51 protein-coding genes and 2 pseudogenes (1 of these 53 running past the window's edge) are annotated in these 57,671 nt (G+C 35.8%); 15 read left to right on the top strand and 38 right to left on the bottom strand.

Going from position 1 to position 57,671, the window contains the following annotated elements:
• Positions 1-1,503: the 3' portion of a photosystem I core protein PsaB gene (gene psaB, locus H6G44_RS07590; RefSeq protein WP_190385892.1), read on the top strand. Its footprint begins 729 nt before the window's first position; only the last 1,503 of its 2,232 coding nucleotides appear in the window; its start codon lies off the left edge, out of view; the stop codon is at positions 1,501-1,503.
• A gap of 452 nt (positions 1,504-1,955) precedes the next feature.
• Here psaB and H6G44_RS07585 read toward each other — a convergent pair whose 3' ends face one another.
• The gene (locus H6G44_RS07585; RefSeq protein ID WP_242031680.1) at positions 1,956-3,701 is read right to left on the bottom strand and encodes a WG repeat-containing protein; all 1,746 of its coding nucleotides are present in this window, start codon (positions 3,699-3,701) and stop codon (positions 1,956-1,958) included.
• Between the two features lie 246 nt (positions 3,702-3,947).
• On the opposite strand from H6G44_RS07585, the gene fabG reads away from it, so the two are divergent.
• On the top strand, positions 3,948-4,688 hold the full coding sequence (gene fabG, locus H6G44_RS07580) for a 3-oxoacyl-[acyl-carrier-protein] reductase (protein ID WP_190385891.1): 741 nt from the start codon (positions 3,948-3,950) through the stop codon (positions 4,686-4,688).
• A gap of 51 nt (positions 4,689-4,739) precedes the next feature.
• Here fabG and H6G44_RS07575 read toward each other — a convergent pair whose 3' ends face one another.
• Entirely contained in the window at positions 4,740-5,825 is a 1,086-nt protein-coding gene (locus H6G44_RS07575; protein WP_190385890.1) for an MraY family glycosyltransferase, read from the bottom strand.
• A 163-nt stretch (positions 5,826-5,988) separates the two neighbouring features.
• Between H6G44_RS07575 and groL the strand changes: the two genes are divergently transcribed.
• The gene (gene groL / locus H6G44_RS07570) at positions 5,989-7,698 is read left to right on the top strand and encodes a chaperonin GroEL (RefSeq protein ID WP_190484286.1); all 1,710 of its coding nucleotides are present in this window, start codon (positions 5,989-5,991) and stop codon (positions 7,696-7,698) included.
• Positions 7,699-7,879: 181 nt separating this feature from the next.
• Here the strand turns inward: groL and H6G44_RS07565 are convergent, their stop codons facing one another.
• From H6G44_RS07565 to H6G44_RS07560, 3 genes and pseudogenes are all read right to left on the bottom strand, one after another.
• Positions 7,880-8,290: a transposase gene (locus tag H6G44_RS07565; RefSeq protein WP_375379330.1), complete on the bottom strand. Its 411-nt coding sequence runs from the start codon at positions 8,288-8,290 to the stop codon at positions 7,880-7,882.
• Positions 8,271-8,410: pseudogene (locus H6G44_RS20240) on the bottom strand (IS701 family transposase); the annotation flags it as partial. The pseudogene H6G44_RS20240 and the gene H6G44_RS07565, both read right to left, overlap by 20 nt.
• Positions 8,411-8,487: 77 nt before the next feature.
• Positions 8,488-9,450, bottom strand: a complete 963-nt coding sequence (locus H6G44_RS07560; RefSeq protein ID WP_190385933.1) for an SDR family NAD(P)-dependent oxidoreductase — start codon at positions 9,448-9,450, stop codon at positions 8,488-8,490.
• Positions 9,451-10,149: 699 nt separating this feature from the next.
• On the opposite strand from H6G44_RS07560, the gene H6G44_RS07555 reads away from it, so the two are divergent.
• Positions 10,150-12,138, top strand: a complete 1,989-nt coding sequence (locus H6G44_RS07555) for an ABC1 kinase family protein (RefSeq protein WP_190385887.1) — start codon at positions 10,150-10,152, stop codon at positions 12,136-12,138.
• A gap of 105 nt (positions 12,139-12,243) precedes the next feature.
• Here the strand turns inward: H6G44_RS07555 and H6G44_RS07550 are convergent, their stop codons facing one another.
• The 22 genes from H6G44_RS07550 to H6G44_RS07445 form a co-directional block, all read right to left on the bottom strand.
• Positions 12,244-13,677 (bottom strand): O-antigen ligase family protein, encoded by a 1,434-nt coding sequence (locus H6G44_RS07550; RefSeq protein WP_190385886.1) that lies wholly within the window; start codon positions 13,675-13,677, stop codon positions 12,244-12,246.
• Between the two features lie 91 nt (positions 13,678-13,768).
• Positions 13,769-14,731, bottom strand: a complete 963-nt coding sequence (locus tag H6G44_RS07545; RefSeq protein ID WP_190385885.1) for a glycosyltransferase family 2 protein — start codon at positions 14,729-14,731, stop codon at positions 13,769-13,771.
• A complete protein-coding gene (locus H6G44_RS07540) occupies positions 14,649-15,851 on the bottom strand; it encodes a glycosyltransferase family 4 protein (RefSeq protein ID WP_190385884.1) in 1,203 nt (400 codons plus the stop codon). Before H6G44_RS07540 ends, H6G44_RS07545 begins: the two co-directional genes overlap by 83 nt.
• Before the next feature lie 25 nt (positions 15,852-15,876).
• Positions 15,877-16,863 (bottom strand): glycosyltransferase family 2 protein, encoded by a 987-nt coding sequence (locus H6G44_RS07535; protein ID WP_190385883.1) that lies wholly within the window; start codon positions 16,861-16,863, stop codon positions 15,877-15,879.
• 50 nt (positions 16,864-16,913) lie between these two features.
• Positions 16,914-18,038: a glycosyltransferase family 1 protein gene (locus H6G44_RS07530; protein WP_190385882.1), complete on the bottom strand. Its 1,125-nt coding sequence runs from the start codon at positions 18,036-18,038 to the stop codon at positions 16,914-16,916.
• A 14-nt stretch (positions 18,039-18,052) separates the two neighbouring features.
• Positions 18,053-19,882, bottom strand: coding sequence for a heterocyst formation ABC transporter subunit HepA (gene hepA / locus H6G44_RS07525; RefSeq protein WP_190385881.1), 1,830 nt, complete (start codon positions 19,880-19,882; stop codon positions 18,053-18,055).
• A gap of 60 nt (positions 19,883-19,942) precedes the next feature.
• Positions 19,943-20,887: a hypothetical protein gene (locus H6G44_RS07520; RefSeq protein WP_190385880.1), complete on the bottom strand. Its 945-nt coding sequence runs from the start codon at positions 20,885-20,887 to the stop codon at positions 19,943-19,945.
• A gap of 116 nt (positions 20,888-21,003) precedes the next feature.
• Positions 21,004-21,720, bottom strand: coding sequence for a heterocyst development glycosyltransferase HepC (gene hepC, locus H6G44_RS07515; RefSeq protein ID WP_190385879.1), 717 nt, complete (start codon positions 21,718-21,720; stop codon positions 21,004-21,006).
• A 527-nt stretch (positions 21,721-22,247) separates the two neighbouring features.
• Positions 22,248-24,476, bottom strand: coding sequence for a GumC family protein (locus tag H6G44_RS07510; RefSeq protein WP_190385878.1), 2,229 nt, complete (start codon positions 24,474-24,476; stop codon positions 22,248-22,250).
• Positions 24,477-24,616: 140 nt separating this feature from the next.
• Complete coding sequence (locus H6G44_RS07505; RefSeq protein WP_190385877.1) at positions 24,617-25,711, bottom strand: glycosyltransferase; 1,095 nt, start codon at positions 25,709-25,711, stop codon at positions 24,617-24,619.
• A gap of 514 nt (positions 25,712-26,225) precedes the next feature.
• Positions 26,226-27,539 (bottom strand): NAD(P)H-dependent oxidoreductase, encoded by a 1,314-nt coding sequence (locus tag H6G44_RS07500; RefSeq protein ID WP_190385876.1) that lies wholly within the window; start codon positions 27,537-27,539, stop codon positions 26,226-26,228.
• A gap of 2 nt (positions 27,540-27,541) precedes the next feature.
• Entirely contained in the window at positions 27,542-28,087 is a 546-nt protein-coding gene (rfbC, locus tag H6G44_RS07495; protein ID WP_190385875.1) for a dTDP-4-dehydrorhamnose 3,5-epimerase, read from the bottom strand.
• A gap of 139 nt (positions 28,088-28,226) precedes the next feature.
• Positions 28,227-29,183 (bottom strand): glycosyltransferase family 2 protein, encoded by a 957-nt coding sequence (locus tag H6G44_RS07490; RefSeq protein ID WP_190385874.1) that lies wholly within the window; start codon positions 29,181-29,183, stop codon positions 28,227-28,229.
• Positions 29,184-29,237: 54 nt separating this feature from the next.
• Entirely contained in the window at positions 29,238-30,080 is an 843-nt protein-coding gene (locus H6G44_RS07485; protein ID WP_190385873.1) for a phytanoyl-CoA dioxygenase, read from the bottom strand.
• A 27-nt stretch (positions 30,081-30,107) separates the two neighbouring features.
• Positions 30,108-31,121 carry a glycosyltransferase family 2 protein gene (locus H6G44_RS07480; protein ID WP_190385872.1) on the bottom strand — a complete coding sequence of 338 codons (1,014 nt, stop codon included), beginning with the start codon at positions 31,119-31,121 and terminating at the stop codon, positions 30,108-30,110.
• 57 nt (positions 31,122-31,178) lie between these two features.
• Positions 31,179-32,147, bottom strand: a complete 969-nt coding sequence (locus H6G44_RS07475; protein WP_190385871.1) for a glycosyltransferase family 2 protein — start codon at positions 32,145-32,147, stop codon at positions 31,179-31,181.
• 138 nt (positions 32,148-32,285) lie between these two features.
• Positions 32,286-33,323 carry an NAD-dependent epimerase/dehydratase family protein gene (locus tag H6G44_RS07470; RefSeq protein WP_190385870.1) on the bottom strand — a complete coding sequence of 346 codons (1,038 nt, stop codon included), beginning with the start codon at positions 33,321-33,323 and terminating at the stop codon, positions 32,286-32,288.
• A gap of 120 nt (positions 33,324-33,443) precedes the next feature.
• Complete coding sequence (lhgO, locus tag H6G44_RS07465) at positions 33,444-34,655, bottom strand: L-2-hydroxyglutarate oxidase (protein WP_190385869.1); 1,212 nt, start codon at positions 34,653-34,655, stop codon at positions 33,444-33,446.
• A gap of 52 nt (positions 34,656-34,707) precedes the next feature.
• Positions 34,708-35,481, bottom strand: a complete 774-nt coding sequence (rfbF, locus tag H6G44_RS07460) for a glucose-1-phosphate cytidylyltransferase (RefSeq protein ID WP_190385868.1) — start codon at positions 35,479-35,481, stop codon at positions 34,708-34,710.
• 497 nt (positions 35,482-35,978) lie between these two features.
• Positions 35,979-38,174, bottom strand: coding sequence for a tetratricopeptide repeat protein (locus H6G44_RS07455; RefSeq protein ID WP_190385867.1), 2,196 nt, complete (start codon positions 38,172-38,174; stop codon positions 35,979-35,981).
• A 102-nt stretch (positions 38,175-38,276) separates the two neighbouring features.
• A complete protein-coding gene (locus H6G44_RS07450; RefSeq protein ID WP_190385866.1) occupies positions 38,277-39,059 on the bottom strand; it encodes a PP2C family serine/threonine-protein phosphatase in 783 nt (260 codons plus the stop codon).
• 52 nt (positions 39,060-39,111) lie between these two features.
• Positions 39,112-39,792, bottom strand: coding sequence for a vWA domain-containing protein (locus H6G44_RS07445; protein ID WP_190385865.1), 681 nt, complete (start codon positions 39,790-39,792; stop codon positions 39,112-39,114).
• Between the two features lie 771 nt (positions 39,793-40,563).
• Between H6G44_RS07445 and H6G44_RS07440 the strand changes: the two genes are divergently transcribed.
• Positions 40,564-41,904 carry a response regulator gene (locus tag H6G44_RS07440; RefSeq protein ID WP_190385864.1) on the top strand — a complete coding sequence of 447 codons (1,341 nt, stop codon included), beginning with the start codon at positions 40,564-40,566 and terminating at the stop codon, positions 41,902-41,904.
• 304 nt (positions 41,905-42,208) lie between these two features.
• Here H6G44_RS07440 and H6G44_RS07435 read toward each other — a convergent pair whose 3' ends face one another.
• Both H6G44_RS07435 and H6G44_RS07430 read right to left on the bottom strand, forming a co-directional pair.
• The gene (locus H6G44_RS07435) at positions 42,209-42,472 is read right to left on the bottom strand and encodes a hypothetical protein (protein WP_190385863.1); all 264 of its coding nucleotides are present in this window, start codon (positions 42,470-42,472) and stop codon (positions 42,209-42,211) included.
• 225 nt (positions 42,473-42,697) lie between these two features.
• On the bottom strand, positions 42,698-44,257 hold the full coding sequence (locus tag H6G44_RS07430; RefSeq protein ID WP_199291748.1) for a mechanosensitive ion channel domain-containing protein: 1,560 nt from the start codon (positions 44,255-44,257) through the stop codon (positions 42,698-42,700).
• Between the two features lie 388 nt (positions 44,258-44,645).
• On the opposite strand from H6G44_RS07430, the gene ahcY reads away from it, so the two are divergent.
• From ahcY to H6G44_RS07415, 3 genes are all read left to right on the top strand, one after another.
• Positions 44,646-45,923, top strand: coding sequence for an adenosylhomocysteinase (gene ahcY / locus H6G44_RS07425; RefSeq protein WP_190385861.1), 1,278 nt, complete (start codon positions 44,646-44,648; stop codon positions 45,921-45,923).
• A 118-nt stretch (positions 45,924-46,041) separates the two neighbouring features.
• Positions 46,042-46,458, top strand: a complete 417-nt coding sequence (locus H6G44_RS07420; protein WP_190385860.1) for a XisH family protein — start codon at positions 46,042-46,044, stop codon at positions 46,456-46,458.
• On the top strand, positions 46,446-46,775 hold the full coding sequence (locus tag H6G44_RS07415) for a XisI protein (RefSeq protein ID WP_017804276.1): 330 nt from the start codon (positions 46,446-46,448) through the stop codon (positions 46,773-46,775). Before H6G44_RS07420 ends, H6G44_RS07415 begins: the two co-directional genes overlap by 13 nt.
• Before the next feature lie 242 nt (positions 46,776-47,017).
• Here H6G44_RS07415 and H6G44_RS07410 read toward each other — a convergent pair whose 3' ends face one another.
• Complete coding sequence (locus tag H6G44_RS07410) at positions 47,018-48,598, bottom strand: phospholipase D-like domain-containing protein (protein WP_190385859.1); 1,581 nt, start codon at positions 48,596-48,598, stop codon at positions 47,018-47,020.
• Positions 48,599-48,976: 378 nt separating this feature from the next.
• On the opposite strand from H6G44_RS07410, the gene H6G44_RS20235 reads away from it, so the two are divergent.
• From H6G44_RS20235 to H6G44_RS07395, 3 genes are all read left to right on the top strand, one after another.
• Positions 48,977-49,141, top strand: coding sequence for a type II toxin-antitoxin system HicA family toxin (locus H6G44_RS20235; protein WP_233466940.1), 165 nt, complete (start codon positions 48,977-48,979; stop codon positions 49,139-49,141).
• Positions 49,142-49,230: 89 nt separating this feature from the next.
• Positions 49,231-49,452 (top strand): type II toxin-antitoxin system HicB family antitoxin, encoded by a 222-nt coding sequence (locus H6G44_RS07400; protein ID WP_190385858.1) that lies wholly within the window; start codon positions 49,231-49,233, stop codon positions 49,450-49,452.
• 12 nt (positions 49,453-49,464) lie between these two features.
• Entirely contained in the window at positions 49,465-49,797 is a 333-nt protein-coding gene (locus tag H6G44_RS07395; protein ID WP_190385857.1) for a XisI protein, read from the top strand.
• Between the two features lie 43 nt (positions 49,798-49,840).
• Here the strand turns inward: H6G44_RS07395 and H6G44_RS07390 are convergent, their stop codons facing one another.
• From H6G44_RS07390 to H6G44_RS07380, 3 genes are all read right to left on the bottom strand, one after another.
• Positions 49,841-50,203, bottom strand: a complete 363-nt coding sequence (locus tag H6G44_RS07390) for an aspartyl protease (RefSeq protein ID WP_190385856.1) — start codon at positions 50,201-50,203, stop codon at positions 49,841-49,843.
• Positions 50,200-50,517, bottom strand: coding sequence for a hypothetical protein (locus tag H6G44_RS07385; protein WP_190385855.1), 318 nt, complete (start codon positions 50,515-50,517; stop codon positions 50,200-50,202). The genes H6G44_RS07390 and H6G44_RS07385 overlap by 4 nt, the downstream gene beginning before the upstream one ends.
• Before the next feature lie 74 nt (positions 50,518-50,591).
• Positions 50,592-51,062 carry a hypothetical protein gene (locus tag H6G44_RS07380; RefSeq protein WP_190385854.1) on the bottom strand — a complete coding sequence of 157 codons (471 nt, stop codon included), beginning with the start codon at positions 51,060-51,062 and terminating at the stop codon, positions 50,592-50,594.
• Between the two features lie 237 nt (positions 51,063-51,299).
• Here H6G44_RS07380 and H6G44_RS07375 point away from each other — a divergent pair, with 237 nt between their 5' ends.
• Positions 51,300-51,635, top strand: coding sequence for a XisI protein (locus H6G44_RS07375; RefSeq protein WP_190385853.1), 336 nt, complete (start codon positions 51,300-51,302; stop codon positions 51,633-51,635).
• A gap of 382 nt (positions 51,636-52,017) precedes the next feature.
• Positions 52,018-52,194, top strand: a pseudogene (locus H6G44_RS20620) (element excision factor XisI family protein); the annotation flags it as partial.
• Positions 52,195-52,236: 42 nt separating this feature from the next.
• On the opposite strand, the gene H6G44_RS07365 reads toward H6G44_RS20620, so the two are convergent.
• The 4 genes from H6G44_RS07365 to H6G44_RS07350 all read right to left on the bottom strand — a co-directional run bounded on the left by H6G44_RS07365 (position 52,237) and on the right by H6G44_RS07350 (position 56,227).
• Complete coding sequence (locus H6G44_RS07365) at positions 52,237-52,992, bottom strand: sterol desaturase family protein (protein WP_190385852.1); 756 nt, start codon at positions 52,990-52,992, stop codon at positions 52,237-52,239.
• A gap of 139 nt (positions 52,993-53,131) precedes the next feature.
• Complete coding sequence (locus H6G44_RS07360) at positions 53,132-54,679, bottom strand: mercuric reductase (RefSeq protein WP_190385851.1); 1,548 nt, start codon at positions 54,677-54,679, stop codon at positions 53,132-53,134.
• Positions 54,680-54,823: 144 nt separating this feature from the next.
• Positions 54,824-55,504, bottom strand: coding sequence for a TVP38/TMEM64 family protein (locus H6G44_RS07355; protein ID WP_190385850.1), 681 nt, complete (start codon positions 55,502-55,504; stop codon positions 54,824-54,826).
• A gap of 9 nt (positions 55,505-55,513) precedes the next feature.
• Complete coding sequence (locus tag H6G44_RS07350) at positions 55,514-56,227, bottom strand: TIGR04283 family arsenosugar biosynthesis glycosyltransferase (protein WP_190385849.1); 714 nt, start codon at positions 56,225-56,227, stop codon at positions 55,514-55,516.
• A 73-nt stretch (positions 56,228-56,300) separates the two neighbouring features.
• Between H6G44_RS07350 and H6G44_RS20230 the strand changes: the two genes are divergently transcribed.
• Positions 56,301-56,909 carry a hypothetical protein gene (locus tag H6G44_RS20230; RefSeq protein ID WP_242031679.1) on the top strand — a complete coding sequence of 203 codons (609 nt, stop codon included), beginning with the start codon at positions 56,301-56,303 and terminating at the stop codon, positions 56,907-56,909.
• Entirely contained in the window at positions 56,894-57,307 is a 414-nt protein-coding gene (locus H6G44_RS20225; RefSeq protein WP_242031678.1) for a hypothetical protein, read from the top strand. The genes H6G44_RS20230 and H6G44_RS20225 overlap by 16 nt, the downstream gene beginning before the upstream one ends.
• 6 nt (positions 57,308-57,313) lie before the next feature.
• On the opposite strand, the gene H6G44_RS07340 is transcribed toward H6G44_RS20225, so the two are convergent.
• Positions 57,314-57,550: a DUF6737 family protein gene (locus H6G44_RS07340; RefSeq protein ID WP_190385848.1), complete on the bottom strand. Its 237-nt coding sequence runs from the start codon at positions 57,548-57,550 to the stop codon at positions 57,314-57,316.
• Positions 57,551-57,671 lie beyond the last annotated feature (121 nt).

The raw sequence follows: 57,671 nt of genomic DNA, 5'->3' as shown, positions 1-57,671 counted from the left end.
TTTGGTACTTCCACCGGTGCTGGGACTGCGATTCTGACCTTCTTGGGCGGTTTCCACCCCCAAACAGAATCCTTGTGGTTGACTGACATGGCTCACCACCACTTGGCGATCGCAGTTTTGTTCATCATCGCTGGTCATATGTACCGGACTAACTTCGGAATTGGTCACAGCATCAAAGAAATGCTGAACTCCAAATCCGGTTTAATTCCCGGTAGCAAGAGCGAAGGTCAGTTCAACCTGCCCCACCAAGGTCTTTACGACACCATCAACAACTCCCTGCACTTCCAGTTGTCATTAGCTTTGGCATCTTTGGGAACTATTTGTTCCTTGGTAGCGCAGCATATGTACGCTCTGCCTCCTTATGCTTTCATCGCTAAGGATTACACCACACAGGCAGCATTGTATACCCACCACCAGTACATCGCTGGTTTCTTGATGGTTGGTGCTTTTGCTCACGCGGCAATCTTCTGGGTTCGTGACTACGACCCCGAACAAAACAAAGGTAACGTTCTTGACCGGATGTTACAGCACAAAGAAGCGATCATTTCCCACCTTAGCTGGGTATCTCTCTTCTTAGGCTTCCACACCTTGGGCTTGTACGTTCACAACGACGTAGTTGTGGCCTTCGGTACTCCTGAAAAACAAATCTTGATTGAGCCAGTATTTGCTCAATTCATCCAAGCTGCCCAAGGTAAAGCTTTGTATGGCTTGAATGTACTGTTGTCTAACCCCGACAGTATTGCTTACACCGCTTACCCCAATGCTGGTAACGTTTGGTTGTCTGGCTGGTTAGATGCCATCAACTCAGGCACAAATTCCTTGTTCCTGACCATTGGACCTGGCGACTTCTTGGTTCACCACGCTTTCGCTTTGGCTATCCACACCACCACCTTGGTACTCGTTAAGGGTGCTTTGGATGCTCGTGGTTCTAAACTGATGCCCGATAAAAAGGACTTCGGTTATGCGTTCCCCTGCGACGGTCCAGGCCGTGGCGGTACTTGCGATATCTCCGCATGGGACTCTTTCTACCTGTCTATGTTCTGGATGTTGAATACCATTGGTTGGGTAACCTTCTACTGGCACTGGAAACATTTAGGTATTTGGCAAGGTAACGTTGCTCAGTTCAACGAAAACTCTACCTACCTCATGGGCTGGTTCCGTGATTACCTCTGGGCTAACTCTGCTCAGTTGATTAACGGTTACAACCCCTACGGCATGAATAACTTGTCTGTTTGGGCTTGGATGTTCCTCTTCGGACACCTAGTCTGGGCTACTGGTTTCATGTTCCTCATCTCTTGGAGAGGTTACTGGCAAGAGTTAATCGAAACCTTGGTTTGGGCGCACGAACGTACTCCTTTAGCTAACTTGGTTCGCTGGAAGGATAAGCCCGTTGCTCTCTCGATTGTTCAAGCTCGTGTGGTTGGTTTAGCTCACTTCACTATTGGCTACATCGTTACCTATGCAGCGTTCCTCATTGCTTCTACTGCTGGTAAGTTCGGTTGATCTTAACTACTGGTTGTAGATAATTAAAAATCCCCTGTCATGAGGTGGGGGATTTTTTTTAATGGGCAGGCAAGATGCCCACCCCACAACAAGATGCCATTAGTTATGCTGTTTAAATTTTGACTGGATTAATTGCCAAAAACCTTCTGAATTGGTACGAAATTATTCAGAAAATCATTCAATCCTCAAAAATCTGAATTTCTTGAGGGGATTACAAGAATGGTCTCATCAAATTAACACTATCAACCAATCCTATCCAAGTACCTCAGCAGTACACAATTAATTACCCTAAAAATGCTGGTGTGGTGTCTTCCTAAAAAAGATGGGTATAGTAACCTGCAAGAACAACAAAAGTTACTACGCCCGATCATCCGGCTATTGAAACATTATCAATTAAGGGCTTGAGGAATATTTTGCGTAAGTCCTATTCACAAAAACTTTTAATTTATCAACTAATAAATAAACCTTCCTTTCTTATCTATATAACGTTCTTGTTCGCCAATTTTTACCATTGCGATACCTTCAAAAAAGTACCCAGCAATATCAAATTGAGGTGGAATCATAAACTGTCCACTTTTGTCAATATAGCCATATTTATTGTCTATCTCAACAGATGCTAAACCCTCGGAAAAGTTCCAAGCAAAATCGAATTGAGGTGGAATCATAAACTGTCCACTTTTGCCAATATAGCCCCATTTTTCATTGATCATAACTATTGCTAGACCTTCAGAAAAATTCTCAGCAAAATCAAATTGAGGTGGGATCATAAACTGTCCAGTTTTGTTAATATAGCCATATTTATTATCTATCTTCACCATGGCTAAACCTTCTAAAAAACTCAAAGCATCATCAAATTGAGGAGGGATGACAAACTGTCCACTTTTGCCAATATAACCATATTTTTCATCCAGATTTACCATTGCTAAACCTTCGGAAAAGTTCAAAGCAATATCAAATTGAGGAGGGATCACAAACTGTCCACTTTTGCCAATATAGCCATGTTTATTATCTATTTTCACCATAGCTAAACCTTCGGAAAAGTTCTCAGCAAAATCAAATTGATGTGGTATAAATAACTGCCCACTTTTGTTAATATAGCCATATTCATTGTCTATCTTTACCATGGCTAAACCTTCAGAAAAATTCCAAGCAATATCAAATTGATGTGGTATGACTAGATACCCTTTTTTATCAATAAAACCATACTTTTTACCCATTTGGATAACTGCCATACCTCCAGAAAAATTCCTAGCACTATCAAATTGGGGTTGAATAACTACCCTTCCTGTCTGGTCTATATAGCCATACTTGTCATCAATCTTAATTGGGTGTAGTGAGGTGGCAGAAAATTCTGAAAATAACCCAGCTTGTTTTAAAGTTTGTAAAGTTTCATGAGCATCTGTATATCTATCTTTGTAATGATATCTAACCATCTTGGTGAGGATATCTGCCAATGCTTCACTTATTTGAGCTTCTTCTCTCCAAATAACCTCTAATGTGTTGGTATCTCTTCCTAATTCCTGAGGTGATAATCCAGTTATTGCTTGAATTGCTGTCATCCCCAGAGCATAAATATCACTGCATAATTGAGGATATCCATTAAACTGTTCATTTGGCATATAACCGGGAGTACCAATAGGAATAGCACTAGTTATTTTTCCTTGAGCATTCACTTCCAAAGTGCTGATTTCTTTAAATACTGCAAAGTCAATCAAAACCAGTTTATTATCAGAATAACGGCGTATTAAATTTAATGGTTGAATATCTCGGTGAATAACATTTTGTTCATGGAGAAAAGTTAGCACTTCTAAAATTTCTTCCAAAAATTTAATTACCTCAACCTCACTCCATTTTTGACCCGAACTTATTTCATAACTCAAATCTTGTCCATGAATGTACTCTTGAACAAGATAAAATTTTTTATTTTCCTCAAAAAAATCATACAGTTCAGGAATTTGGGCATGGTTTTTTCCCAAAGTAAATAAAACTGCCGCTTCCTTTTTAAACCTTTCTTCTGTATCTAATGGATCTAAATCTGGTTTCCAGGGTTTGATAAGTTCTTTAATAACACAGTGATACTGAGGAGTAACAGGCAAATCAACCGGGTACTCAGCTAAATAGGTTTTGCCAATCCCCTCTTTTCCTAACTCCTTGGTAATTTTATAACGCTGTCGTAATGTTTGCCCAATCATGATCATACAGAAGGATTTCTGTATATTTTGGCATAATTTTCCCATAAAAAACAATTATCGCTAAAATTTTAGAACTACTATGCTCTGTACCTCAGCAGAAATAACAGCAAGTCAGGGTTTTCGACTTTATACATCAGCAGCAATTTCGATATATTCTTAACTAACTAGCTTTATTAATGAATTTTTCACTTCCGTATAACTTAAGATTATAAGATAATTAGCGCGGTATCTCCAAAAATTGAGGAAAAATAGATGAATTTATTAAAAAATCAGGTTGCAATTGTCACAGGTGCATCACGAGGCATTGGTAAAGCGATTGCTCTCCAATTGGCCGCTCAAGGTGCAAAATTGGTTATTAACTATGCTAGTTCCAGTACCGCAGCGGATCAAGTAGTAGCAGAAATTACAGCATCAGGAGGCGAAGCTTTCGCCCTCAAAGCAGATGTTTCTCAAGAAAATCAAGTAGACACACTCATTAAAACCACCTTGGAAAAATTGCAGCGCGTAGATATACTAGTTAATAATGCAGGTATTACTCGTGATACCCTGCTATTAAGAATGAAATTAGAAGAATGGCAAGCAGTTATAGACCTTAACTTAACTGGCGTATTTTTATGCACCAAAGCAGTAAGTAAAATTATGCTGAAACAACGTTCTGGGCGGATTATTAACATCGCTTCCGTCGCTGGACAAATGGGTAATCCCGGACAAGCCAACTACAGTGCCGCCAAAGCCGGGGTAATTGGTTTTACCAAAACCGTAGCTAAAGAACTTTCCTCCCGTGGGATTACGGTAAATGCCGTTGCTCCCGGTTTTATTACCACTGACATGACCAGTGATATTAACGCTGAAGGCATCCTACAATATATCCCCCTGGGGCGTTTTGGTAAACCAGAAGAAATTGCCGGTATGGTGCGCTTTTTAGCATCAGATCCAGCAGCAGCTTATATCACAGGACAAGTATTTAACGTTGATGGTGGTATGGTCATGTAATTTGTCAGTGGTCAATTGTTCGTTTTCAGTCGTAAAATTTCTGTTTCCTATTCAGCGATTATTCAATATTCTTTGCCAAAGCGTTAGTCCTAACAGCAAGATAATACCGACCGCAGTAGCCAGAATTACGAAAAAACTCATCCCCTGGATCTTCATAGCCAGCAAATTACAACCTAAAGTAATTGACCAAAGGATAAAAGCTGCATTTCTTTGAGATAGTCCCCAGGCTAACAAGCGGTGATGTAAGTGGTCTTTACCTGGTGTACTCAGAGGGTTTTTACCTGCCATGAGCCGACGTACAAAAACTTGAGTAGTGTCAAGAACTGGCAACAACAGGAATAAAACTGTCGGGATTAGGGCATAGATTGTATTTAATTGGAGTTTACCTAAGATGCTGGTTGCTGCTAACACATAGCCAAAAAAGTACGCTCCAGCATCACCCATAATTATGTGTGAGGGGTGAAAATTATGGCGTAAAAAGCCCAGCGCAGCCCCTCCCAAAGCTGCTAAAACTAAAGTCGCTGCCGCCCGATTATCAAACTGGGCAGAAACTCCTAATAAACTGATGGCAGTAATAAAGCTAATGCCACCAGCTAAACCATCCATACCATCCATCAGGTTAATAGCATTAGTAATCCCCACCACCCACAACACCGTTAAGGCCATAGACAGGAGAGAATCAATGGGTGTACCAAAAACCACTTTAATGCTAATACCATTACCAACTAGCAATAGTGCTGTCGTTACCTGCGCCCAAAGTCGCACAGATGGAGGTAAGCTAAACTGATCATCAATAAAACCCACTAATACTAAAATTGAACCACCCAGAAGAATTGTTAAGACCTGAGCCAAAACCCCTTGGAGTTCAATTGGCCGCAAGAGACTAGCCAAGACCAAAGCCGCAATCACCCCGGCATAGATTGCCAAACCGCCCGCATTAGGTAAGGGTTCTTGATTCAAGCGTCGAGCATTGGGTTGATCTGCCCAACCTACCTCTAAGGCAAATTTACGAATTGTGGGAATTAAACGCCAAGTAACAACTAAAGCTAATAGAAATGTAAAGACTACAGCTAACCAGCCGGAACCGCTAGGGTCAGCAATGCCAAGGGATTTAAGGGAGTTGACTAGTAGGTTCATTTGCTCCCAATATAATCATCAGTTTTATGGTCAAACATAAGTATCAACTGTTAATATTAGTCAATTTTGGGATTGTGGTTCATAATCTAAATTGTGGCAAGAGATTAGCACTCTTGGTCAGTGAGTGCTAAATTGTCTAATGGAAGCAATGGAAAAATAAAACATGACTAAAATTATTGCATTTAATGAAGAATCACGGCGGGCTTTAGAAAGAGGCATCAACGCATTAGCGGATGCCGTGAAAATCACCTTAGGTCCAAGAGGTCGTAACGTCCTATTAGAGAAAAAATTCGGTATCCCCCAAATTGTCAACGACGGTATCACTGTTGCCAAAGAGATTGAGTTAGAAGACCCTTTAGAAAATACTGGTGCTAAGTTGATTCAAGAAGTAGCATCAAAAACTAAAGATGTAGCTGGCGATGGAACCACCACTGCCACAGTTCTAGCACAAGCCTTGATTAAGGAAGGTTTAAAGAATGTAGCTGCAGGGACAAATCCCATCAGCTTAAAACGGGGTATTGATAAAACCGTTGAGGCTCTGGTAAAGGAAATTGCTAAGATCGCTAAACCTGTAGAAGGCAGTGCGATCGCTCAAGTTGCCACAGTCTCCGCTGGCAATGACGCTGAAGTTGGCAATATGCTGGCATTGGCCATGGAAAAAGTGAGTAAAGATGGTGTTATCACCGTTGAAGAATCCAAATCTCTAATCACTGAACTAGAAGTAGTTGAAGGGATGCAGGTTGACAGAGGTTATATTTCTCCCTACTTCATCACCAACAATGAACGAATGACAGTAGAGTTTGAAAACGCCCGCATCCTGATTGTCGATAAAAAAATCAGCAGCATTCAAGATCTAGTCCCCATTCTCGAAAAAGTTGCTCGTTTAGGTCAGCCTTTATTGATTATTGCAGAAGATGTAGATGGTGATGCCTTAGCAACTCTGGTTGTCAATAAAGCGCGTGGTGTCTTGGCTGTAGCTGCTATTAAAGCTCCCGGTTTTGGCGAACGCCGCAAAGCTATGTTAGAAGATATTGCCATTCTCACCAATGGACAAATGATTTCTGAAGAAATTGGCTTGAGCTTAGATACTGCCACTTTGGAAATGTTGGGAACTGCAGAGAAAATCCACATTGACAAGGAAAATACCACTATTGTGGCTGGTAATGTTGCTAAACCAGAAATCCAAATACGGATTGAGCAAATTCGCAAACAATTGGCGGCAACAGATTCCGATTATGATACTGAAAAACTGCAAGAACGCATTGCTAAGTTAGCTGGTGGTATTGCCGTGATTAAAGTCGGTGCAGCTACAGAAACCGAACTCAAGGACAGAACATTGCGGATTGAAGATGCACTCAATGCCACCAAAGCAGCAGTAGAAGAAGGTATTGTTCCCGGTGGTGGTGCAACTTTAATTTATCTATCTAGCAAGGTAGAAGCAATTAAAAACAGCCTCACTCCTGAAGAAAGAATTGGCGCTGATATTGTCCAAAAGGCTTTAGAAGCACCCCTCCGGCAAATCGCAGACAACGCTGGGGCAGAAGGTTCTGTCATTGTGGCCAGAGTCAGAGAAACTGGTTTAAATATCGGCTACAACGCAGCTACAGGCGAGTTTGAAGACTTAATTGCTGCTGGTATTATTGATCCTGCAAAAGTGGTTCGTTCTGCTTTACAAAATGCCGCTTCTATTGCTGGTATGGTACTAACCACTGAAGCCATTATTGCTCAAAAGCCTGAGAAACAAGCCGCTGGATCACCTGATGGTGGTATGGGCGGTATGGGCGGTATGGGCGGTATGGGCGGTATGGGCGGTATGGGCGGTATGGGCGGTATGGGCGGTATGGGCGGTATGGGCGGTATGGGTATGTTCTAATTTGCCACTCTCCCTAATCCATAATTTATGTAATTTATGAATTACCCACCCCTAACGCATTGAGGGGTGGGTTTTTATCAGGTAAATGTTAGTTGAATATTTGTGCATAACAGGGGGAATTAAAGCTAGTTTTAGGATAAATCCTGCATTAATATTTTATATATAGCAATAGACAGGGAGATTAGGACGCTGTACGAAACGCATCTTCCATAGCATCCCGGAAAGAGTCAAATTGAATTAGTTGTTTGCGAATTCGGCTTTTTAACCATGACCAACATCGCTCAATTTTATTAAGGTCAGGCGAATAGGGCGGCAAGTATTTTAACTGACATCCTGCGGCTTCAATTAATTCTTTAATTAGTCCACCTTTATGAAATATAGCATTGTTTGCAATGACTATTTGTCCAGGTTTTAGTGATGGGAGCAAACAAGTTTCTAGCCAAGTTTCAAAGACGCTTCGGTTACAAGCACCCTCAACAGTAAACGGAGCGAATAACTTACCATTAGAATAGGCAGCAATGATATTAACTCGCCCTTGTTTCTTACTACTTTTGAGTGGTTTCTGATTTTTAATTGCTAAATGTTCTTTCAAATTTACACCCTTATTCGCCCTAATTCTTTGATTACATGGCATCCAGACTCCATAATTACTTCTAATTGCTACAACATAAGCTAAGTTGTATTCATTTAATTTCCTAATAAATTCACTACTTGAGGAATTTTTATTCATTGTATACTATTTCTCTAGAAATTAAGATTTTAATAGGCTTTTGTAAAAAATCCCAATTCCTAAAATCTACTGCTAATCATCAAGAAGAAAATCACTAACCAAGGTATTGTTAAATCAGGAATTAACCAAGCATAATTTCTTAAAAAAGGTATAGCCATTGCTAAAATAAACCGCAAAGAACGTAAAGATACAGGACGATTACCATTTTGATCTACAATTCCATATTTCTTGGCAACTTCAGCGACAATTTGAATTTTACCTGTATATTTGATAATATTAGCATCAGTTGCTAAACTAGCGATCGCTCTACCAGTAAATAATGGTGTTTCCCAATTATAACCATCAGCAAATAATGAAGAATTACCATTTTCTGAACTCTGTTCTTTGGCAAAATTTGTAATCTGTTCTGTACCCACAATACCGGGATAAATAGCTAGAGAAGTTACATTATATTGTTTTAATTCCTTAGCCATATCCGCAGCTAATCTATCACAAGCACTTTTTCCCACACCATAAGGAACATTAAAAATATAAGACATTCCTCCCCAAGAAGAAATAGTAAAAATAATTCCCTGTTTTCTTTTTGTCATCATTCTTGCAGCATAAATACTAGCTACATAATGACTTCGTAAACCTACATTATTTGCAGCATCCCAAAAACTCGGTTCTAATTCCCAAAATGTTTTACCATAGGCTTCTCTTATGGATTGCACTCCTGCATAAACATTATTAACTAAAATATCTAATTGACCATTTTGTTCTCTCTCAATCCGTTCAAAAAGTCGGCAAATTTGCTGATCATCACTATGATTAACTTGAATAGGAATACAAACTCCACCAGCTTCTATGACTGCGGTTTGAGTTTCTTGTAAACTACCACCAAGACTATCATTAGTAGGTTCAAGAGTTCGCCCTGTAATATACACTGTAGCGCCAGATTCACCTAATCCAATTGCAATTCCTTTACCAATACCTCTGGTAGCACCTGTGACTAATGCTATTTTTCCTTGAAGATGTTTAATCATTTCTTGATGATAAAATTTGTATTTTCAGGATATAATCATATTAATATCCATATCTTAAAATTTGTCAATTGTTGTAAATTCTCCAATCAAAAAAATCCTGAAAAGTACAATTCTCCCAGAAATACAAGTCATTAAAAGCAAAATATCAAAAATTGAAAAAAATAGCTTTACCAATGCAGATAAATATTGATAAGCTAAAATGCACATAGTTTATACATTAGGGCGGGCAGGGATGCTTACCCCACAAGAATTAGATTGATTTTAGATTATACTATTTAAATGCAGGAAAGCTTAATAAAACTAAAATGTAATAATTTAAGTTTAAATAGGATTGTTCGCACTTATTTATAATTTAAAGCAAAATATCAAAAATTGAAAAAAATAGCTTTACCAATGCAGATGAATATTGATAAGCTAAAATGCACATAGTTTATACATTAGGGCGGGCAGGGATGCTCACCCCACAAGAATTAGATTGATTTTAGATTATAAATTTAAATGCAGGAAAGCTTAATAATACTGAAAAGTAATCAAGTTAAGCTTAAACAAGATTGCTCAAAGCTAAGTATATTTTAATGCGTTAACAGAAAATAAAAAAGAAAGTAGAAACAATAATTTCTAACTGTTGAAAATATCCCGAAAAGACAAGATATTGTTACAATATTTAACAACGTTGATTTAACTGGTGGCTTCTTCATGATGGTTAAGACACTTCCCCCTAGTTCTCGAACAAGTCAGGAGGACAGTCGCGGAGGCGAATTGTCCGTGATTGAGGTAATAGCAGAACAAAGTACACAGAAAGTCATCAAATCGGCTGAAGCTTCTCGACAGCCAAGACACAAAGCCCGGGTAATGGCGGGATTAGAACCGGAGACGGTGCTTTATGATCCCGTAGAAATAGAAACACAGTATAATGGTCGATTCCTGCAAGTTATCCGGCGAATTTTCACAGTTCTCAAGCCAATTCTGGCCTTTATATTAGGATTATGGTCGGATAAACGATGGGGAACTTTGGTCAAAAATGAACGCCGTCGCGCTGTTCAACTCAGAGATCTATTAACAAAATTGGGTCCAGCTTACATTAAAATCGGTCAAGCTTTATCTACCAGACCAGATTTAGTACCACCAATTTACTTAGAAGAACTAACTAGACTCCAAGATCAATTACCAGCTTTTCCTAATGAAATAGCTTACCAATTTATTGAGGAAGAATTGGGAGCGCCACCCTCAGAAATTTATGCAGAATTATCGTCACAACCGATTGCGGCGGCTTCCTTGGGACAGGTATATCAGGGAAGATTGAAAACTGGGGAAGAAGTAGCGATTAAAGTACAACGTCCAGATTTGCGGGAACGAATTACTATAGATTTGTATATTTTGCGAAAACTGGCTGCTTGGGTACAGCGAAATATCAAACGGGTACGTAGTGATTTAGTCGGGATTTTGGATGAGTTAGGCGATCGCATTTTTGAAGAAATGGACTATATTCATGAAGGCGAAAATGCAGAACGTTTTTTTGAATTATATGGTAACATGAAGGATATTTATGTACCAAAAATTTACTGGGAATACACAAACCGTCGCGTTTTAACGATGGAATGGATTAACGGTATCAAATTAACTCAACCGGAAAAAATAGCCGCTTTAGGAGTCAATGCACGGTATTTAATTGAAGTTGGTGTTCAATGTTCTTTACGTCAATTATTAGAACATGGATTTTTCCACGCTGACCCCCATCCAGGCAACTTATTAGCTACAATGGATGGTAAATTAGCCTATCTTGATTTTGGCATGATGAGCGAAGTTAAACCAGCCCAACGCTATGGTTTAATTGAGGCAATTGTTCATGTTGTTAACCGAGAATTTGATAGTTTAGCAAAAGACTATGTAAAGTTAGAATTTCTCACTCCAGAAACAGACCTTACCCCCATTATTCCTGCATTTGCTAAGGTATTTGCTAACGCGGAAGGTGCAAGTGTGGCGGATTTGAATATTAAAAGCATCACCGATGATTTATCGGCTTTAATGTATGAATATCCTTTCCGTGTCCCACCCTATTACGCCTTAATTATTCGTTCTCTTGTTACTTTAGAAGGAATTGCAATTTATATAGATCCAAATTTCAAAGTTCTCAGTGAAGCCTATCCTTATGTTGCTAAAAGACTATTAACAGATCCCGCAGATGAATTAAGAACATCATTACAGGAGTTACTTTTTAAAGATGGTAAATTCCGGTGGAATCGTTTAGAAAATTTGTTAAAAAATGCCCGCAGTAACCAAGAATATGATCTTAACTTAGTTGTTAATCAAGGAGTAGAATTTTTATCTTCTAAACGAGGTTCATTTATTCGTGATAGATTAATTGATGAATTTTTTAACAGTGTAGATGCTGTTAGTAAAAATGCCTTGCATAACTTTACTTATGTACTGCGAGAAAGGGTAGGAATCACCGCAATTAATCAAATTCCCTCAGCCTCAGTTGAACAACAACAAACCTTAGAATATATTAAACGTATTGCTGGTATTTTGCGAGAAACTAAAGGCTTTGATGCCACAAAATTTGCTCCTCAATTAGCCCAAATCATTGTTAATCCAGGAGTTCAACTTTTAGGTCAACAAATTGCTACTCGTGTTACCCAGAAAGCTGTAACTCGAATTATTCGAGAATTATTAGCATCTGAATAATTTTTGAACTGTGATTTTTCTGATGTTTCTAGTTTAGATATAGCAATTCCCAACCTCAAGAAATACACCCTCCCCGTCCGAATAAAAGGCTTGGGGAGGAGTAAATCAAAGTCCTAATTTCTGACTTCTGCTATAGTATTTATGTCCTGCCATAGCCATTGCTAAAAATCCCCACATAATCATCCCTGAAATACTCAACATTCCGCTATAGATAATTAACTGGGCGCAAGAACTGATACCAATAGCACGGGCAGCGCTGAGAAAACTATCAAAACGACCTTCCGTATAATTGCCAACAGTAATTAGCATCAATACTAACCCACTAATATAAGGTATAGCACCAATCCAACCCAAAGTAAAAAACATATCTAAAATGCCGCTATCAATAACAACTACCTCTATTTGTCCAGTTTTTTCATTAACTTTCCAGGTATTTCCAAAGCCATTACCGATAACATTAGAAAGAGCTAAATTCAGACTTCTGTCATAGGTAGCTGATCTATCTCTAAAGCTACCATCTTTTTCTAAATTGGAAAAACTTTCCATTCGAGTAGTAATGACTTTAGAAAGAGGTTCAATAGTTACCAAGGGGATAACACAAATTGTCATCACTAAAATTATGGTCATTAATCGCATTTGAATCTGGGGTTTTACCGAACCAAAAATCATAATTATTCCTAGCAACCAGCCGCCCCAACTGGTACGAACTTGGGAAAGTAAAAACGATAAATAACCCACAGCAGAAGCAGGAAAAATTAACGGACCGGTGGTGGTAAATAATAATAGTAATCCAGTCTGCATTACAGTCCCAAATGGTCCTGATGAGTGGAGTGTGCTCCAGATACGCATTCCAAAGGGGATAGGATCTCCAGCACTGGTAAACATTTTCGATTGGATTAGCCAATATCGATCCCATTCAGGAGCGACAACAAATTGATAAACACCGTAAGATCCCAAGATGATTACACACCAAATAAAAGTTCTTTGGAGATGCTGACGATAAGTGGGATAATCTCGCCAATTAGAAAATAGGTGAAAAGCAAAAATTATCGGACTTAACCAATCTAAAAAACTCCGAACTACAGGGAGTGGTTGATTGTAAATTAAACCTATTAAACATCCATAAGAAACTCCTATGACTGCTAAAAGAAAAGGCAGTCCCCCTTGACGAAGACTGCTAGGTAGATGTTTTAAAAAGGTGAATATGGTCAGGAATACGACTAAATAAGGTGCAATTAACATTTGTCGGGTAGGATCCCAGCCAACTCGATAGTCAACTAAACGAGTGATTAAGGGCGTGAGAAACCATATCCACCATGTGAAGCCAATATAGTGAATGGGATGCCGTAAGTATAAAAACAAGCCGACTAGAAAAGATGTAGCGGGAAAAACGAGGTGTAAACTAGCTGTACTTGTAAAGTAGCAAGCTGTTATTAGAAAGACAAAACCAAGGATGATGATCCAACTTTGGGCAGATCGATCTTGGGGAGAAAATTGTTCTTTTAAAACAGTATTAAAAAGTATTTGTTTAGAAATCATTTTTATCTGAATATTCTATATTCTATAAAAAGTTGAGTTAGGAAAAAGATCCTCAAATTCTTTAAGAAATTGAGGATATGAGTTAGGGTATTTAATAGCCAAAATGTTGTTTTTCAAGGGCAAATTTTTGAGATTCCATTTTATATTTTTGATATCCTAACCATCTTCCCTGTAAAGAGGCAAGGAATTTTTTACTAGCAATTTCTCCTTGTTGGGGAAATAATCTTAACCATTGAAATATTCCTAAACTTTCCCTTGTCCCAACTAAAATTGACCAGGATAAAAATACAATTTGACGCAGAGGAGAAAAATGTTCTAATAAAATTAAGGTTTCGTTATGAACTAAGTTAATTAAGGCAGTGTTGTTAAAATTGTGGCGTTGATCTTCATCAAATCGTTGGGCTGGATAGTGATCTACTGCAATGCTAGGATCGTAAATCATTTTCCATCCAGCACGTTTCAGTGTGAGAACAAAGGACATTTCAAAATGAACTTGTGCACCTGTTCCTTGCATTCTGTCATCAAAACACAATTTGCCGATGGCTTGAGTGCGAAAGCTCATATTTACACCTTTGAGGACATCTACCTCACGGGGTGAGCCAATTCCTAAGTGATGGTTGCCAATAACGCGCCCAAACCATTGCAATTTACCAACTATGGGACGAGAACCATTTTCTAATTTGTTTCCTTGATACACCCAATCACGGCCACCAACGCCACCAATGGCATGATTAACGCTGAATTGAGTATTAATTTTAGCTAACCAATCAGGATGGGGCGCAGCGTCGTCATCAGTTATGGAAACAATGTCTCCCTGTACTTGTGCGAGTCCGGCATTGAGGGCGGCGACGACTCCCGGCTGGGTGACGGTGACAATTTGTACTGGGAGGATGTGGGCTGGAAATTGTTCGAGGAATTGCTGGGTTTCTGTGTCTGTATCTCTGACAACAATGATCGCCTGATCAACGGATTTAGTTTGCTGTTGGAGTGCTTTCAGACAGCGGCCAAGGTCTTGAGGACGGCGATAGGTGGGGATGAGAACTGTGTTTCTCATGGGTGATTAACTCCTCAAATATATTTAAATAAGTTTGTGCCATTTTTGACCAACTATGTTGTTCAGCAATAGTCCGGGCGACTTTACCCATTTTTTGACGCAGTGGGCGATCGCTGGTTAAAATAGATAAACTTGTGGCTAAACTATCAATGTCATCCGTTTCTGGCAAGACAATTCCTGCTTCTGCTGTGACTAATTCTGCGCCTCCTGTAGCGGTGGCTGTAATAGTTGGAAGTCCAGAAGCTAATGCTTCTAACAGTACGAGAGTGCAAGCTTCGTAACGGGAAGGAAACACAAATAAATCTGCTGCTTGCATAATTTTAGCAATATCTCGACGATATCCCAAAAAATGTACTCGTTCACGTATACCTAAATTATTTGCTAATTCTAAAAATGGACTTCCTTTGGTGTCTCCTACTACGGCTAAATGTAAATTAGGAACTTTTTTTAGAGCTTGTAATATCGTATCTAAATTTTTTCTGGGTGTGCGAATATCACCGACAAACAAAGCCAAATTGACGTTTTCAGGTAATCCTAATGTAGTCCGAGAACTGACACCAGGCGCAAATTCTTGTAAGTCCACGCCATTGACAATTACGCGAATTTTTTGTCGAGAAACACCAATATTTACTAATTCTTGTGCCACTTTTTCTGAGACGGAAATGATAATTTTAGATTGCTGAAAAGCTTGTTTTTCCCAATAGGCATTAGCCGCAGTAAATAACCATTGATATAAACCATACAAATCTTTACGGGTGCGAGAAATATGAACAGAAGAATTCAACCATGAACCATGCACAAAATGCACGGCATTCACATCACTTGCCCCCATAGTAATCGCACCATTGACTTTAATTAAATCCAAATTAGCTCGATTTTTACGCAACCAATCGGCACTTTTTTTAGCAAAGATGAAATTGCGAATAAATTCCGTAGGATACCTTTCTACTGGAATATAAATACAATTAACAGCATTATTTTCAGATAATTCTGGGGCAATTTCACTAGCTAATAATGTCAGATCATGACCACGACGAATGGCTTCTTGAACCACTTCATAATTAACTCTGCCTTGACCATCGCCTTTTCTGATTTTGTGGGTAACAATACAAATTTTCACTCATAACCTCTTGTAATTTACTAAATTAGGAAATATTCCAGATTTTATTAGTTAAATTGGTAGGAATAAAACTGATAATTAAAGCTACTAAAGTGCGTAAATTAAATTTTTGTTCACTTAAAGTTTGCCAGAAATAACGACGAGCATCTGTATTTTTTTGATCTCGTAATAAGCCGATTCCTAAAGTTGTATTAGCTTCTAGCCATTTGTTTCTAAAGTAAGAATTAAATTCTTGTAAACGTTGATCTTCCATAAAAGTTTGATAACAGAATATCTCACTTTTACCTTTACGGATTTTTGCTTGAACATTGCGACTACCACTGAGCATAGTATCAGTTTGTTCATGCTCTCGATATTTGGTTAATTTTTCGGGAACATAATAAACTCCATAACCAGAAATACAACAAAGGTAAGTTAAATATAAATCCCACATTCCATCAACTTCTACCGGAATATTATCCCAATTCAGGAGACCATTTCTAATTACACAAGCAGCCGCAGTGGGGATACTTTTATCAATTAGGCCAATTTGATGAAAATTTTTATGAACTCCCGGAGTGATTTGATCTCGCTTATAACTGCGGGTATTGTTTTCAGTCGCAGCTACATTAATTTTACTATCACTATCTATAATATATTGGTCACAAAATGCCAGAATTAGATGAGGATTTGCTTCTAAATTGGGAACAAGTTTAGATAAAAAATCCTCATTCCATATATCATCGTCATGGAGACTAGCTACATATTTACCTTGTGCAATTTTAAAACCATGAAACTGGTTAGCTAACATCCCAATATTTTCTTTATGTCGCCAAAATTTAATTCGTGAATCTTGAAATGATTCAACTAGTGCTTGAGGATTTTCAAAACTGCAATTATCAGAGACGATAATTTCTAGATTTTGATAAGTTTGTTGAACGGCACTAGAAATAGCTTGTTTTAGGTATTCTAGGCGATTATAGGTGGGGATAATCACGCTTACCAAAGGTTCGGAGGAGTTAATATTTAACATTGACTGTAGTTGACTGTAGGATGAGAAAATAAACTACTTTTAGTTGTTGTTTATTTTTGGAAAACTATCTCTAAAAAACGCAAAGCTGTAGGGACAGGACTATAATTTTTAATTGCCCAACGTCTTCCTTCTTGAGAAATATATTCGAGAATTTCGGGATTTTCTGTAATTCTATCTATTGTGGCTTGAACATTATCTAAATCTACACCAATATAATGTCGCCAATTTTCAGGCATTACAGGTAAAGTAATCCCATATTTTTCAAAATCAACATGAAATGTCACACATCCTGCGGCTAAAGATTCCCAAAATCGCCAACTATCCCATTGTAGAATTGTATTTGATTTTAACCGCAATTTTTTGATTACCCGCTGAATATTCCGATTAATTAAACCACCTGAATTTTTAGGCCAAGCAGGGACAAAAAAACTACCAAAACAAGCACAAGCGGTTGAATATTTGAGGCGGTTATAGTAATTTGGATAATGACGTTTACCAGTTTGTAACCAATGGAGATGATGATAGGGTTCAGTTGGATATTCAGCTTGGTTATCAACAGTATTATTGATTTGGAAAATATCACTAATTTTTAGGATTAAGAGGCTAGAACTAATATTTCTGACGGGATGACCAGTTTGCCAATGTCGGAAATTAATAAGTATTTGTCTTTTTTTGTCCTGGAAATTTGGAACTTCTTTCAATTCCTGTAATATCCGGTTACTCAATCCAAAAGACCAGGGATAAAAATTATCTAGATAATTTAGATGGTGATTAGAATGGGTCTTGAGAATGAAATCAAATTCTTTATATTCTGGTAATTTATGATAATCTTTATCGTTATCATTACCATCTAAATAAACGGTTAAATATTTTCGTTCTGCATGAAATAAATTATCTGGCAGAGGATGATTAATATTGAACCAATTATTACTAAATACGACAATAGAACAGTCATCGGTTGTGATAGCTGGATCATGACGAAAGAGATATTCTTCTTTTTCCGTTGACTCTTGCCAGTAATTGATATTAGAAACAAAGGATATTCCTAATTCTCGCAAGCCTTCTCCTAAACAAATCAGCAAATGCTGAAATTGATCTTCCTTTTCACCTTCTCCTCTAGGTAAACAGAAAAAATATATTTTGCCATTAAAGTTAGTTAACTGTTCATGTCTCATGTTTTTGCACTTATTTATCTCACTTCATTTTGAATTTGATAGTATTGCCAAAACTTACCACGTTGTTGAAGTAACTCTTGATATGGTCCCTGTTCTACGATTTTTCCTTGTTCTAAAACCACAACTTTATCTGCTTTTGCAATAGTAGAAAGACGGTGAGCGATCGCAATTACTGTACGACCAACAGATAGCTTTTCTAGTGATTCTTGAATTAACCGCTCAGAGAGAGAATCTAAAGCACTTGTAGCCTCATCTAAAATCAGAATCTCTGGATTTTTTAACAATGCACGAGCGATCGCAATTCTTTGTTTTTGTCCTCCTGATAATCGTACACCTCTATCTCCTAATTGTGTATTAAAACCTTCAGGCATTTCGAGAATAAATTCTAGAGCATTTGCCAATTGTGCAGCTTCTTGAATTTCTGCTTTTGTAGCGGTTGGTGTTCCATAAGCAATATTATTCCAAACAGAAGTATTGAAAATAAATGTGTTCTGACTAACAACTGCAATTTTAGAACGAAGAGAATTTATTTCAAATTTGCGAATATCAACTTCATCTATATAAATATAGCCATCAGTAGCATCATGAAAACGCGGAATTAAATCCGCAAGTGTAGTTTTTCCAGCCCCAGATGAACCAATTAAAGCCGTCATTTCACCTTGTTTAATTGAGAGAGTAATATTATGTAAAACTCGTTGATTGAGACTATAATCAAAATCTACCGACACTAAATCAATTGATCGTTTAAAACCAGGAAATCTGAGTGAGCCATTTTGAAAATAGATTTTATCATCAGTTTTTAACAAATCCTTGATATTTTCTACTGCTCCCGCTTGGGTACTTAAAAAAGCTACAACTCCATTCAAATCTTGAGTCATAGGGATAATGCGAAACAGTACAAAAAAGAAAGTTAATAAAGCCGAAACTTTCATTAAACCTGTTGCTAGAGCTACAATAATCATACTAATCAGAATTAGTGTAGATATACTCTCAGCCAAAGGTTTAACTATCAAAGAAATCCAATAAACACTTTTCCAAGTATTAACAATTTTCTCACTGGCTTGATAATACCGTTTTCGCTCAAATTCTTGAGTAGAAAAAGCATGAATTGTGCGAATACCTTCGATAAATTCTAACACTCTAGCAGTAAAATTATCATTAGCCGACGTAATAGCAAAACTACGTTCTCTAATTTGTTTATTGAGTGTAGATAATGCTACCGCTAAAAGACTAAATAGCAAAATAGAAACTATAGTAAGTTTCCACGAAAGAAGAAATAAGGAAATAGAATAAATAATCAGTGTAAAACTTCTAGTTATTAAAAAAGCTAGTCCACCAAAAATTTGTCTAATTCTCTCCATTTCGCTGGTAAGAATATTAACTAATTCTCCAGAATTTTTATGACTGAAGTAATTGAGAGTTTGAGCCGCTAACTGTTGAAAAATTCGTTTACGGAGATTATCTACTAAACTTATTTCACTAAACTGGATGCAAATCTGTCCTATATAATTGAAGGATGCTCGCATACAGGTTGTAACAACAATTAAAGCTGATATTCGATATAATCGCTCTGTTGTGGAAGCATTAATTCCTAAGATGAAAATATCAAACCACTCAACTCCTGTTTTCACAGGTTCAGCCCCAGGAGTAGTTAAACTTTGCAGGAAAACTAGTAAGAATCCTAAACCAAATCCTTCAAAACTTGCAGCTAAAGCCGAAAACACTACAGCTAAAATTGCCACAACTCGAAAGTGTTTAAATTCTCGTAATATTAACCGATTATTTTGCCATAAATTTGTAGCTTGTAATATTTTTACGGTTGAAGGTAGCAGTGTAAAATCCATAGAAATTTTGGCCGATAATTTTGATAATCAAGTATAGAAGCACCAATCTAAAAAATATGCTTACATAGGAGCGCGACGAATAAAACGACCAAGGGCAGAACCACAAAGAATTTCAAATTTTTGCCATAATATTTTTGCCATTGAATACAGTTGAATAGGTGTTTGGGTATGTCGCCAATATAATTTATCAGTTATGGTAGGAGAATTACCATTTAAAGCACTGAAAAGCAATTTTTTGCGCCAAGGTTTAATATGTGGGACTGTAGCATGAGACATGATAGTACCACCGGGAACAAAGTCCATACCGTCTGGTCCAACGGTACTTAAAGGATAATTAGTTAGCATTAATGCTAAGTTTAAATAAGTCTGATCTCCATAAAGATATGGATAACGATTAAAGGTATTATCGTTATAAAGATCCTGTAAATTGGCATATCCTGCTATCTCACCTAATTCTTCTAATTTCTGCCAAATTTCCAAGATAGATTTGTAGTTTTTATGAACTCCAATGAAGCCACTATTGTAGTGATAATCTAACTCACTTTCACAAACAAAACCATTATTTTCAGCAAATTCTTTCCATGCTAACCGTCGAGGATGATTTGCCGGCACAAGATACCAAGAATCACCGCAAAGAGCAATTCCTCGACTTACCCAATTTTCATAAAAATCCCACTCACATTTATTGACAATATCAGGATCAAAGTAAAATAAAGCATCAATATCTGGGCAATAATTCTCCCATAATTGGCACATAAAATCAGGTTTATAAAAACCTAGATGTTTTGGAGTTGTTAGCTTGACAAATCGGATTACACAACCTTCACCTAAAGAAAACTCCTGATAACCATTTTCTGTTTTTAGAAACTTAGCCCAATGCGGTGTATTTCCACGATAACCAGCCCAAAATATGCCTCGAAATCCGTGATGATATAAGGAATTTGCTAAAGCTCCCACACCATAATGATAGTCTTTTTCAAATACTGTACAAATAGCTGTCTGCATGGTGTTTATTATTTTTTATTAGGTACATAATTCATGATAACTACAATGAAAACAGGAAATAATTATTAATTGGATAAAAATGCCTAAGGACACATAGTCAATATATTTATTTTATCCTAATCTTTGCTACATTTGTGTTGTTTGTTTAATTTGTTATTCTGTGGCTCTAGACTTAATTTAACTGCATTTTCTAAAGATAAGCAGCGATTATTGATTAGGCAAAATTTTCCTTGGAATAGATTCAAGGCATTAGATAGATTATTCAAAAAGAATGTCCCTACAATAATATTAAAATTTGTCATTTCTTGTTTAGCCATTGAGCTAAATTTAATAACTTTAAAAAGTTGTTTATTTTCTCCCACATACCACTCATAATCAAACAGCAATTTTGGGGAATATATTTGCATAGTTATCAGTCCTCCTAGAATGGCTGGACTCATCAATATTAGTAGAAATACAGCCCAAGTCCAATCAATTATTATTTGTAAATTTTTGAAAATTTGATTACCCTGTTTCGATAATTTTTGATGCCCATAAATATTAATAAATATGGGTTTATTAGCTTTTTGACAAGCATTTGCCCAAACTTTTAATAAAGAATCACCGATTTTTGGATCTATGCTGACTAAACTCACTGGAGAATGTTTTAAACAATCTATTAATGATTCTTCATTTTCTAATGCGGCTAAATGTGGCTGTGGTAACTGCCTCTTTCCTTTCACCAATAACTTTCCCCTACGCCATTTTAAGGTACATGACAGGAAGTTAATATTTTTAGATTGCTGGGGGATAATATAGTTATTATTTAGGTTAGAAATGATTGAGATTGGCATATATTGAAAGTGATAAATTAGTGAAAAATTGACTTGATTTATAGCAGTTCCCATACTCGTAAAGTACAAAGTTTTTTAGTTTTAGAAAACAGGGAACAAAGAATAAATTGGTGTGTACTTCATTACAGGAGAAAAGGATATATACAATGAGAAAATTAAGATCTTCTCAATTATAAAAAATACAGGCGTTTATTTATGTCAAACTAAATACAAATGCTTAATTACAACAACCATTGGTATTTATTGTAAGGAGTATTAATCAAAGATAAGATACTGAATTTTCACAAATCTGATAAAACTGCATCACTATTATTTTTGAGAGTTTGTTGTTTCAATTTCTAGAATATAAGACTCTTGATTAATAAATCATTAATAAACAACTTCTTTATTTACTCTTTAAATAAAAATTACTTTTCTGCCCATAATATTAAGATATGGTGAAATGAATATTAGTTAATACAAAAACCCCTGTATTCGACAGGGGTTAATCTGTTGTATCTAGTTAAATAGCAAGCAAATATTTTGGTTTATTCGTCTATTGCTGGTTGCAAAACGAATTGTTTTGGCTTAACATAAGGGACATAGGTACTATCAGATGCAGATACACCATTAGCTACAACTCCAATTAAATTTAACTTACTTAACATCGCTGTAGCTTGATTAAGTTGGGTGCGTGTCACTTTACCAATACTTGCCATCATAATCACACTGCGACAAGATGATGCTGTGAGCATAGCATCCACTAAACCAAGAACAGAGGGAGCATCTATGAGTACCAAATCATAATTTTCTTCAAATGCAGCTATCAATTGCACCATGCGGGGAGAGCTCAAAAGATGGGCAGGATCAGTCGGTATTGGTCCAGCGGTTAAAATGTCAATGTAAGATGATCCAGAGTAAGAAACACTGATATGATTAGGTAGATTAGCTTCACTTTCTAATAAAGTTGAAAGTCCCTGTTCATTGGGGAGATTTAGTTGTTTGTGCAGATTAGGATCGCGGAGGTTAGCATCAATTAGTAAAACCTTTTTATGTAAGCGAGTCGCACTCATAGCTAGACCTAATGCTAAGGCTGACTTACCATCATCTGGTAATGCTGATGTTACCATTAATGATCTTAAATCAGCGACATTATTGAGTAGTTCAATATTTTTATAAATCAGATCAAGGGATTCCCAACGAGGAGAAGATTGTAATACTTGAATTGTCCAAGGAGCAAGAACTTCTGGTTTGCCAAATGGCAATTTTATCATTGATTCTCTGGGTCTAGTATCTGGTAATTTAGGAGTTGTTCCTAATAATGGGAGTGCGGACTGTTTCTCTAATTCTGCAGTAGTGTGTACAGCGTCATCAGATGCTTCACGAATAAAGGCAGTAATCCCCCCTAACATTAACCCAATTACTCCTCCTAATAAGAGATTTTGGCTGAGGTTAGGACCAGTTTTAATCCCTTCTTGAGGTTCTTCTACTACTTCCCAATTAAATCCACCTTTAGAAAGTTCCTGGCGTAATTTTTGTTCTGCTCTTAATAATTGCTCTAATCTTTCTCGGCTAAATTGTAATTGCGGAAGGATGCGATTATAATAAGCTAATAGAGAAGGAAAACGCTTGAGATCAGCTTGCAATTCTTTCTCTTTTGCTACTAAAATTTGGTCGCGGGCGGTTAATGTAACTATGGTAGTTTGGGTTTCCACTAATTGACCTGCAAGATTAAGATCAATTTGTCCCAGTTGTCCTTGTTCTAAAAGATTGTCTTTAGAACTAAAGACAGGATTAGTTCTTTCACCTAAAGTTCTACTGACTTCTTTTTGTAAAAGTTGTTTTTGACTTTGTAGTTGTTCATTTAACTTTTGAACGCTGGGAGTATCATCAGTAAAACGTAACCGTTCTTGTGCTAAAGCCAGTTCTGTTTTTTGGATTTCATTGAGTAAACCTTGATAGCGTGTAGATTGACTCAGACGAGAAGAAACTAAAGCATTTTGTGGAGAACGGTTCAGTTGTACTTGCAAAGATTTTTGCTTTGCTAAAGCTTCTTCATATTGGGAACGAGTTGTTTGTCGTTCCTGTTGGACAGTATTTAAAGTTGTCTCTATGGCTTTAGCTTGAGCATCGGGATCAATTAAATTTTGACTTCTCCGAAATCTTTGTAGATTTGTTTCGGAAGCAGTTACTTCATCAGTAGCTTTTCTTAATTGATCTCTGATGACTTGTAAACCTTTTTGTAGACGTGAATCTTGCTGTTGTTTGTTGTACTCCAAGTAAACTTGTTGAATTGTTTTGAGAATTTTTTGACTTTTTTCTGGACTTTTATCTGTGTAATCAACTTGGAATATTTTAGTGGCAACTTGATCCTCTGGACTCTTAATTTGAGTTAGAACTAAGGATTTTTTTAAATCCATTACGGTCAAGTCTGGATATTCAGCTTTAAGTTTATCAACTGCTTTTCTAATAAGTCCAGAGCTCTGCATCAAATTTAATTGGGTAGCAGTATCTACCTCCACATTAGCATCGGTAAATTGAGTTTCAGTGTTATCCCTTTCTTTCTTGCCTTGATAGTTAGGTTCTACCAACAATTGCATGGTGCTTTTGAAAGTAGGCTGTGTTTTTAATGTAATGATACCAGCAATAGCTGTAGAACTAAGCAATACTAATAATAACCAGGGAAATCTTCGCAGAATTACCGCAAACATTTGTCCATAACCTGGTTCTGTTTCTGATGCTGGATTTATATTGGGATTTAGACTAGTTTGAACCACTTTTATTATCCTTATCTGCGATACACTACGCAAACACCTAAAAAATTAAATGAATTACCGATGTACACCTTCAATACCGCAGGGCGTTAAAAATTAAAAAAGCGAATTGTACAAGCTTTTTAGAAATTTTTAATGATCAGTTATTTTTGCCATGCTGCACTAGCTTTATTAATAACTTGCTCAACTTTACTAAAGAATGACTGTTCTGAGAAATTGCTAACAGCATGATTACGGATGGTTTCGTAATCCCAAGATATTCCTCCAGCTTCTAGTAAAGCTTCTTGTAAAGAACATGGTGTTTGTCTTTTGAAAAACACACCAGTTTTACCTGGTATTTGAGTATCTAAGACTCCACCTGCTCCATAAGCAATAACTGGTGTACCACTAGCATTTGCCTCGACTGGAACTAATCCATAATCTTCTAAAGCTGCCACAATAATTGATTTTGCTTTAGAAAATAAGTCTTTACGTTCTCTATCACTGACATGGCCTAAAAATTGGATATTAGGTAATGCCTGGGCTTTTAATCTTTCTTGTTCTGGTCCATCACCTGATATTAATAAGTTCCAGCCTAACCAATTAAAAGCTTCGACTATTATATCAAGACGTTTATAGCTTATCATCCGCGCCGATGCCAAGTAATATTCTTCTTTAGTATCGGAAAAAACAAAGTTGCTAGTATCAATTGGATAGTTAATAGCAATGGCTTGTTTCTTATAGATCTTTTCAATTCGCTGGGCAACAATGGTAGAGTTAGCAATGTAGAGATCGGGTTCTTGAGCATATTTCAGGTCTACATCTCTCATCATTTGAAAGATTTTTTCAATCACAGGAGCAAAGTATTTATAGTCTCCGTATTCCCGTAAATATGTTTCTGTATCCCATAAAAAGCGGGTAACATTATGACAAAAACAAATATGTCTGGCTTGGTTTTTTTTCCGTACTGCCTTGGCAAAACTAGTGCTACTGCTAATAATTAGATCATAGTCTTGAAGATCTAAGGAACGAAATGCAGGAAAATATAAGGGAGCCAACATCCGAAAATATTTGGTTGCACCAGGAATTTTTTGCAAAAATGTGGTATTAATAATTCGTTCACCGAAATCAATACTTTTTTGTGCATCATATAATGAGGTGAAAATGTCAGCGTCGGGATAGCGTTTACACAATAATTCAAATACGCGCTCTGCTCCACCGCGTTGGGTTAAGTAATCATGGACGAGAGCTATTTTCATTTTTTCTTCTCTATAATTTGGTAATTGACGGTTGGTTTTAATCTTTATCCTCTAATTAGGTTGGCATTAAAAATTGTCGTTATAGTAAAAGGCAAGAGGCAAGAGTAAAGTTTTCAGCGATTTTAGGTTTTGGTTTTATTGTATGAACTGACTTAGTAATTTAATTTGTAATGTTGCATGACTAAGTTGGATCACTTCTTTGGTATCAACTAATTTATTTTATTTAATATGAGTTACCATGATCAAATACCTCTCTATATTATCAAAAATAATCTCTGTTATCTACTGTATATAGCAGTTAATATACTCGTGAGATGCGCGGTTTTTTAGGTTTAGGTAACAGGGGATAAATTGGTGTATACTTCATTAGATTGGGAAATGAGATATACTAATTTTAATTACGGAGGCTTGCAAAGGATTTGCCGTTTAACCGCTCGAAGCTGCTATATGTAAATTCAGAGGTTAAATGAAAATATCAGGAAACCTCTGAATTATCTTGATGCTAATTTGAAAACTATTTTGTTAATGCTAAAGTTTTCGCCGGAGCAAAATAAACTGATTGTTCAGCACGTAATTTATCGCCAAGTCTGCCTTCGGGTAATTCTACATCATCGTAAGTGAGAACTTGATCTTTAGGAATATCGCGCTTCAAGCGACATCCTTCTGCAAGACCCATGGGTAGTAAGTTTTCTTGTTGCACAATGGGGGAATTTTCACATTGTCCATAGGTCATGTAATAACCAATACCATCAAGGGTTTCTCCGGCTTGGAGGTCAATTTTGGCGGTAGTGACGACATCCACAACGGGGCCTGCGATGGGTGCAAGCACAGCATCATGGAAGAGGACAGCACGGGCTACAGAGAGAGGAACTTCAAAATGGCACAGGTGATAGGGTGTGTAGAAGCTGTACAGGGGTCCTTCACCGAGTTTATAAAGGTTCAGATAATGACGTTGTTTAGGGTCTTCGTGGGTAGCAAATACGAATACTCCTGGACCGGGTTTAGTGCCAACTACGTAATCAACGATACCGCCTAGTTCTTGAAGTTGGTCAATATCATACATTTTGGTCATTTCATCTACGTGACCTGTATAATCATATCCCAGCATCCCCCGCTTGGCTACTTTCATCCCTGTGCCATTGGCTACTATGGCTTGCTCAAAGGAGATTTTTGTACCGTCAGCAAAACTTGTCACCATGGCGGGATTTTGACCCCAGCGTTGAGCAAAACCGGCTTGGGTGGTGGGGTTGCGGTAGGGGTCTTGTAAACCTTTGATGTTGCCGCACAGAAGGGGCTTTAAACCGATGCTTTTGACAAAGCGGTACAGGTTCATCTCTACCCCTGGTTGGTCGCCGTCACAGGCACTTAGGATGACTCCAGCCCGGTCTGCGTGAACCTTGAGGATGGGTCCAATTGTGCCATCAAGTTCAGCATTCATGAGGATGATATGCTTGTGATGAGCGATCGCACACATAACCAAATGAGCAGCGTATTCAATTGTCCCGGTAACTTCAATGATTGCATCTATACCATCTGCTTCACACAAGAGCATAGCATCTTCGGTGATTGCATATTTATTTTGAGCTATGGCATCTTCTAAATCAGCTAAATTGCTAACAATTTTGATATCTTCAATTCCGGCTTCTAAATAAGCTCGTTTAGCTGTATCAATGTGACGATTAGAAATAGCTACTAACTCCATTCCTGGCACAGAATTGATAATTTGATTAGCAATTCCTCGACCCATAAAACCAGCGCCAATCATCGCCACTTTCACTGGTTTACCTAATGCAGCCCGTGCTTGTAAAGCTTTATCAACAATAATCATAATTAAACTCCTATCAAAATAGATTCTAGTAAAGGCCAATTCCGATCTTTATCAGACATTTCTGTAGCAGTTAATGGCCAAGAAATTTCTAAAATTGGGTCATCATAACGTAAACCTCGTTCATATCCAGGAGTGTAAAATTCACCCACTTGATATCCAACTTCTGCACCATCTGTTAAAGCTTGATAACCATGAGCAAACATTTCTGGAACATAAAGAGCGCGACGATTTTCTGCACTCAGTTCTATACCAATATGCGATAAATAAGTTGGAGATTCAGGACGCATATCAACAATTACATCATAAATAGCTCCTTGTGTGCAGCGAATTAATTTTGTTTCCGCTGCGGGGAGAGTTTGATAGTGCATTCCTCGCAATGTGCCTTTTTTATGATTAAAAGAAAGGTTGCATTGGGCAACTGTTGGTTTTAAGCCATGTGCTAAAAATTCATCAGCGCAAAAAGTTCGAGCAAAAAAACCGCGAGAATCAGGCTTTTCTTCTAAGTCAATAATGAAAGCACCAGCGAGTTTAGTAGAGGTAAAAATCATGGTTTTTTAGGAAATTTTCGTTGAGGATAATAGAATTTTTTTGTTTTAGGTTTATACCTTTAATCCTAATTGTAATCTCAGTTGAGGATTTATTTTGGTAAAAGTATCATCATGATATTTTTTTATTTTCTAATTTGCTTCATTGGTAAATTTTAATTTCTCTTTCTTGTTGTGAAATAACATTTTCCAAAACTGACGTAATCACTAAACCAAAATAAGGAACGATTGTGATAACTGCTATGATAGGCCATCTTCTTAAAGCACCGAAGAAAACTCGCCAATTATTGCCAGTGAAGTGCTGAAGAATTAATTGGTTACAAAATAATTTAGAGTATCCTATTTCCTTGAGTTTGATATTAACTTCCGGTGAATAAGTATATTGCATTTTCAGCAATAGCTTTGGCTTTACCATCCAATGACTAGCACCAAAAGCATTTTCTAAAAAAGTTTCTTTGGTTATTTTTACACTGCCATGAAAAGCACAAAACCCAGTTAAATAGACCTGGTAATCTAAGTTTTTCACACCATCAGTCCATTTTCGTAGAGCGCCTTGAGCTAATTCTGTTTTGTATATTTGAGCAGACATCAGTTGTACACCAGAGCGATTCTTCTGTATACACTTCTCAAATGCCACTTTGCCATGATGTTCAACTTGTTCAAAATCAAGCTCATAACAGCGCTCATATAATAATTCACCTGTGACTTCATGACGACAGGAAAAATTCAAAATTAGTAATGCTAAATCTGGCTCTTTCTTTAAGGTATTGATGATATAAGAGATCGTTTTATCAGCGATAATATCATCATCACTAATAGTCCAAATATATTTACTTTTTGTTGCTTCAATGCAATAAGTAATATTTTTCATTACGCCAACATTTTCACTATTTCTGTTGATATGAAATGTTGTGGCTGGTAAAGATGACTGCCATTTTTTAACTATTTCCTGTGTATTATCTTCTGAACAATTATCAGAAATAATAATTTCACACTCAGATTCATAACCTTTGATAGATTTAGCTAACCAAGCCAACTGTTTATTTAATAATTCCGCACGATTGTATGTGGGTACAGCAATGGTCAGTAGTGCATTCATAGTAGATAATTTATTATTGAAAGTACGAATGTTTTTGGCTATTATTTTCCATCTTTAAACTAATCTGCCAGTTATTGATTGTTGGCTTATTTTGGGAAAGGTATCATCATAATATTGTGTACAAAGTTCAGGTCGTTTAGGAAATTTAGCCGTGTATGTGAAAAATATAGTTGATCGTTCTTGGGTTCGCACAGTCCCATGATGTAAAATATTTCTCACATCTGCAAAAATCACAGTTCCAGCTTTACCAGGGCATGATTTCCAAGCTGATTTAGGAATGACTTTCATCATTGTATCATCATTAATTCCTAAAAAATTAACACGCCATAATTCATAATCAATTCGATAATTATTTAATCGTTCTAGAGAATTTTTTGGTAGTGGGATATATTCAAATGGTCCATGTTCTTCAGTTACATCATTTAGATAAATAATGACTTTAATCATGCGTCTATCTTCAGAATCTTTATGCCATAGTAAAGTTTCCAATTGTTTTTCATTAGGAAAGTCTTTCCGCACATGAACACCATGAAAAGCAATAGGTAAACCTATATAATGCTCAATGATATTTTCTAGTCGGGTTTCAATTCCCCAATTCAGAAATTCTGGTAAATCTGTAACCGTGTAAATTTGTGGTAGTTTGTATCCTGCATGAATATCTCTAGGATTTACCATATTATCAGTACAACTATTAGCAATAGCTAACATTTTAGAAGTAGATGAAAAAGCTAAATCTTCCAAAGATGTGATGTAAACACCTGATTTTTTGAGAGTATCAACAATCAATTTATCTGTTGAATTAATAGCAGGTAAATTTTTAGCATGATGCCAAAGTGATAGGCGATAATTTAAATCAGAACTTAAACTTGGGATTTTGTCTTGAATTTTTTGAAGCATTGTGTACTTACCAATTAATAGTAACCTTTATCCTCTATGGCTTCTGACTTCGGAAGTTTTTGTTCTCTCCAGTTCTGCTTCCGCTACTTTAAATTCTCTCATGGGTATTAATTCCAATGCAGCTACACTAGCTAAAGCTAAAAAAGGAACTACTGTCTTAATAGCTGAAATAGGCCATCTTCTCATTGCTCCTAAAAAAACTTTCAGGTCTACTTCATGGTAGTTTTGTAAAAGCATTCGACAACAATATGCTTTAGAATAACCAACTTGCTCAAGTTTTAAAATAACTTCAGGTATGTGTTGATATTGCATTAAAAGTGCAGACTTTGGTTGTTTTTGCCAATAACTAACACCAACAATACATTCTAAATAGACATCTTTAGTGACAATTACTTTGCCATTAGCAGCACAATAACCGGCTAAATATGCTAAAGATATCCAATTATTACTAGCAGTTGGCCAAATTTGGAGAGCGCGTTTAATTAAATCAGCACGATATACTGTAGCAGTTAGAAAAATTACTGCTCCTACACTTTTAGCAAAACAATGTTCAAATATTGCTTTACCATCACCTTCACCATCTTCTGTATCAGCATCAAACCAGCGATTATCAACTATTTTTGGTGGATGTACTGCTTCACCAGTAATTTGATTTCGACCAGAAAAATTCAGAAACAATAATGATAAATCATCAATATTTTTAATTTTATCCATCACATAAGCAACTGCTATTTCTTGAATTGGATCATCATCCCCAATTGTCCAAACATACTCAGTTGTGGCAGCACTTAGGCAATAAAAAATATTTCGCATTACGCCTATGTTTTCAGGATTTTTATTTGATTTAAATGTGATGTTTTTGAGAATATTTTGCCATTTACTAATAATAGATTGAGTATGATCTGTAGAACAGTTATCAGAAACTAAAATCTCACATTCTGTTTCAAATCCTTTAATAGCTTGGGATAACCAAGTTAATTGTTTATCTAATAACTCGGCTCGATTGTAAGTAGGAATGGCAATAGTTAGTAATTTGTTCATAGTTTTCGGTACAAAAAATATTTGAGAATTTTTATGAAGGTAGATTTGATATTTTAGTTAATTGCTTAGGTGTGAGATATTTATTTCTGATTTTTTTGGACTAAAATTCAGTTTATAGATAAATTTTACTATCAATTGCAAGTAGGTAATTATAATATTTGTGGCTAAAATTGGCCATCTTTTTAAAGCACCCAATAATATTTTCCAATCACTAAGTTTGAAAATATTTTCTAGAATCATCCGTTGACAAAATTTAGAAGAATATCCTAAACTTAACAATTTCAGATAGATCTCTGGGATGTACACATATCGCATTATTAATGACCAACGAGGATTTTCTTCTAAGGAACTAGCGTGCATTGTACATTCCAAATAATTATCTTGAGTAACAATCATATTTCCATGAGCAGCACAAAATCCAGTCCAATATGCTTGAGATGCTAAATTTTTATAAGAAGTAGTCCAGTTTTGTAAAGCTTGCTGTACAAGTTCGGTTTTATAAATGATAGCTGTCATGAACAGTACCCCACCAAAACTATTCTGTAAATACCTTTGAAATACAGGTTTACTGTCAGCAATAATTTCATCATTATCACTAGTAAACCAGTGTTTTACTAAAACTTTATTTGTATTTTTATCTCGTCCACAACAATTGAGAAACATTAAATTTAAACTCTGATTTTGTTTAAGTTTAGTTATTACATAAGCCAGCGTTTTTTCTTGAATTGGATCATCATCACCTACAGTCCAAACATATTTACTCCCAGCAGCTTGAAGACAAAAAACAATATTTGGCATTAGCCCTATATTTTCCCGATTTCTATTCGCTATAAATACATTTTTACTAAAATTAGATTGCCATTTTTTTACAATTCCTGGTGTATTATCTGTTGAGCAATTATCAGAAATAATAATTTCACATTCGGATTCAAAACCTTTAATTGCTGTTGCTAACCAAGCCAGTTGTTTATCTAACAATGCAGCACGATTATAAGTAGGAATGGCAATAGTAAGTAGTTTTTGCATGATATTTAATACTGCATGAGAAAATAGCTTGGTATATAAGAAATGTAGGTTGGGTTAACTCAAGGAAATCCAATAAAATTATTAATCGTCTTGGGTTTTGCTGTCACTCAACCCAACCTACAATATTTTCGGAATAAATTAATAATTTTCCTGTTTATTCCAGAAAAAATCCCGATCAATTTGTTCTGTGCGAATCAGATATTCTAATTGCTTTAATCTTGTAAAACCTCTAAATAAAAATGTATCTTCTGTCATGTCAATTTTTTTGAACAAATTAAATAGTTGTTCAGCCCCAAGTTGAGCATTCCAATCACATTTAAATCCCGGTAAAATACTGTTTATCTTCTCAAAACAAACTCGATAGCTGCGATTATCTGCACCATTATTACCAAAAGATAATTGACAACCAGGGAAAACATCAGCAACTATTTCTGCTATTTCTTTAACTCGATAATTATTTGCAGTATCGCCAACATTAAAAATTTGATTGTGAATAATATCTCTAGGTGCTTCTAATGTACAAACAATGGCTTTGCAAATATCTAAAGCGTGAACTAATGGCCTCCAAGGTTTACCATCACTGGTCATTTTAATTTCTTTTGTAGTCCAAGCTAACCCCGTCAAGTTGTTTAAAACTATATCAAATCGCATTCTAGGGGAAGCACCAAAAGCTGTCGCATTCCGCATGAAACTAGGCGAAAAATCATCATCAGCTAATGCTTGAACATCTCTTTCTACTAATGTTTTACATTCGGCGTAAGCTGTCTGCGGATTAACTGGTGATTCTTCTGTAATATCACCTTCACTAGCTACACCATAAACACTACAGGAGGACATATAAACAAAGCGACGAACACCAATTGATTTGGCTAGATTAGCCAGACGAACTGAACCTAAATGATTAATATCATAAGTGATATTTGGTGATAATTGTCCAGTAGGATCGTTAGATAATTCCGCCATGTGAACAATAGCTTCTACCCCTTGTAAATCTTCGGGATTAATATCACGAATATCTTTATTTAGGGTTTTAGCTGTTAAGTTAGTTCCGTTATATAGCCAGCCAACTTTATAAAATCCAGTATCAACTCCAATAACTTCATGTCCTTTTTGTATTAGCAAAGAAGGTAATAAAGAACCAAGATAACCTTCTGTTCCGGTGACTAATATTTTCATGATTTTTAAAACTTTTGATGTGTGAAATTAACTTGTTTCTTGAAGAGTCCCTAGAGAAGAAAATTTCTAGAATAATTAACCGCAGATAAACGCAGATGAACACAGATAAGAGATGTTCTATTACCCTACTAAACTATGTAAATGCGTTGGTTCTGGTATTTGCTTAACAATGGCTTTCCCGATTTCCAAGGAAGAAGTTGCAGCGGGTGAAGGTGCATTACAAACATGAATGGAATTGTCACCGTTAATGATTAAAAAGTCATCTACTAATGCACCATTATTCATTAATGCTTGTGCGCGAACTCCTGCATGAGTGGGTATTATATCTTCTGCTTGGACTTCGGGAATTAGTTTTTGTAAACTTTTCACAAAAGCTGCTTTACTAAAGGAACGAATTATTTCTTTAATTCCTTCGTCAGCGTGTTTTCCTGCTAGTTTCCAAAACCCAGGATAACTAATAACTTCGGCAAAATCTCTGAAGTCAAAATCGGTTTTTTTATAACCTTCACGTTTCAGACTCAAAACTGCATTTGGTCCAGCATGAACGCTGTTATCAATCATGCGGGTGAAATGCACGCCGAGAAAGGGGAAATCAGGGTTAGGAACTGGATAAATGAGAGTTTTCACCAAATAGCGTTTTTCCGGGACTAATTCGTAATATTCACCGCGAAAGGGAACGATCTTAGCTTGGGGGTTAAGGTTATTTAATTGTGCAATGCGATCGCTATGTAATCCGGCACAATTAATTATGAATCGAGTTTCAAAACTGCCATTATTAGTTTCTAGTACCTGATTTTTTCCCCTAGTGACAATTTTTAAAACTTGGGTATTGAGACGTAAATCTCCCCCTTGATTTCTAATTAATTCCGCATATTTTAAACAAACTTTTTTGTAGTTAACAATTCCTGTACTAAATACTTGAACTCCACCAACACAACTAACATGAGGTTCAATTTCTTTGACTTCTTCTGGACTAATTCTTTTAACAGGAATACCGTTTTCTAAACCGCGTGTATAGAGATTTTCTAAGCGAGGTAATTCTTGTTGATTACTAGCCACAATCACTTTACCACAAACTTCATGATCAATATCATATTTCTGGCAAAATTCTACCATGGAACGGCTACCATCACGGGAAAATTTAGCTTTAAAACTTCCTGGTTTATAATAAATACCAGAATGAATTACACCGCTATTATTACCAGTTTGATGAAATGCCCATTGACTCTCTTTTTCTAATACCAATATTTGGGCATGAGGATAACTTTCACCTAAAGCCATTGCGGTGGAAAGTCCAACTATTCCCCCACCAATAATCGCAAAATCATACATTATTAATCTTTCCCTAATCCAAAATTTCAGAATCTAAAATCAAAAATTACTATTACCAAACTTGCCAGGGAGCTTTACCACTTTTCCAAAGATCCTCTAGATAGTTTTTATCTCTTAATGTGTCCATTGGTTGCCAAAAACCATTATGTTTATAAGCCGATAATTGTTCTAAATCAGCTAACTTTTCTAATGGTTCTTTCTCCCACACTGTTGAGCTATTAGCAATAAAATCAATTACTTGTGGTTCGAGAACAAAATAACCACCATTAATCCAAGCACCATCACCTTCAGGTTTTTCTTTAAAACTAGTTATTTTAGTTTGTTCTTGTCCTAGAGAAATTGCTCCAAATCTTCCCGCTGGTTGTACCGCGCTGAGTGTCGCTAATGTCTTTTGTTCTTGATGAAATTTAATTAATTCTGTAATATTGATATTACTTACACCGTCACCATAGGTAAAACAAAAAGTTTCATTACCAATATGTTCACGAACTTGTTTTAAACGTCCACCTGTCATTGTATGATCACCTGTATTTACTAAGGTAACCCGCCAAGGTTCAGCATATCCAGAATGGACATTCATTTGATTAAATCGCATATCAAATGTCACGTCTGACATATGTAAGAAATAGTTGGCAAAATATTCTTTAATAATGTACCCTTTATAGCCACAACAAATGATGAAATCATTAATACCATGAGCAGAATAAATCTTCATGATGTGCCAGAGAATTGGCTTACCACCAACTTCAACCATGGGTTTAGGTTTGATACTGGTTTCTTCGCTTAACCTTGTACCCAAACCTCCCGCTAAAATTACTGCTTTCATATAGTTACCTAAAACATTTGCTAGTGGTTTCTAATTTAATGAATTTGAGATTAGGAGAATGCAGTATGATATGAGGAATATTGAATCATTACTTCTTACTTTCTCTGTCGAAGGTAGATAAATATAATTTAACTGTAATTTTCTAGAAAATGATAAAGAACAAATAAATTAACATATTTTATCTGTAAAATATTTATAAATAAAGGAGTAAATTTAAAAAAGTAAATCAGGTTTAAAGAATATAGCCTTCCCCTCTCTAGTGGGATACAAAATTACCGATAATTCTCTCTTTACTTAGGGGAGAGTGTTTGACACTGTGGGTAGAGTGTATTTTTTCAGAGGTCTTAAAACTATCAAAAGATGTGTAGTATAGCCATTTACCTTCCCTTTAAACTAGAAAAAAATGTAGGTTTTATCTAACAAAATCCCCGACTTCTTTAAGAATTCGGGGATATCTGAAACTCTCAACTTCAAAAATCAAATAACAGTCCTATATATCAATTATTTTGCCCCATCAAGGTTGAATTAGATAATAAACTGTCGCATTTATTAGCAACAACAATACAAATGTTACTGACAGACTGTTGATAATTATCTGGATCATTTTCCTCTAAAGAAAGTTTAGCGGCTGCTTTTAAATCTGCAACTGCTTGAATATGATTTTTGTCAGCACTGCCTTCTCCATATTGCGATAGTTCATAGTAAGCCATACCACGTTTTAAATAAATTTTAGCCAATCTAGGGTTGATTTTTAATGCTGTAGTGAAATCCGCGATCGCTCGTTTATATTCTACTGCATAATTTGTGCTATATTGAGCCATTTGATAACGAACTAAACCCCGTTGAAAGTAGGCCTCTAGCTTCGACGAATTAAGTTTAATTGCTTCAGTAAAATCCGCAATTGCTCTTTCATATTCATGAAAAGAATTATTGATGTATTTATTAATTTCAAATTGCACAATACCTCTCCTGATATAAGCTTCTGCATCATTTCCATCTATGCTGATAGCAGCAGTAAAATCCGCAATCGCTTGTTTATATTCCTTATCAGGATCACTACTATAGTTAGCCAGCATATAATAAGCATTACCGCGATTTACATAAGCTTTAACTTCTTGAGGATCTAACTTCAAAGCTTCATTATAGTTAACTAATGCAGCCTTGTAATCATTTAAATTGTAATGAGAATTACCCAAATTTATATACCCTTTGATAAACTGGGGATTCTTTATAACAGCTTGAGTAAAATTGATAACTGCTTTTTGATAGTCTTGCTGTTGATAAGCAGTATCACCACGCTGGTAATAATCCGCAAAAGAGAGATTTGTTCCCTTATCCTTAGGAGTCTGATCATCTGCATGAGATATCAAACTTTGTTGAGTGTAAGGATTTTGGGACACAAAAGGACGGGTAAATTTAATCATTACATCCAAATACCCTAAAAAACCCAATCCCATCACACTAAAAATTACAGCATATAGCTTGCGGTTGAACTTTTGAGGAGAGGGAACATGATAAAACTGTCGGTTTATTGGTTGCCAATGATATACCGGAGAATTTACCCTTAATGGCTGTAAAATAGGATTATAGCGACGCTTAGTTTTAGACAACGATTTTTGACGTGGTTGCAGATGCTGCTTAGAAGTTACCATCAACAGTGACGGAAACGGATCTCTTCCACCTAATCGTCTAGTCCGTTCACACCAAGGACACTTATCCAAATGATTGTAATAAATATGCTGGATATTAGTCCCACAAGTTACTAAACTCTCTTCCACCGCCGTTAATGCTGATAACCAACTCTGAGCATTAGGGCGTAAACGAGGATGATCATGACCATCTTCAAAACAACGTACAAATAAATCCTGTAAGCTGGGATGAAGTAGATCCCAATTGGGAGAAATAGGAGTAGGCAGGTAAGGTACTTGTTTCTTTTGACTATAAGTAAAATGGCCAGCAAGTATCCGTCCTTGGTAGGTCGGAGGGTCAATTTTCCCTTGAAATATCCCAGAAAAGGGGTGAGTTCCTTCCATTAACAATTGAAAAATCAACACTCCCAACCCAAACAAATCATGATAACTTTCCCGGTCATGGTCAGCAAAAGTTTTATTCTGTAATTCAGGAGGAGTATATTCAGGCTTACCCACAGAACAACGATAAACAACATCCCGTAACGGTTCAGGAACTTGGAACGAGTCCGTATCTACCAAGGTTACCAAAGCTGTATCACTCACCAAGATATTCGACTCATTCACATCACCAATACAGTATCCACTAGTGTGCAAGGCCGCAAAAGCCGACGCTAGATTGCGAGCAGTCCGCAATAAATAGTGATAATTGAACAAAGGGCAATGTTGTCGCCGAATCCCTGGATTATAAAAATCCATAATTGGCCGCATTCCCCAAATCCTTGGCATCACAAAGCCCACAATCTTACCGCTACCATCTGCCGCTTGTAACAATTCCTGCGGCCAAGCGATGGAAATATGCCCTAAATTGTCTGTGGGATTAACTGGCGGATTAGCAAGCATAGCCTGCAGCTTTTGGACATAAGAGGTCGTTGGTTTGTGATAGATTTTCGCTACTAAATTCTTATCCGATGGTACCGCATAGATACAAGCTTCACCACCATGTCCCAGACTGACAGAGAGGTTGAGAATTTCGGGGTTGGGAAGACGACGTAGTACCTGCATGGAAAAATTAAGGTTATGTGAAGTAATTGGAATCAATCAAAATTTCAGAAACTCAAGAGTATGGCTGATACTGACCTGTTTTTCATCCCTGTTAACTACAACTCATGAGTTAATAAATGCAGCCAGCACTAAGGTTAAATCATCATCAGTTCGCTGGGTAATCTTATCAGAGCTTAAAAACCTCATTAAATTTTCTTTTGCTAGTATTTTATCTCCAGCATTTGCTACAAACTCAAATAAAGGGAAAAAGAAGGGTTTATGAGGTTCATTAATAATCCTATTCAAAGCTAACATTTGCAATCCATCAGTTAGCACACCAACATTAACAATTTCTTCCCGCCTTATTTTAATTTGTGCTGTCTCTAAAGCATCAGCAGATGTTAAAAAGGTAGTTTGATTGACATATTCACCATTACTAGGTATGGTTAATGCGATCAGTTCGCCTATGCTATTTTTAGCAACAGCCAAACCGTCCCCAACCTGGGCTACAGCCACAATTTGTGGTGCAGCAATTATCAGAATTAAGGTAGTCGCTAAATCATGGGATTGATTATTACAAACGTCTGCTTCGGTTTCTATAGCTGTGCGGGCTACTAACATGGCATCATTTAGCAAATAACGCAAAAAATCATCATTAGCAAGGGTTTCTCCAGTAATCTCTTGACGAGCAAGATGTTCTATTGCTGTTTCTACCGCAATCATTGACCCCACCTTTCCCAGTTTAGCAGAACCTGCACCATCGGCTACTGCTATTACCAAAACATTATTGGCTAATAGTTGCCAATGGTGAGCGTCCTGACAAAGTTGCTGGTTTTTGGAGTGACTAGTTCCACATACAGATGCTGCTACTATCCGCCATTGAGAAGTCTGTTTTGATGTATTCATATAATTTGTTTTCCACAGCTAGTTCAGTTTAAACAACAAGCTGTAATTTTCATTAAACAGATCCCCAACCAATTGGTGGTAGCGCTACCTGCTCATCTACATCTACCTGAGAATGAGATACTGCTGACATACTGGCGGACAGCCAAACAAACATTTCAATAAAATTTAATCCTTTGAGCTTGAGTGGACTCCTCACAGCGATTTGACTTAATCGACTCATGTTCGCATTGTCTACTCCTACCGAGAAGAAGGCAACACGCTTATCAGTCTCGTCCGCTTGCAGTCTTTGGGCTGCTTGTTCAACAACATGATCTAGTTCACCTTGGGGTTCACCATCTGTAATCATGAATACCCACGGACGGTAGTAAGCAATACCATTAGTCCGATATTGGGATTTGCGCTCTTGAATAATGTCTAATGCTCTATGAATTGCTGAACCCATGATTGTCAATCCCTGGGCTGTGAGAATAGGTGGGTTAAATTGGTCAGCAGTTACAAAGTCCTGCACGACATTAACACTACTGTCAAATGTAATAACGGCTATCTCTACTCTTCTGGCCGCTAGAGAATTTTTTACCAATTCATCCTTTAAACTCAACAAACCTTGATTTAAAGCTTCGATTCGTTCCCCTTGCATTGAGCCAGATGTGTCTAGCAATAACACGCATGGACAACGGGGTTCAGGATTTTCCGCAAATTCTACAACTTCGTCAAGATTAAATGTATCAATCATAACTTTTTGTGTTATGTTATAATCCAAAGTCTTATTTCCCTTTTACTCAAAGTATATACTTTATCGGTTTATCCCGCTAGTATGACTGAAATTATGGTATTTTCTGGGAGGTACTTGATTTTTTGAGTAAATATATAGATTTGGGGCAAATCCGCCAACTCTCTCTCCCTCTCTTCATAACTACTTAATCACTGGTAATTTATGAGGATATTTAATCTTACTTGTTGTAAAATGTCTAGCATAATTGAACTTGTCTACAGTTAAAATCAGATAACTCAGGAGTTACTAAGTTAGAAGTCAGAGTCAAACAGCTTGAATGTCTAGTTTTTAGCCAGATTTTCTGGTTTATCTATTCGCAAGCGACTCTAATAATCAATATATACGTTTACCTCCAAAAATTTTTAAAGATTTTATATGGGATTTCGTCTGCCTTTAGCTAAATCAATTCATGATTACGTCCAGAAAGAAAAGGAGTATCAATAGGAAATTTTATCAATTTAAATTACCAATGTAATACCAGTGTCTTTATTTGTCACTATGTAGTTACTCAAAACTAACTACAAAATAGCAGGACAGAGATTTTTATCCAGACAACTACTAAATAATTCAGAATCAAACACCAGAAAAACTGTTACATTCAATGTCGTTAAGAAAATTTTTAGAGAATGTTTCTCATTGATATTCATAATTTCATAACTCTGATAATGAGCATAATGATATTTCATCTTTTCCAATACTATGTTAATCCATCCGCCCAAAAAATGTAAAAATATGAAAAATACTGGCACATTTACCAAATTATCTCCCCAAGGTTTATTAAGACAATTGAGCAATTGTTATGAAACTACCTGTTTACAAGTATATAGCAACTCTGTATCTTGGTTGATATATATAGAACAAGGAAAAATTATCTATGGAACTCATTCTGTAGAACCATTTGATAGATTAGAACGACAGATACGTCGTCTCTATGAACAAATTCCTCTTGTAGATAATGAAGTGCGTGTCAAAATGCGCTTGATATTTGAATCTGAAAGTAATGATCATTTACTCAATTACCCCTCAGAATATGAAGCTATTAATTGGCTAATTACTGAACAATATTTGATTACTGATCAAGCAAAATTACTGATTCAAGAATTAGTTAAAGAAGTAATTGAATCATTTATTCTCATTAAGTCCGGTACTTATCAATTAACAACAATACCGAGTAATTTTACCAAAATTTGCCAATTAAATATTTATGATATCGTAGAACAATGTCAAAATAAGTTACAAAATTGGCGCTATCTTAGTAAATATATATCCTCTCCCTATCAGCGGCCATATTTATTAGTTAGTAGTAAATTTCAGGATAAAAGATTACCACCTATTCGGGAAAATATAACCAATTGGATGAAAGGTTTTAGCTTACGTCATTTAGCAATTATTATCAATCAGGATGAATTGCGACTAGCTTTAAGTTTATATCCCTATATTGTCAAGGGTTCGATAGTATTACATGAACCTGATCCTCCATTTGATAAATTACCTAAAATCAGTGAAAGTTCATTATTTTTGCCTGAAAACACTACGGAGTTAATTAGAAATGAATTATTTGTTTCAGATATGGTACTAACCCAAGATACTACTACAGAAACTCCAATTATTTCTAATTTACCTCAAGAGGATTTTTCAAAGGAAATTGTTGATGGTAATATAGATACTAATTCACAAAAAGTCGAATTTGATCCCAAAATTACACAAAAGATTTACAAAATTATTTCTGTGGATGATAGTCCCGCAATTCTCAAGGAAATTAGCCGTTATTTAGAAAATGAGAATTTTAATTTGGTGACTATTAATGAACCAGTAAAAGCGGTAATGTCAATTATTAGACATAAGCCAGATTTGATTTTACTGGACTTAAATATGGCAGGAATTGATGGTTATGAACTATGTCGCATTATCCGTAATAATTCTATGTTTAAAAATATTCCCATTATTTTTGTTACTAGTAATAAGGGAATCATAGATAAGGTCAAAGCGAGATTTGTTGGGGCTTCTGGATATCTAACAAAACCCTTTACTCGTACTGAATTGCTAAATATTATCTTTATGCACTTAGTATAGTTCAGGAGAAAGAAAGAGGTATAAGTTTTTTAAATAGGCATTCTTGTAAAATTGGTAAATTTAATGTTTATTGACAATAATTTCCTTTATTCTCAATAATATTGACAATGTTATCAATAAGCTAACGGAAATAGGTTCTTACAAGATTGATAAGTACCCCTTGACTTTTTGTGCTATTATTATAGATATAATTTGCTTGGGCTTTTTTTATTTTTTAGCCTTGACAAAGGTTTATAAATGGTTGGGTTTACTTATTTTAACCCAACCTCCGATAAAATTAGTCAAAGCGAATAATTTACAGCTTCTACGCTGCTTCCCGCAATTGGGTGGATACAGAGACTTCTGGAAATGCTAGGGAAAGTTGGTCCGCTGATGGTATGGATGCTTCTTGTAATACTGTGACTTCAATATTTACACTGACTAAATAATTGCCTGTATCTGTACCTATGGCCTCAGAAATTAATTTAGCTATATCTGGACGTTTTCCTGTCAGAGGATCACGGATAATACAACGATCCCATTCCTGCTTTGCGGTAGGGTTAAGATTGAGAATATAATGCTTCATCATAGGTAAAATCCCTCTTCTATCAGTCTTTCCAGGCTCGAAGGCTATTCTTATAGTATAGTACAAAATTACTAATCTGGCAAGGGAATGATCAAAAAAAGCATTGAATCAGATCAGCGAGTTTGTATACAAAAATACAAAATTCCCAAGACGTTACAGGAAACGCCTCTAGGATTTTCTTGCCTGAGATGAAAACAGATAATGTGACTAAAAGAACTTGTAAATAACTTAGTCCTGAGGGTTCAATAACTGCTCGTCATTAATCCAATTTGCTTGTTGCGGTACGGGAATATAGATTCCGGCTGCGTCTAAGGTGATTTTCAAGCGACGACGGTATTCTCGGGCTACAGTCCATTGCTTGAGAGGTTGGGTTTTAATCCAAACGCGAATCATGACACCGCGATCGCTAAAATGTTCAACTCCCAAAACATTAGGCTTTTCCAGAATTTGATGTTGCCATTGGGGATCTTGACTCATCTCCAAGCCCACATCTTCAATTAACCGCAAAGCTGCGTCTACATCGGCCTGGTAAGAGACCGGAATACTTAAATCAGCCCGTGACCAACGACTGGAAAGATTGGCAACAATTTTAACTTCACTATTAGGGATAGTAATTAAGCGTCCTTCCGAATCTCGAACCTGAGTCATTCGCAGGTTCAATTTTTCTACCAAACCGCCTACAGTACCAACAGTAATCATATCACCCAGGGCATATTGATCTTCAAAAATAATCAGAAAGCCGTTAATTGCGTCTTTGATTAAGTTTTGGGAAGCGAGGGATATAGCTACACCCACCAAACCAGCACCAGCTAATAAAGGAACGATATCTATACCTAAAGATATTAAAGAGAGTAAGCTACCTGCTCCTACGAAAATAATTGTAGTGATACTTTTAGTTACGCCGGAAAATGTAGATATTCTTAATTGCAAACGTTCGGATGTTTCTGGGGTTAATAAAGCTCCACCACTAACTATTGTTGAGGTAAAATGATCTATTAAAGCATAAGTAAACCGCACAGCTACATAAGTTCCCACAGCTACAATCATTAACTTGACGGGAATTTGGGCAATAGTGAGAATGGCAATTTGCCAGGCGCGGGTGTAGGGAAATAGTCCTAAAATAATTAAACTACCACTTCCCCAAATCCCCGCTTGTGCTGTTTGAAATAGTCTAGTTTTGACTTCTTGAAGATGCTGCTGTTGTTGATTTAATAGTGTGGTGATTGGTTGGGATTTTGTGGGAATATTAGGGATAGAATCGCTTGCATTTTTAATTAAACGCTTTTGCCAACGTCCGACCCCCCAACTGATGATGATCATTGCCAATGTTCCAACAGCAGCAATTTCACCTTGTTGGATTAAAAAGTGTGATTGTCGTTCTTGTTTAGCTTGTTTAAGGTGTTGTTGTAATTCATCACTAATTTGATTTGCTAATGTTAATGGGTTTATCTGTCTAGCATCCTCATAAGTTATGGTCATTAAGTATTGGTCATTAACATAAATATTTGGTAATCCTTTAACTATGCGATTCTGCACTTTAATTTCTGCTGCAGATGTCTGTAAGTAATTATGGGTAATATCTTGTAGATTCTGTTGAATATTTTGAAACCGGGCGGGAAAATTGGTTTTTGATGCGGTAATGTTAAATAAAGGACGACCATCTAAATAAATCCAACCAGATGTTATTTTATCATCTACCTGATTTTTCAAACTACTAGGAGTTGACAGGAAAGGTAAAGGAGAAAACTGGGCTGTGGCTTTGGTGACAGAACTGATGGTCATTACCATTGTTCCTGCTACCGCTAAAAATCGAAGTATCACTAAAACACCTCCTTGTGTCAATGAAGGAGTAGGGGAGAAGAAGCAAGGGTGCAGGTAGCAGGGTGCGGGGGGAGAATAAATTTTTATCTATTTTCTATTCCCTTTCCCAAATTACCAATTACCAATTACCAATCACCTATTCCCGTTGGAGTTGCTATATTCTTACCAGAGAATGATGAAAAAGCCAAAAGCTATATAGGGTCTTGATATTGCTTATATCAAAGGTGAAGCTAGTTGAAGTAACTATGAACCATGCAGACAGGTATTTACAAGAAAATATGGCTAGTTGTGAAAAAATATTGTTACAGTACGTGAAGGTCTGAGTACCTGTTTCGTTTTTTAGAGGATAATTTTCATGACCGCAACAACTCCCAGATTAAAGCACGAGGTTAAAGACCTCGCTCTCGCTCCCTTGGGAAGACAACGGATTGAATGGGCTGGACGAGAAATGCCCGTATTGAAGCAAATCCGCGATCGCTTTGAGAAAGAAAAGCCCTTTGCTGGTTTACGCCTAGCAGCTTGCGCCCACGTTACTACAGAAACTGCACATTTAGCGATCGCTCTGAAAGCTGGTGGTGCTGATGCAGTTTTAATTGCTAGTAACCCCTTATCAACGCAAGATGACGTAGCTGCAAGTCTTGTAGCTGATCATGAAATTTCCGTATTTGCTCAAAAAGGCGAAGATAGCGCAACCTATAGCCGTCACGTGCAAATAGCATTAGATCATCGCCCTAACATCATTGTTGATGATGGTAGCGACGTAGTAGCAGAATTAGTTCAACATCGTCAACACCAAATAGCTGATTTAATTGGTAGCACTGAAGAAACTACCACTGGTATTGTGCGATTACGCGCCATGTTTAAAGAAGGCGTTCTTACATTCCCTGCGATGAACGTCAACGACGCAGACACCAAGCACTTCTTTGATAACCGCTATGGTACTGGTCAATCTACCTTAGACGGAATTATCCGCGCTACAAATATTTTGTTAGCTGGTAAAACTGTTGTAGTTGTCGGTTATGGCTGGTGTGGTAAGGGAACAGCCCTCCGCGCCCGTGGAATGGGTGCAAACGTCATCGTTACCGAAATTGATCACATCAAGGCTATTGAAGCCGTTATGGACGGTTTCCGGGTGCTACCAATGGCGGAAGCAGCACCTCATGGTGATATCTTCATTACTGTCACAGGTAATAAGCACGTGGTTCGCGGTGAACACTTCGATGTGATGAAAGATGGTGCGATCGTTTGTAACTCTGGTCACTTTGATTTGGAACTTGATTTGAAATACTTAGCCGCTAATGCTAAGGAAATCAAGGATGTCCGTCCTTTCACTGAAGAGTATAAGTTGACAAATGGTAAATCCGTAGTTGTACTCGGACAAGGACGTTTGATCAATTTGGCTGCTGCTGAAGGACACCCCAGCGCAGTTATGGATATGAGTTTTGCTAACCAAGCATTAGCTGTTGAATACCTGGTGAAGCATAAGGGTAGTTTAGCTGCTGGTTTGCACTCTATTCCTAGAGAAGTGGATGAAGAAATTGCTCGTTTGAAGTTGCAAGCTATGGGTATTTTCATTGATAGTTTGACAGCAGCGCAAATTGACTATACCAATTCTTGGCAGTCTGGAACGTAAGTCATTTAGTTGATTTTTTGGGGATAGGCTTTTTGCTTATCCCTTTTTTTTCTCTCGCAGAGGCGCAGAGGCGCAGAGAGAGGATAGAATGAGATGGAGGGTGTTGTTCTAAGTTTGTATGTCAGCAAAAGATTTTTTTCACGATGCAGTTAGGTTAGCTTTAGAAAAAGATGGTTGGTTAATTACTAATGATCCTTTATCATTTACAGTAGATACTCTTGACTTTAGAATTGATTTAGGAGCAGAAAGACTATTAGGAGCAGAAAAGGAAGGTCAAAAAATAGCAGTTGAGATAAAATCTTTTTTAGGTCAATCTGAAGTTACTGAATTTCATATAGCTTTAGGACAAACACTAAATTACCGTTCTGTTTTAAGAAAAAAAGAACCCAACCGCATTTTATATCTAGCGATTGGTAATGAAATATACAAAGAATTTTTTCTTATTCCGTTTATTCAAGAAATCATTGCTGAACATCAATTAAAATTACTGATATTTGAAGCTATTAAACAGGAGATTGTTTTATGGAAGGAATGAATTATCCTGAATTGGTAAAAACTGTATTAGCAAGACATACAGAAAATCATGCTTCCAAAGGAACAGAAAAGGAGTTAATTTTTGATTGTGAAAGAAATAGTTATTTAGTAGTTCATGTAGGATGGGAAAATAATGAAAGGGCTTATGGGACAATTATTCATGTAGATATTAGAGATGGAAAAATCTGGATTCAGAGAGATTTTACTGAGGAAGGGGTAGCTAGTGAGTTGGTAGATTTGGGAGTACCAAAAACGGATATTGTTTTAGGTTTTAAGCCACCTTATATGAGACAGTTTACTGATTTTGCATCAGTTTAGATTTTTTATTCAATTTTAATAACTTGATTTTTTGGGGATAGGCGTTTTGCTTATCCCTTTTTTTTGTATATCATGGTGTAATCATAATGCACAGTAAATTTCTACAAGAACTATTGGTAAAATCGCAGATATATCAAACCTTGACCTAGTTAAACTAGAAAATATTTTGGGAATGAAAACAGGTTATTTACTTCGTTATAGTGATAGAACGTTCAGAGATATTGTTATTAAAACAACAAATTCTAGGAGAGCCATTGTTTTTTGAAAGTTCTCAATTTATTTATTGCTATACTCTTTTCTTTACTACTTTCAGAGGTTTTGTAAATTAGAGTGTCTACTGTGCCGTCTTCATGAGATTTATCAAGACGTATAAAAACACCATCTAACCTTTCGTATTTAATTTCTTCGTTATTATTGATTATTTCAAAAGCAATAAAAATATCACCTGGTTGAAGACGCTTATTTCCTGTATTTTTTGGAGTGGGAGTTTGATTATTTTGTTGTAATTCATAATATAATGCTCCTAGCCTATGTCTTTTTAATTTTTCTTTGACTTCAGATATTTCTTTATCGAATTCCATTTGCTTACTTTCATTTTTCAAGTTGGCAAAAGTTCTTCCTAAACCTATATGTCTATTAGGAGAGTAATAAAAATCTTGAATGCGGTTATGAATTTCCTTAATTAAATCGAATTTAATTTTATTGACTGATACATTAATTTTTTCATAGTCACAGATAAAAACGTTTAATAAATTATCATCTGCAAAGAAAGCAGTTACTCTTTCTTGCCATTTTTTAGTGGCGAATAAATTATCTGTACTAAACTCAATAAAATTTTCTCTCATTTTACAGTCTACGTATTCGTTAAATTCTCTAGTATATTGAGCTATTTTTTCGGAATCACCAATTTCCTGTAAAAGTGGTTTCAAAATTTTTTTACTTTCTTCTACTTCTTCCTCAATGAGTTTACTAATCTCAGACGGCATCCATTGACCTAACAAAGTATCAATACTGTAGTTCGCCCATATACTAGCAGGAATAGGCTCTGGACAAATATCAAAAACTGATTCTATATTTATTGGGTCATCAGTTATTGATTCCTGTTTTTGTAGTTTAAATATTTCTAACTTCTTCCTAGTTTCTTCGTTATTGGTCAGTTCGTATAATCTTTTCTTCTCTTCCGAAGACAATTCAAGTTCAATTTTTAAATTAATTGTAGGATGCCATTTATGATAAAAAGTGCCTTTTGCAATAATCTGATATTTTCTTAGTTCAGCTTCTTTTTGTGGTGATAATGAATAATTATTTTGCAACTGAAAAAAAATGTTCATGAATTCTTCAAGCGAATTACTATCATAAACAATTTTTCCAAGTTCAATATTTGAATTCAAACCTGATTTAGTTAAATTTCCAGAAGTGATAATAGCAAAGCCTTCAGGTTGATTTTTAACACTGGTATCTAAAGAACTAATCATTGCGTATCCTTTAGCATGAAAAAGTTTATTTTGATAATCAATAGGTGTCAATGTAATTTGGCTGGAAGGTATTTGTGTATTTGCACTAATATCTTTGATATAATCATCCTTATTTTGACCTTTTTTGACCCATTGCTGACTATCAATTAATATATGTACACCTGATAATTTATTACCTAGTATTTTTTTTAGTTCAGCTATTAAATTTTTAAATGTTTTGGGATTGAAGTAGCAAGTAATAGCATAGAATATCCAACTATTATTATCTTCCGTGTTAAGTGATTTAACTTTTTCTGTTATAAAACTTAGTAACGAAGTGGAATTTGGTTCATTAAATAAGGTAAGCATAATCTCCCAGTAGGTATTAATTTGTTTTAGTTCGTAAGATTGCAAAAAAATAATGATAGTTATGTAGGTTGGGTTGAGAAACAAAACCCAACATCTTTATAATTTAAGTGCGTTGCGCTTAACCCAACCTACGAAAATAAAAGATTGAAACTATTATACCTTACATCAATTAAAATTGCTAGTATTTCCACTCATCAAACAGGAGATTATTTTATAGAAACAATGAATTATTCTGAATTAGTCAAAACAGTATTAGCAAGACATACAGAAAATCATTTAGCCAAAGTAACAGAACTTCAATTAATATTTTATCATCCCAGAAATCATTATAATGAAATTAGGATAGAATTTAATGTAAAAAAATGATAAAATAAAGTAATGTCAAAAAAGCGTAAATTACTGGAGAAAGTTCTTTCAGGATCTAAAAATCTTCAATTTGATGATTTAGTGACATTAGTTGAAGCCTTTGGGTTTTCCCTATCACGTATCAACGGTAGTCATCACATTTTTACACATCCAACTATCCCCGAACTTATTAACTGACAAAATCGCAATGGTAAAGCTATTCCTTATCAGGTTCGTCAATTTTTGATTTTGATTGAAGAATACGCACTCACTTTGGAGAATGAGCAATGAAGCAGTATCACATTAATATTTTCTACAGTAAAGAAGATGAAGGTTATATTGCTGATATTCCTGATTTAAAATATTGTTCAGGATTTGGTTTAACTGAAGAAGAAGCACTGCAAGAAGTTCTCAAAGCTAAAACTGCTTGGTTAGAAACTGCGGAAATAGAAGGTAAACCGATTCCCGAAGCAAGATATAAACCTGTAATTTATCAAATAGCTTCATAACTTTATAGTCTTATGGAAACATTAAATTATCGAGAAATAGTTAAAAATTTCATTCAAAAGTATGCACAGGAAGAATGTGTAGAAGATTCAGAAAATATCGAACTTGTTTTTGATACCGAAAGGGATGTTTATTTATTATTGGTTACAGGATGGAAAGATGAAAAAAGAATTTATTGGTTTCCCATTCATATTAGTATTAAAGATGGAAAAATTTGGATTGAAAGAGATTTTACGGAAGAAGGAATTCCTCATCAATTAGTTGAGTTAGGTGTGCCGAAATCAGATATTGTTTTAGGTTTTAGATCACCTTATGTGAGACAGTTTACTGGTTTTGCAGAGGGTTAATTTTTTTGCACTCTTCCTTTGCGTCTTTGCGTGAAATAAAAAATTATCCCAAAGTTAAAATATTCTCTGGAAAATCCACCACCAAACGCAACAACTTTAACCACTCAGAACCGAGCAAAATTTCATTAATTCCTTTACCCACATTCACAGGAATTTGATACTGCTTTCCGTCTAATATCACTTGACCTAAATAAATCTGAAATTTTGATTCACCTTTAGCTGTCCGTAGCATTTCCTCCCCACTATACAACCATTCTAATCCATCTAAATCTTGTGTATTAATAGCCATGAAACCTGCAAAGCCCGTATCAAATAGGGCATCTATAGGAAGATTTAAGCCATCATTAGTAACTAATTCAATCTCAAAAAATAATTGCCCATTATCTCCAAAATAACCCTCTATCATATTGTGCCAGTTGTCCCCGTTTCATTCAAACAAAAAACGAAATGTCTAGCTTGAGGATATTTTTCCAACATTCTTTTATGAGATTGCATTCTATCCTGATCAATTAAATATTCTCCACTATCTGGTTCTATAGCAATATACCAACCATAGTGACTTTCGATATATTGAGGACGGACACGCTCAAAAATTGCCAAACAACGTTGATAAAATATTTCATCTTCTGCTTCTCGTTTGGCTAATTCTTCTGGTGATATAGTCAATTCAGGAAAAATTCTTCCTCTTCTTACCATTTTTTTTGATGTTATGTGAGTCATATTATTAACTTGAACTCTAGTTATTATTTTAACTTAAATTGTGCTTAATTGCAAGTATTACCATGACATAAATTTTAACATGATTTTCCCTCTTTATTTTCATTATTAAAAGCTGCTGCTAACTCAGGACTAATAGTAGCTATTGCACTTTCATGCCATTCATGAATAGTAGCATCAATCAAATCCCAAGCCTCATTAGAAGTATCAGTTAAGCGAAAAGCCTCACTCACTTCTTTAATAAAATCTTGCAATTCATCAGCATCAAATACGCTCAACCATCCACAAGGATGCTCATAACCTATTTTTTGTCCTAATAATAACCGAAATGCAACCGATAACACCTCAAAAACAGCCTTACTTTGTGTTACACCCTTCACTAAATAAGCCACATCTTCACGACGCAACAGCGCAAAAGATTGGTCATTTCTAGTAATAGTAATTGGGTGTTCATAAGCCTTATCTAGAACCTTTCCAGGTTGACGATTCAACTCAGTGGCTGTAATTAGCTCATCTGAGAACGCATTGCTAAAAATTGCAATTGACATGATACCTGCGTTTTCAAGAAACGCTGACTTAATCTGAAGATAATATTACGTACTATTATACGTAACCCTTATCATTTGTCAATAGGTAACATTACAAAAACCTTTGTTTCGGGTTTTATTTTTCCTTTACGCGAAACGAAAATCACAACTATTTCAAGAACCTGTTGGTAAAATATTATTAGAAAATCAACGCCTTTGTTTACTTGTCTTCGACTCCAAACAAGAGATTATACTGCAATGGATACCTTAAATAATTATCGTCAAAACATTCAAAAAATATTAACCGAATATTCCCAACTTCCCTACGCTTACGGTGAACTAGAAAGACAACTAATAATAGACCAAACTGCCAACCATTACCTACTACTAATATTAGGCTGGGAAAATAATCAACGGGTGCATGGTTGCTTAGTTCATATCGACATAATCAACGATAAAATCTGGATTCAAAGAGACGGAACAGAATACGGTATAGCCAACGAACTTGTTAACGCTGGTATTCCTAAAAATCAAATTGTTTTAGCCTTCCAACCAGCCGATATCAGACAATATACAGAATTTGCAATTACTTAGTTTAAAACTTTTTATAAAAAAAGGAGGCTTAAAACCTCCACCAAAATAAATTTCATTAATCAATAATCAAGAAAGTTTATAACTAATATATCGGTTCAGAAAATCTTTATAATGTTATTGCGTTGGGTTGTGATGCAGCTTAACCTAACCTACGAATATAATAAAAGATTAAAACTATATATTTTAATCCTTCGCCCAAAATTTAACATATTTTGGGCTATTTTTATCAGGCTTTTCTTAACATTCAACACTTCTGGTAAAAACCGTATTAGCAAGACATACCGAAAATCATAGATCAGAAGGAACAGAAAAGGAGTTAATTTTTGATTGTGAAAGAAATAGTTATTTAGTAGTTCATGTAGGATGAGAAAATAATGAAAGGGCTTATGGGACAATTATTCATGTAGATATTAGAGATGGAAAAATCTGGATTCAGAGAGATTTTACTGAGGAAGGTGTAGCTAGTGAGTTGGTAGAATTAGGAGTACCAAAAACCGATATAGTTTTAGGTTTTCAATCTCCTTTTGTGAGAGAATTTACTGGTTTTGCAGTAGGTTAGTTGTAGGTTGGGTTGAGGAATGAGACCCAACATCTTTATCTATTACACAGACATAAACGGTAATTTTAATAAACTGATTACATTAAACTCTCTAGTTTTTTCTGGTAAACCAAATTGGATTGTTTCTGGTTGTGGTGGATAATAACGAGATTGAAAAATCAGATCCCATATAGTTAATAAACTGCTGTAATTACTATTTAAATATTTTGTTAATTGACAATGATGAGCGCGATGATAATTAGGTGTAACAATAATATAACTCAGAAATTTATCTATTTTGAAAGGTAAAGCAAAATTACTATGATGAAAAACTAATGATACAGCAAATAAAGATTCATATAATATCCAAGCATTTTGTGTAATTCCCAATAAATAAATTAACCCAAATTTGGGGATATTAGCAAAAACTACTTCTACTGTATGAAAGCGGTAAGCTGTGGATATATTCATCCATCTATCTGTATGATGAACTTTATGAAAACGCCAAGCAAAACCCCAAGTATGGATTAATCTATGCCACGTATACATATACAAATCCAGCACTAAAAAAGAGAGAATAAAGTGTAACCAGGGGAAATTTATATCATCAAGAAATCCTGGAGATAAAGTTGGTTTCCAGATATAATTTAATATTAAAATAACTGTGAGGTTAATTACCAAAGAATTTATTAAACCCAAAATTAAATTGTGAATAACCCTTTTAATAGGAGTTTGATGATATTGAAAAAAAGGAACTAAGGTTTCTAATATTCCAAATATAACAATACTACTGATAACAGCCAGAGATTTATATTCCATTTTGTTTTATGTCCTGATAATTCTGGCATAGATAGGTTAATTTTTTCTCGTCATTCATGAATTTTACCCTGAATATTTTCCTTAGTTATTCACTCGAACTTTTATGATTATAACCCTTTCTGAAATTATTGTTCCCAAGTTAAGAAAATTTTGTTAAAAATCCCAATAATTGCTTAGTTTTTGGTGTAAGTAGGGTCTTACGATAAGCGTCTGCGGCTTTTTTAATTGCTTCTGCTTGGGTGGGGTAAGGATGAATTACACTACTAAGTTTACTCAAACCGATTTGATGGACCATAGCTGTAGTAATTTCCGAAATCATCTCACCAGCATGATTAGTAACTATGGTTGCACCCAAGATTTGATCTGATCCTTTTTTGTGATGAATCTTTAAAAAACCAGATTCTTCATGATCAGCGATCGCTCGATCTATGCGAGTATAAGGTATCTTAATAGTTTCTATCTCTATACCCAATTTCTCTCCATCATTTTCATACATCCCTACATGAGCAATTTCCGGGCTAGTATATGTCACCCAAGGCATAACTAAACTACTGAGTTTAGATCGTCCCCAACCAAAGGGCGAAAATAGAGTATTTTTTATTACAATTCGTGCCGCCGCATCTGCCGCATGGGTAAATTTCCAATTCATGCAGATATCACCAGCGGCGTAAATTTTGGGATTTGTAGTTTGCAAATAATCATTTACTTTTACACCCAAAGTTTGATCATATTCTACACCTGCTGCTGCTAAATTCAAATTTTCGACATTCGGCGCACGTCCCGCACCAACTAATATTTCATCAACTGTAATCGAATCTCGTTCACTATTTACAGAAAAATATAGCCGTTTTCCTTCTGTAACTGTCACCACTTCTTCTAATTGACAATTTAATACTAAACGAATACCTTCATCAATTAAAACTTTTTGCAAAATTTCCGCAGCTTCTCTATCTTCCTGATTTAAAATACGTGAACCACGATGAAATAATGTCACCTCACAACCCAACCTCTGAAAAGTTTGAGCTAATTCACAGCCGACAGGACCGCCACCAATTATTGCTAATTTTTCTGGTTTTTGAGTTAGAGAAAAAACAGTTTCATTAGTCAAATAACCGGCTGTTTCAATTCCTCTAATCTTCGGTTTTATAGCTCTAGCACCCGTAGCAATAACAGCTTTTTTAAATTTCAAGTTTTGATTAGCAACTTCTATAGAATTATTACTTATAAATTTACCATTACCTAAAAAAACATCAATTCCTAAACTTTTAAATCTTTCTACAGAATCATGATAACTAATACTTGCTCGAATGCGCCGCATTCTACCCATAACTGTGGCGAAATCTACATCAAATTGTTGAGAAACATTAATCCCTAAATCCTTGGCTTTTCTTATTTCTTCTACCACACGGGAAGAACGAATTAAGCATTTAGAAGGTATACAACCAAAATTTAAACAATCTCCTCCCATGAGATTTTTTTCAATTAATGCTACTTTCAAACCTATATCTAAACCCGCAGCACCTGCAGCTACAACTAAACCCGCAGTTCCTCCACCAATTACTACCAAATCATAAAAATCAGCCGCTTGGGGATTAATCCAATTATCTGGGTGAACATTTTTGAGGAGTTTTTGATTATATTCATCCATGGGACGAATTGTTACTCTTGGAAATTCTGAAGTTGACATTAGTATTACCTCTGAAAATTTACGTATAAAGGATATTTTTGATTGGGTAATCTTTACTTATAGATACATCATTTTCAAAAATTTGTCAGTTTTATATTTAACAAATCTCCTCAAGTTTTTGCAGATGAAAAATAGAATATTATTCTAAATTTCCTCTTCTAAAGATTTTTTAGCTATCTTAGTTACATAAACAGTAACCGCAATTGTAGATATCAAACCAATAATTTGAATTAACCAGTGGAAAATCATATTATCAGGTTGATTTTTATTACCAATTAAAGCTAAATCTCCTGCTAAATATCCAAGATAAACATACATAATTGTTCCCGGAATCATCCCAAATGAAGCTAAAGAATAGTCTTTCAAGGAAACATTAGTAAGTCCTAAAGCGTAGTTTAATAAATTGAAGGGAAATAAAGGAGAAAGTCGAATTAAAAAGACAATTTTTAATCCTTCTTTGCTAACTGCTTGATCAATATTGGTAAATTTTTTGTAACTAGATATTTTTTCTTTTACCCAACCTCTAGCTAAATAACGTCCTACCAAAAATGCAGCTATAGCACCTAAAGTAGCACCAACAAACACATATAAAGAACCCCAAATTACCCCAAAAATTACCCCAGCACCTAAAGTAAGAATTGCGGCTGGTAAAAAAGCTAAAGTAGCTATAATATAGATACCAATAAATACTATTCCTCCCAAAGAACCAAGACTATTAATCCATTGTAAGGTATTTTGTAAAAATGCGAAAAAACTCGGAGAAGATGCTTTAATAGATTCCTGTGCTAAAGTCAAATCTATTTCTGATAAAAATGTCATAAGCATAAAATTTATTTACAATTTTGGAGAAGAGTACCAATTACGAATTTGATTTGGGGAAATACCTAATAAATAAGCAATGATAATAATTTGATTCCCAAGAGTAGTTTGCAAAATTCCTTTTTTTAACCATCTGCGCGGTGAAGTAATTACGGGTGTTGGTAATAGATAAATTTTTCCCAGAGTTTTTAATTTTCTCATGAGTTCAAAGTCTTCCATAATTGGTATTTGTGGAAAATTACCAACTTGCTGAAATACATCTTTAGTTAGAAAAATACCTTGATCACCATAGGGCATTTGCCAAAGATTACATCTCCATTTTACCCCAAATTCGACCAAACGCAACCCCCAATGAGGTGAATTTATCTGTAAAGTAAATGCACCAGCGACAATTCCTGGTTTTGCTAAGGTTGTGCGAATCATCTGATCAAAATTAGTCGGCAAACGAGTATCAGCATGGAGAAACAGGAGAATTTCCCCACTAGCAGCCATAGCACCTGCATTCATTTGATGAGCACGTCCCGGAGAAGAAATAATCGCCTGAACATTTAAGGATTTGGCTATTAATAATGTTTGATCTTGTGAACCACCATCAACTATAATGATTTCTATATGACTGCCAATTTGACTGCTAATAATTGCCTCCTGAATATTATCAGCTTCATTGAGAGTCGGAATAATAATAGAAATTAAGTCCCGATTAAAATTTTGATTTATGATTTTCGTCATGATTCTAGTAAACTTTTGCTATTTTCTTGAAACCTGATAATATTTAAACAAGTTCTACATTCTCTCAATAATCATGCTATTTCTCCAAGTTATTATATGTATTACTTTAGTAATTTTCATCGGCTCATCACTTTCCCAAAGTGCCGATATATTAGCAGAAAAAACCGGAATGGGACGAACTTGGGTAGGAACAATTCTCTTAGCAGGTGTCACATCTTTGCCGGAACTAGCCACAGGGACAAGTGCTATTATTCTGTTTAACTCTCCAGACCTAGCTGTAGGGGGCATCTTGGGCAGTTGTCTCTTTAATTTACTCATTTTGGCATTACTTGATATTTACAACGGACCTGAACCCGTACTACAGCGAGCGCAGATTAGTCATGGATTAGCCGCTAGTTTGGGCTGTGTCATGCTAGGTGTGACGACTCTAGGAATACTCCTAGCGAAAACCGAAATGAATTTAGCTGTAGGATGGGTGGGTATCCCTAGTATCATCTTACTCTGGCTCTATTGGTTGAGCGCCCGCATGATTGCTCAATTTGAGATGAGACGACGCGCACAAGTGCTAGAGGAAGAAATTGAGGCTTTTCAATATCAACATATTACCTCAAAACAAGCATATCTGAGGTTTATTTTCCTCTCAGTCATAATTGTAATTCTCGGTATTTGGTTGGCTTTTTAGGTGATAGAGTTGCAGAGGTAACTGCATTAGGACAAAGCTTTATTGGTGCAATTCTCTTAGCTACAGCCACTTCCCTTCCTGAAGTAGTAGCATCATTAGCTGCTATTCGACTTAATGCCGTTGATTTAGCAGTATCCAATATTTTTGGTTCTAATATCACCAATTTAGCCATTTTGGGCGTTTATGATTTGGTCTATTTACAAGGTAATCTTTGGTTAAACATCAGTCAGATACATATATTTACTGCTATTGTTGCCATGATTATGACTTCAGTAGCTATTAATGGGCTAATTTACCATGCTGTAAGTGGTTCACGAATGTACATTACCTGGGATGGATTAACTCTAGTTGCCCTCTATATTGGCGCAATGTACGTGATTTACCGGGATATATTTTGATGGTAATTAAGGATGTTTTTCAAAATTATCCAAAACTCCACTACGAATCATCATTTGTGGCCAAATTAATAGAAAAAATCCCATCCAAATTAATAAAGGAATAGCTAATAGAATTGTCAACCAAATAATTTTAAATATTAGCCAACTACCGCTAATTAATGTGACAGTAGTAAGCACAATTGACCAAGGTTGACACCACCAAGGTTTATATTTCCAAGGACTAATTATTTGTTGTTCAGGCATATTTGTATTACAGCAGTTTGAGATCAAAAGCGGTACAAAGATGGTAAACTTTAAAGATGGAAAAAAAAGAAAATAATTGAGATATATATGGCAGCAGCATATTCGACTGATATAAGACAAA

Origin of the sequence: Aphanizomenon flos-aquae FACHB-1287 (assembly GCF_014698755.1) — a bacterium.
Lineage (GTDB): Bacteria > Cyanobacteriota > Cyanobacteriia > Cyanobacteriales > Nostocaceae > Dolichospermum > Dolichospermum flosaquae.
The sequence above is the reverse complement of the archived record's forward strand: the minus strand, read 5'-3'. Positions and strand labels throughout refer to the sequence as shown.

What these genes read in the sequence shown, in the direction of transcription:
- H6G44_RS07585 (WP_242031680.1), bottom strand. Translation starts at nt 3,701, where the DNA reads ATGATCATGATTGGGCAAACATTACGACAGCGTTATAAAATTACCAAG.
- fabG (WP_190385891.1), top strand. Translation starts at nt 3,948, where the DNA reads ATGAATTTATTAAAAAATCAGGTTGCAATTGTCACAGGTGCATCACGA.
- H6G44_RS07575 (WP_190385890.1), bottom strand. Translation starts at nt 5,825, where the DNA reads ATGAACCTACTAGTCAACTCCCTTAAATCCCTTGGCATTGCTGACCCT.
- groL (WP_190484286.1), top strand. Translation starts at nt 5,989, where the DNA reads ATGACTAAAATTATTGCATTTAATGAAGAATCACGGCGGGCTTTAGAA.
- H6G44_RS07555 (WP_190385887.1), top strand. Translation starts at nt 10,150, where the DNA reads ATGATGGTTAAGACACTTCCCCCTAGTTCTCGAACAAGTCAGGAGGAC.
- H6G44_RS07550 (WP_190385886.1), bottom strand. Translation starts at nt 13,677, where the DNA reads ATGATTTCTAAACAAATACTTTTTAATACTGTTTTAAAAGAACAATTT.
- H6G44_RS07545 (WP_190385885.1), bottom strand. Translation starts at nt 14,731, where the DNA reads ATGAGAAACACAGTTCTCATCCCCACCTATCGCCGTCCTCAAGACCTT.
- H6G44_RS07535 (WP_190385883.1), bottom strand. Translation starts at nt 16,863, where the DNA reads ATGTTAAATATTAACTCCTCCGAACCTTTGGTAAGCGTGATTATCCCC.
- H6G44_RS07530 (WP_190385882.1), bottom strand. Translation starts at nt 18,038, where the DNA reads ATGAGACATGAACAGTTAACTAACTTTAATGGCAAAATATATTTTTTC.
- hepA (WP_190385881.1), bottom strand. Translation starts at nt 19,882, where the DNA reads ATGGATTTTACACTGCTACCTTCAACCGTAAAAATATTACAAGCTACA.
- H6G44_RS07520 (WP_190385880.1), bottom strand. Translation starts at nt 20,887, where the DNA reads ATGCAGACAGCTATTTGTACAGTATTTGAAAAAGACTATCATTATGGT.
- hepC (WP_190385879.1), bottom strand. Translation starts at nt 21,720, where the DNA reads ATGCCAATCTCAATCATTTCTAACCTAAATAATAACTATATTATCCCC.
- H6G44_RS07505 (WP_190385877.1), bottom strand. Translation starts at nt 25,711, where the DNA reads ATGAAAATAGCTCTCGTCCATGATTACTTAACCCAACGCGGTGGAGCA.
- H6G44_RS07500 (WP_190385876.1), bottom strand. Translation starts at nt 27,539, where the DNA reads ATGATTATTGTTGATAAAGCTTTACAAGCACGGGCTGCATTAGGTAAA.
- rfbC (WP_190385875.1), bottom strand. Translation starts at nt 28,087, where the DNA reads ATGATTTTTACCTCTACTAAACTCGCTGGTGCTTTCATTATTGACTTA.
- H6G44_RS07490 (WP_190385874.1), bottom strand. Translation starts at nt 29,183, where the DNA reads ATGAATGCACTACTGACCATTGCTGTACCCACATACAATCGTGCGGAA.
- H6G44_RS07485 (WP_190385873.1), bottom strand. Translation starts at nt 30,080, where the DNA reads ATGCTTCAAAAAATTCAAGACAAAATCCCAAGTTTAAGTTCTGATTTA.
- H6G44_RS07480 (WP_190385872.1), bottom strand. Translation starts at nt 31,121, where the DNA reads ATGAACAAATTACTAACTATTGCCATTCCTACTTACAATCGAGCCGAG.
- H6G44_RS07475 (WP_190385871.1), bottom strand. Translation starts at nt 32,147, where the DNA reads ATGCAAAAACTACTTACTATTGCCATTCCTACTTATAATCGTGCTGCA.
- H6G44_RS07470 (WP_190385870.1), bottom strand. Translation starts at nt 33,323, where the DNA reads ATGAAAATATTAGTCACCGGAACAGAAGGTTATCTTGGTTCTTTATTA.
- lhgO (WP_190385869.1), bottom strand. Translation starts at nt 34,655, where the DNA reads ATGTATGATTTTGCGATTATTGGTGGGGGAATAGTTGGACTTTCCACC.
- rfbF (WP_190385868.1), bottom strand. Translation starts at nt 35,481, where the DNA reads ATGAAAGCAGTAATTTTAGCGGGAGGTTTGGGTACAAGGTTAAGCGAA.
- H6G44_RS07455 (WP_190385867.1), bottom strand. Translation starts at nt 38,174, where the DNA reads ATGCAGGTACTACGTCGTCTTCCCAACCCCGAAATTCTCAACCTCTCT.
- H6G44_RS07450 (WP_190385866.1), bottom strand. Translation starts at nt 39,059, where the DNA reads ATGAATACATCAAAACAGACTTCTCAATGGCGGATAGTAGCAGCATCT.
- H6G44_RS07445 (WP_190385865.1), bottom strand. Translation starts at nt 39,792, where the DNA reads ATGATTGATACATTTAATCTTGACGAAGTTGTAGAATTTGCGGAAAAT.
- H6G44_RS07440 (WP_190385864.1), top strand. Translation starts at nt 40,564, where the DNA reads ATGAAAAATACTGGCACATTTACCAAATTATCTCCCCAAGGTTTATTA.
- H6G44_RS07435 (WP_190385863.1), bottom strand. Translation starts at nt 42,472, where the DNA reads ATGATGAAGCATTATATTCTCAATCTTAACCCTACCGCAAAGCAGGAA.
- H6G44_RS07430 (WP_199291748.1), bottom strand. Translation starts at nt 44,257, where the DNA reads ATGGTAATGACCATCAGTTCTGTCACCAAAGCCACAGCCCAGTTTTCT.
- ahcY (WP_190385861.1), top strand. Translation starts at nt 44,646, where the DNA reads ATGACCGCAACAACTCCCAGATTAAAGCACGAGGTTAAAGACCTCGCT.
- H6G44_RS07420 (WP_190385860.1), top strand. Translation starts at nt 46,042, where the DNA reads ATGTCAGCAAAAGATTTTTTTCACGATGCAGTTAGGTTAGCTTTAGAA.
- H6G44_RS07415 (WP_017804276.1), top strand. Translation starts at nt 46,446, where the DNA reads ATGGAAGGAATGAATTATCCTGAATTGGTAAAAACTGTATTAGCAAGA.
- H6G44_RS07410 (WP_190385859.1), bottom strand. Translation starts at nt 48,598, where the DNA reads ATGCTTACCTTATTTAATGAACCAAATTCCACTTCGTTACTAAGTTTT.
- H6G44_RS20235 (WP_233466940.1), top strand. Translation starts at nt 48,977, where the DNA reads ATGTCAAAAAAGCGTAAATTACTGGAGAAAGTTCTTTCAGGATCTAAA.
- H6G44_RS07400 (WP_190385858.1), top strand. Translation starts at nt 49,231, where the DNA reads ATGAAGCAGTATCACATTAATATTTTCTACAGTAAAGAAGATGAAGGT.
- H6G44_RS07395 (WP_190385857.1), top strand. Translation starts at nt 49,465, where the DNA reads ATGGAAACATTAAATTATCGAGAAATAGTTAAAAATTTCATTCAAAAG.
- H6G44_RS07390 (WP_190385856.1), bottom strand. Translation starts at nt 50,203, where the DNA reads ATGATAGAGGGTTATTTTGGAGATAATGGGCAATTATTTTTTGAGATT.
- H6G44_RS07385 (WP_190385855.1), bottom strand. Translation starts at nt 50,517, where the DNA reads ATGACTCACATAACATCAAAAAAAATGGTAAGAAGAGGAAGAATTTTT.
- H6G44_RS07380 (WP_190385854.1), bottom strand. Translation starts at nt 51,062, where the DNA reads ATGTCAATTGCAATTTTTAGCAATGCGTTCTCAGATGAGCTAATTACA.
- H6G44_RS07375 (WP_190385853.1), top strand. Translation starts at nt 51,300, where the DNA reads ATGGATACCTTAAATAATTATCGTCAAAACATTCAAAAAATATTAACC.
- H6G44_RS07365 (WP_190385852.1), bottom strand. Translation starts at nt 52,992, where the DNA reads ATGGAATATAAATCTCTGGCTGTTATCAGTAGTATTGTTATATTTGGA.
- H6G44_RS07360 (WP_190385851.1), bottom strand. Translation starts at nt 54,679, where the DNA reads ATGTCAACTTCAGAATTTCCAAGAGTAACAATTCGTCCCATGGATGAA.
- H6G44_RS07355 (WP_190385850.1), bottom strand. Translation starts at nt 55,504, where the DNA reads ATGCTTATGACATTTTTATCAGAAATAGATTTGACTTTAGCACAGGAA.
- H6G44_RS07350 (WP_190385849.1), bottom strand. Translation starts at nt 56,227, where the DNA reads ATGACGAAAATCATAAATCAAAATTTTAATCGGGACTTAATTTCTATT.
- H6G44_RS20230 (WP_242031679.1), top strand. Translation starts at nt 56,301, where the DNA reads ATGCTATTTCTCCAAGTTATTATATGTATTACTTTAGTAATTTTCATC.
- H6G44_RS07340 (WP_190385848.1), bottom strand. Translation starts at nt 57,550, where the DNA reads ATGCCTGAACAACAAATAATTAGTCCTTGGAAATATAAACCTTGGTGG.